A 49,654-nucleotide genomic window follows, 5' to 3' on the forward strand; every position below is an offset into this window, starting at 1 on the left:
CTGCTGGCAGGAGATGCGGAGCTGCCGGAGGAGCGGGTGGATGGAGAGTGCCTAAAGGGCGACCTGCGAGCGCTGCTGGAGCAACTGCCGGAGCTGCAGGGGCGGGTGCTGAAGATGCGCTACGGCATCCCCTGCGCTGACAACCCTGAGGGTGGCGAGCCGATGAGTCTCACCGGTATCGGCCGCATTCTGGGTATCAGCCGCGATCGGGTGCGCAACTTGGAGCGTGACGGACTCGCCGGCCTGCGCCGCATCAGCGATGCCGTAGAGGCTTATGTAGCCGGTTGAGCAGCGAGTTGCCGTTCCAGGTGATCGGCGTGGGGGTGGTGCGCAACGGCGCCGGTGAGGTGCTGATCGATCAGCGGCTCAATGAGGGTTTGCTGGGGGGGTTGTGGGAATTCCCCGGCGGCAAGCAGGAGCCGGGTGAGCTGATCGATGAAACGATCCGCCGTGAGCTGGCGGAGGAGTTGGCGATTGAGGTGGAGGTGGGCGAGGAGCTGATCGTGGTGGAGCACGCCTACAGCCATAAGAGGTTGTGCTTTGTGGTGCATCTCTGCACCTGGTTGAGCGGCGAGCCCCAGCCGCTGGCCTCCCAGCAGGTGCGCTGGGTGCGGCCTGAGCAGCTGGGCGAATATCCCTTCCCGGCGGCCAACGCCCAGATCATTGCTGCGCTGCTGGGGGCGGGCACTTCATTCGCGGCAGCTAGCTAAGCCAAGACTTAGCTAGCCAAATAAAACAGCAAGCTGCCCCGGCCGGTCGTTCAGCTCGGCGAACGCACCTCGATCAGGCGTCCAGCTTCTGGGTTGAAGGGGTCGCTCAAGCTGAGCTGGATTTGCCAGCAGCCGGCCGGTGCGCTGCTGAGTCGCTCGGGCCACTCCACTGCCAGCAGGGCGCCTAGGGCTCGGGCTTCCTCCTCCTCCTGGGCAAATAGTTCGTCGGCGGCGGCGGCCAGCTCCAGCCGGTAGAGATCGAGGTGCACCAGCCCGCCGCCCTTCGGCAGCGGGTAGTGCTGGGCGAGGGCGAAGGTGGGGCTGGTGATTGGTTCCTCAATGCCGAGGCCGGCGGCCAGGCCCTGCACCAGGCAGGTTTTGCCGGCCCCCAGGTCACCTGCCAACAGCAGGATGCTGCCAGCGGGTAGACGCAGCGCCAGTTGCCGCCCGAAGGCCTGGGTGGCGGCGGCATCACTCAGGGCTTGAATCACGGGGCTTGCATCACGAGAGTTGAGGTGCTCCTTGTAGATTGCCCTTTAAGCGAGCCCGAAGCCTCGGCGTCTCCGCAGATATTTCCAAACCACGCCCTCCCAGCCGGGAGCGAGCAGTACCCCAAGCAAAACCATGGTGGCTTCACCCGCCTCAACGGCTTCCGCGCCCGTGCTGCAAAGCACCAATACCTATGTAATTGCAGATCTCGGCCTGGCCGATTTTGGCCGCAAAGAGATTGCAATTGCCGAAACTGAGATGCCTGGCCTGATGGCCCTGCGCTCCAGGTTTGGCGCTGAGCAGCCCCTCAAGGGCGCCCGCATTGCAGGTTCCCTGCATATGACGATTCAGACTGCGGTTCTGATTGAAACTTTGGTGGCTCTCGGCGCCGAAGTGCGCTGGGCCAGCTGCAACATCTTCTCAACCCAGGATCACGCTGCCGCCGCGATTGCAGCGGCCAATGTGCCGGTGTTTGCCTACAAGGGCGAAACCCTTGATGAGTATTGGGCCTTCACTCACCGCATCCTTGAGTGGGGCGATGGTGGCACACCTAACATGATCCTCGACGACGGTGGCGATGCCACTGGACTCGTGGTGTTGGGTACTAAGGCTGAGAGCGATCCTTCAGTTCTAGATAACCCCTCCAACGAAGAGGAAACCGCCCTCTTCAACAGCATTCGCCAAAAGCTGGCCGCCCAGCCTGGCTTCTACTCCCGCATCTACGCCGAAATTCAGGGCGTTACCGAGGAGACCACCACAGGTGTGGCGCGCCTCTATCAAATGCAGAAGAGTGGCGAGCTGCCCTTCCCGGCGATCAACGTCAACGATTCGGTCACCAAGAGCAAGTTTGACAACCTTTATGGTTGCCGCGAATCCCTGGTGGACAGCATCAAGCGCGCCACTGATGTGATGGTGGCCGGTAAGGTTGCCCTGGTGCTTGGCTACGGCGATGTGGGTAAGGGCTCAGCTCAGTCGCTGCGCGGTCTTGGCGCCACGGTGATGATCGCCGAAGTTGATCCCATCTGCGCCCTGCAGGCCGCGATGGAGGGCTATCGCGTCGTGCGTCTTGACGATGTGGTGGGCGATGTGGACATCTTCGTGACTGCCACTGGCAACTTCAAGGTGATCCGCCACGAGCACCTGATTCAGATGAAGGATCAGGCGATCGTCTGCAACATCGGTCACTTCGACAATGAGATCGATGTGGTATCCCTAAAGCAGTACACCTGGGATAACATCAAGCCTCAGGTTGATCATATTGTGCTGCCCAGCGGCAACAAAATTATCCTGCTGGCTGAGGGCCGTTTGGTGAATTTGGGTTGCGCTACAGGCCATCCCAGTTTTGTGATGAGCGCCTCCTTCACCAACCAGGTGCTGGCTCAGATTGAGCTGTTCACCAAGGGCGACCAGTACGCCAAGCAGGTGTATGTGCTGCCTAAGCACCTCGATGAGATGGTGGCCCGCTTCCACCTCGACAAGATCGGCGCCAAGCTCACCCAGCTCTCCCAGGAGCAGGCTGATTACATCAACGTGCCGGTAGCCGGGCCCTACAAGCTCGATCACTACCGCTACTGAGACGAGCCCGATGGGGATTGGCGAACTGGTGCAACAGCTGCCTCAGCTGATTGGTGCGGCAGTGGAGGCCAATCCCTGGCTTGGCTATGGAGCGATCTTTGCGGCGATGTTCCTTGAGAACCTCTTCCCGCCGATCCCCTCCGAATTGATCATGCCCCTCGGGGGCTTTTATGTGCAGCAGGGCCAATTGGCCCTGCTGCCAGTGGTAGTGGCGGGGCTGCTCGGCACCGTGCTGGGGGCTTTGCCTTGGTATGGCATCGGCCGGCTGATCAACGAGCAGCGCCTGGAGCAATGGCTAGCGCGCCACGGCCGCTGGATTGGCATCAGCCCCAAGGAGCTCCACCGCAGCCGCGATTGGTTTGCCAAATACGGCACCGCTTTGGTGTTTTGGGGCCGGCTGGTGCCTGGCATCCGCACCTTGATATCGGTGCCCGCGGGCATCGAGATGATGCCCATAGCGCCTTTCCTGCTTTGGACCACGGCCGGCAGCCTTATCTGGACCCTGCTACTCACCTTGGCGGGCCTGGCACTGGGTGAGGGCTACGCAAATGTGGAGCTCTGGATAGAGCCGGTGGCCAAGGCTGTGAAGCTGGTGCTGGTGCTGGCCTTGGCCGCCGGCGCCGTCAGGCTGGGGCTGCGCATCTGGAAGAAGCGCCGCGATTCCCACTGAGCCAGACCCGGCTTAGAAGGGCACTTCCTCCTCGCTTGGAGAGCCACCACCGAAGCCTCCTCCCATGCCACCGCCACCTTCGGCGTCGCGCTTGGAGCCGAGCAATTCCAGCCGGTCTACCCGGATCACGGGCTTGGTGCGCTCCTCACCGCTGGCCCGGTCGGTCCAGCGGTCAAGCTTGAAGCTGCCGATGATGCCCACCAGGGCCCCTTTGCGGACATAGTCGGCGGCTACCTGAGCTTGTTTGCCCCAGATTTCGAGGTTGAACCAGTCGGGCTCGTCGTCACGGCTGCGGCGGTTGACGGCGAGGGTGAGGTTGGCGACCACACTGCCTGATTCGAAATAGCGGACTTCGGGGTCGCGGCCGGCCCGGCCGACAAGGGTGATGGAATTCACGCCCATGGTTGATGTCTCCTGTTGCTGATGGATCAATGATGCGGCACCCGGTTCGGCTGCCACCTTTCATCAGTTCCACCGTTAGAGCCGTCTGTAACACCCTCGTATGATTCGGCCCTTGCAGGCCGGGCGTCCGTGTTTTTTCGTCGTTTCCAGTTTTCGCGCGATATCGGTATTGACCTGGGCACCGCCAACACCCTCATCTTCGTGTCGGGCAAAGGCATCGTGCTCCAGGAGCCCTCTGTGGTGGCCATGGATCTGGAGCGGGGTGTGCCCTTGGCCGTGGGTGATGAGGCCAAGATGATGCTGGGCCGCACCCCCGGCAACATTCGCGCCGTGCGGCCCCTGCGTGACGGCGTGATCGCCGACTTCGACGCCGCCGAGCAGATGATCAAAACCTTCATTCGCAAGGCCAATGAAGGCCGCGGCATCGTGGCGCCCCGGTTGGTGATCGGCATCCCTAGTGGAGTTACAGGTGTGGAGCGCCGTGCTGTGCGGGAAGCCGGCCTGGCCGGCGCCCGTGAGGTGCACCTAATTGATGAGCCGGTGGCGGCCGCCATCGGCGCCGGTCTGCCCGTCACTGAGGCGGTGGGCACCATGATTGTTGATATCGGAGGCGGCACCACTGAAGTGGCCGTGCTCAGCCTGGGCGGCACCGTGCTGAGCGAGTCGGTGCGGGTGGCTGGCGACGAACTCAGTGACGCCATCGGCGTCTATCTCAAGAAGGTGCACAACCTGGTGGTGGGCGAGCGCACCGCTGAGGACATAAAGATCCGCATCGGCTCCGCCTTCCCTGACGATGCCCACGACAACACCTCCATGGATGTGCGCGGCCTGCACCTGCTCTCCGGTCTGCCCCGCACTATCAACGTCCGCGCCGGCGATATTCGCGAGGCCATGGCCGAACCCCTCAATGTGATCGTGGAAGCCGTTAAGCGCACATTGGAGCGCACCCCGCCTGAGCTGGCCGCCGACATCGTCGATCGTGGCATCATGCTGGCCGGTGGTGGTGCCCAAGTGCGCGGCATAACCGACCTGATCAGCCACGAGACCGGCATCCTTACCCATGTGGCAGAAGACCCGCTGCTGTGCGTGGTGAACGGCTGCGGCATGGTGCTTGAGGACTACAAGCGGCTGCAGCGCGTGCTCGACACCCCTGACTTCGTGCGTCAGACCGCCTGATCCCGATGCAGGCCGGCCGCAGGCTTCGCCTTCCCGCCCTGGGCGCTGTAGTTCAGGCCTGGCCCTGGGCCTTGCTGGTGCTGGCCCTGCTAGCCGTGCGGCTCAGTAAAGGAGTGGGTTTTACCGATGCTTACGCCCTGTTGAGCCGGCCTTTCTGGCCCGGTAGTGCCCAGGGTGAGTGGGTGCGTAGCGGCCAGGCTCTCAACGATCAAACCCGCTTGCGCCAGCTGGATGCCGACAACCGACGGCTGCGCAGTTTGCTGCAGCTGCAGGGTCAGGGGGGCCGCGAATTGGCGGCAGCGGTGATCTCGCGCCAGACAGGGGGCTGGTGGCAGCAGCTCGTGATTGGCCGCGGCGAGTTGCAGGGCCTACGGCCTGGCATGGCGGTGACGGCGCCGGGGGGGCTGATTGGCAGGATTGCCGGCGTTACTCCCACTACTGCCAGCGTCACCCTGCTCACCGATCCCGGCAGCCGGGTTGGCGTCTGGGTGGGACGGGTTCGGCGCCATGGTTTGCTCACGGGCATTGGCACCAGCCGCCCCTTGCTGCGCTTTCTGGAGAAGGATCCAGGAGTGCGCCCGGGGGATGTGGTCGTTACCTCGCCCGCCAGCACCCTGGTGCCTCCCAACCTCACGGTGGGTGTGATCCAGTCGGTCGACGACCGGGCCGTACCGGCCACCGAGGCCGTGGTGCAGCTGAGTGCTCCGCTTGAGGCGGTCGACTGGGTGCAGGTGCGGTTGCCATGAGTCGGCTGGCCCGCCACGGTTGGTGTGTGGCTACGGCCTTAGTAGTGCCCTGGCTGGTGCTTGCTGCGCCCGGGCCCCTGAAGCTGGCGGGCATTCCCCCGGCTTGGTCCGTGCTTTGGCTGCTGCCCTGGGCCCTAGCCGACGGACCCCTCTCCGGCGCCCTGGCCGGGGCCGGGCTGGGACTGTTGCTTGATGCTTTGCACCCCGGGTCGATTACGCAGATCCCTGCCCTGGCCCTGCTGGGCTGGTGGTGGGGTCGGCTGGGCCGCCAGGGGCCGCCGATCGAGCGCAGCTTCAGTCTTGGCCTGCTGGCCCTGTTGGGTGCGGCCCTGCTTGGCGGCAGCCTGATTTTGCAGAGCCGGTTGCTGGGCCCCTGGCCCCTGGAGCCCGCATTGCACACCTGGCTTGCCCAAACCCTGCTCACGGCCCTGCTGGCACCGCTGCTTTGCTCCCTGCAGTTGTTGCTCTGGCGCCAGCAGATCCAGGGCGGGCGAGGCTGAGTAGATGGCATTGATCCAGACCCGGCGGCGTTTCCTTGAGCTTCTTGGCGGCGGCTCCGCTGCTGCCCTGCTGGCAGCGGGCCTGGGCAGTTGTGGCAGGACTGGTCCGGGGACTGATTCCGCGGCGACCCAGGTGCTGAATTTCTGGACCCTGGACCTGGCCCCCAAGTTCAACGACTATTTGCGGGATCTGATCGCAGCCTGGGAGGGCCAGAACCCCGGGTTGCAGGTGCGCTGGACCGACGTGCCTTGGAGCTCGGTAGAGCGCAAGTTGCTGGCGGCTGTGTTTGCCCGCACCGCCCCGGACCTGGTGAATCTCAACCCCCCTTTCGCGGCCAACCTGGCCAGCAAGGGGGGGCTGCTTGATCTAAGTGAGGTGCTGCCGGCGGGGGCTGCTGATGCCTATTTGCCAGCGATCTGGGAGGCAGGTCGCCAGGGGCAGGGGGGCCAGCAATTTGCCATTCCTTGGTATTTGACCGCGCGGATCACCATGGCCAACCGCCGGCTGCTTGAGCGGGCCGGCTATAGCGCCCCCCCGGCTTCCTGGGACCAGGTGCCGGCCTATGCCGAGGCCGTGCGCCGCCGCACGGGCCGCTATGCGTTGTTTGTCACCGTGGTGCCCGATGACTCCGCCGAGCTGCTCGAGACCCTGGTGCAGATGGGGGTGAAGTTGCTGGATGGGGAGCAACGGGCGGCCTTCGATAGCCCCGCGGGGCGGCGGGCCTTTGCCTTCTGGAGTGATCTCTACCGTCGCGGTCTGCTGCCGCGGGAGGTGGTGAGCCAGGGCTACCGGAGAGCCATCGAGCTCTACCAATCGGGCGACCTGGCCCAGGTGGCCACGGGCCCCGACTTTCTGCGCAACCTGCAGACCAATGCTCCCGGCATTGCAGCGGTCACGGAGCCCTTTGCGCCGCTCACGGGTGCCAGCGCTGAGGCCAACGTGGCGGTGATGAATCTGGTGGTGCCCAAGCAGAGCGCCTTGGCGGCCGAGGCGGCCCGCTTCGCCCTATTTCTCACCAATGGCCCCAACCAGTTGGCCTTCGCCGAGCAGGCGCGGGTGCTGCCCTCCAACCGGCAAGCCCTGCAGCAGCTTGAGGCCAGCCTGGCGACTGCTCCTGCTACTGCTCTTGGGGCTGGGGCTGGGGCGCAAGAGGCCTTGGTGCAGCGGGCCCGGTTGCTGTCGGCCCAGACCCTTCGCCAGGCCAGGGTGCTGGTGCCGGCGAGCCCGGGGGTGAAACGACTGCAGGCGATTGTGTACACCCAGCTGCAGCGAGCCATGCTCGGCCAGGTGGCCAGTGATGCGGCCCTGACTGCTGCGGCTGACGAGTGGAACCGCTACTCCCGAGCCCGTTGGGGGTGACCCCAGGGGGCATCGAGCGGTATGGTTACGATTCTTCATCCAGGCGCACCGCCCATGCCTTCGGAGGACAGGCCCATTTCAGACGCCTTCTCCGATTCCCTGGGGCCTGCCCCGGTCGAGCCCAAAGCCACCGTGATGGTGGTTGATGACGAAGCCGCCGTGCGCCGGGTGCTGGTGATGCGCTTGCAGCTGGCTGGCTACAGGGTGATCTGCGCTGAAGACGGCGAGGAAGCCCTCAGCCTGTTTCACCAAGAGCAGCCCGATCTCGTCGTGCTCGATGTGATGCTGCCCAAGCTGGACGGCTTTGCGGTTTGCCGCCGGCTGCGGGCTGAATCCTGCGTGCCGATCATTTTCCTTTCGGCCCTTGATGCGATCGCCGAGCGGGTGTCGGGCCTAGACCTCGGCGCCGACGACTACCTGCCCAAGCCCTTCAGCCCCAAGGAGCTCGAAGCCCGGATCGCCACAATTTTGCGACGGGTTGGCCGCGGTTCAGCTTCTGCCGAGCCTCGCGAGGTGCCCAGCGGCAGCGGTGTGCTGCGGGTGGGGGACTTGGTGGTGGATACCAACCGCCGCCAGGTGACCCGCGACAGCGAGCGCATCGGGCTTACCTACACCGAATTCAGCCTGCTGGAGCTGCTGTTCCGGGAACCCGGTCGGGTGGTGCCCCGGGCCGAAATCCTTGAGCAGCTTTGGGGCTATCCCCCCCGCCGCGCAGCCGACTTGCGGGTGGTGGACGTGTACGTAGCTCGCCTGCGCGGCAAACTCGAGCCCGACCCCCGCAATCCAGAGCTGATCCTCACGGTGCGCGGCACTGGCTACGCCTCCCAGCGGATGGCTGAAGCCAGCCTGGCTGCAAACGGCTAGCGCTACTGCAGGATGGGCCGATTCAGCCCCCTGTCTGCCTTGTCGGATCTGCGCGAGACCCGTCTGGAGAAAGCCGCCGCCCTAGCTGCCCTCGGCCAGGGTCCTTACGCCCTGCGCTTTGAGCCCAGCCACCGCACGGCGGCTTTGCAGCAGGACCATGCCGACCTGGCCAACGGTGAGGAGCGGCAACTGGAAGTGGCCGTGGCAGGCCGGGTGATGACTCGCCGCGTGATGGGCAAGCTCGCCTTCTTCACCCTGGCTGATGAAACCGGTCCGATTCAGCTGTTTATTGAGAAGGCCACCCTTGAGGCGTCCATGCCGGAGGATCCCGAGGCTTTCGCCCACCTCACCTCCTTGGTGGATGCTGGCGACCTGATCGGCGTGCAGGGCAGCTTGCGCCGCACCGATCGTGGTGAGCTTTCGGTGAAGGTGAAGGGCTGGACCATGCTCACCAAATCGCTCCAGCCCCTGCCCGATAAGTGGCACGGCCTGGCGGATGTGGAGAAGCGCTACCGCCAGCGCTACCTGGATCTGATCGTGTCGCCCCAGACCCGCGAAACCTTCAGGCGCCGGGCCGTGGCTGTGAGTGCCATGCGTCGTTGGCTCGATGAGCGCGAGTTTCTGGAGATCGAAACGCCGGTGCTGCAGAGCGTGCCCGGTGGTGCTGATGCCCGCCCGTTTGAGACGCACCACAACGCCCTCGATCTGCCCCTCACCCTGCGCATTGCCACCGAGCTGCACCTCAAGCGGCTGGTGGTGGGCGGCTTCGAGCGGGTCTACGAGCTGGGGCGCATCTTTCGCAACGAAGGGATCAGCACCCGCCACAATCCCGAGTTCACCTCGGTGGAGATCTACCAGGCTTATGCCGACTACACCGACATGATGGCGCTCACTGAGCAGCTGATTGCCCACGTGTGCCAACAGGTGTGCGGCACCACCCAGATCAGCTATCAGGGCACCGACATCGACCTGGCGCCCCCTTGGCGGCGGGCCACCATGCACGAGTTGGTGCAAGCCGCCACCGGCCTTGATTTCAATTCTTTTGCTAGCCGAGAGGCAGCGGCTGCAGCCATGGGAGCGCAGGGGCTGGAGGTGCCAGCCCTGGCCGATTCCGTCGGCCGGTTGTTGGTGGAGGCCTTCGAGCAGCGGGTCGAGGCTGAGCTGATCCAGCCCACTTTCGTGGTCGATTACCCGGTGGAGAACTCACCCCTGGCCCGGGCCCATCGCAGCAAGCCCGGCATGGTGGAGCGGTTTGAGCTGTTCATCGTGGGCCGTGAAACCGCCAACGCCTTCAGCGAGTTGATTGATCCGGTGGACCAGCGCCAGCGGCTTGAGGCCCAGCAGGAGCGCCGTGCTGCCGGCGACGACGAGGCCCAAGGCGTTGACGAGGACTTCATCCAAGCCCTGGAGGTGGGTATGCCCCCCACGGGCGGCCTGGGAATTGGCATTGATCGGCTGGTGATGCTGCTCACCGACAGCCCCTCGATCCGTGATGTGATCGCCTTCCCCCTCTTACGTCCGGAGGCCCGTCAGGAGGTTGGGCCTGGCGCAATGGGATAATCCCTCTAGTAGGCAATCTCCCCCATCCGGGGTCAGCGATTCCATGAGTGGCGAGCGCGTTGGTTTTCGCTTCAAACACGCGGATGCTGTGGTGAAGCGCAACCCCCAGGGTCGTTCGCGCCGGGGCTGGGTGATGGAGCCGGTGGAGCAGACCACCAGCCGCGGCACCAAGATGCCCGCCTACCGAATTCGTTGGCGGGATAGTGAACGTCCCGAGATCGTGCTGCAGCACATGCTGATCGCCGATCCCGACCCCACTCCGCCACCCGATGGTGTCAGCCTGGTGCCCCCGGCGCCCAAGGCTTGAACGCCAAAAGGCTTGAAGGTCAACAGGCTGGACCACAAGCCAGCTCGATTAACTCCAGCCCCGTAGCCGATAGATCGCCAGCCCCAAGTGCTCCTTCAGGGCCAAGGTGCTCAGGTAGAGCGCTTCGGCGTCGGGCAACAAACTCTTGAGCGTGTTGCCCAAGGTGGGTTTGCCGTAGTGGGCACGATCCGGCAGTTGGTAGTCGCAGGCGACCGGCACCACCGTCAGGCCGCTGCGCCGTTGGAAGGTGGCCAGTGAGCGGGGCATGTGAAAGGCACTGGTGATCAGCAGAACCCGGGTCCAGCCCCGCCGCCGGCCCAGGGCGCCGATGTCGCGAGCCTCCTCGGCGGTGGTGCGGGAGCCGGGGTTGATCAGGATCCGATCGGCTGGCAGCCCCAGCTCCTCGGCCAGATCCCTGGCCCAGAGCGCTTCAGGTGGGGCGGGATCATGGCCAGTGAAGCTCACCCGTCCGCCGCTGGTCACCAGCAGGGGGGGGGCCCGGCGCACCAGTTGCACGCCGCGCAGGAGCCGGTCGCCCCCTTCCGCCACTTCGACACCCTGCCGGGGTGGCAGGGCCGGCCGCAAGCCGCCGCCCAGCACCACCACCGCGTCGGCCCGGGGCAGCTGCCGCGGGGTGAGCGCCGCCGCCCGATCCTCCAGGCCCCAGATCAGCTGGCGGCTGCTGAGCGGCATGGCACACAGCCAGATCAGTCCCACCCCCGTGCCACTTAGCCAGAGGCTGGCCTGACGCCGCCGGCGACTGCCTTGCTCCCTGCCTTTGGACGCCGCGGCCAGGCCCAGGAGTTGCAGCAGCAGCCCTAAACCCAGCGGGTAGAGCAGCAACGGCAGCAGTTTGGACAACAGAAAACCCATGGCGGCAGGTGGTTGGGCTGGGCGTCAGCGGCTGTGATTGTGGGCTCTCCAGGATTCTGTACAGCCTGTACGGAATACAGCAGGGCTCGGGCTTGGAACGCGTCGACCGGCGTAGCTCTGCCTTTGTTCTCAGCCCTGGTGCCGTCGCAACGCCTCCAGGGCTTGTTCGGCCTCGAAACTGGCCCAGTCCTGCTCCAGGCTGGAGGCCTTTGATGGGCGGGGACGGCTCTCCAGTTCGCGCAGATCGCGCTCCACGGCAGCGAAGCTCACCCCCAGTTCCCCGAGGCGTTGCCAGCGCAGCCGGCCCTGTTCCATCAGGCCCAGTTGGTGGGCTTCAGCTCGCTCGGCCAGGGCTGTGGCGCCGGCGGCGCGGGCCTTGGCAAGCCGTTCCTGCCAGCAGCGGATTTCAGCGGCCAATTGCAGCAGGGCCTGGCGCTCCTGTTCCGCCTGCCTTTGCAACTGGCGCCGCTGCCCCGCCAGTCGGGCCTGGCGATCCCGCGCTTCCTGCTCGCCAAGCAGGGCTTCCTGGCTGGGGTTGGCGGCGAGAAAGGCCGCAAGTTGCTGATCCAGCTGCGCCTCCAGCTCGTCGAGCCAGCTCACGGGGCGGGCTGCCCGGCGGGCGTGGTGATCAACGGCGCCTCGATCTCCTGCTCAAGCGGTGTGATCGCCGCTTCGCGGGAGCGCAGCAGCAGCTGGGTGAGTCGGGCGATTGCCCCCTCGCCCAGGTCCTGGCTGCCGATGCGATCAAAGGCGCCCCGATACAGCTCCTCCAGTTCGGCGATCAGACCCTCGCGCACCTGGCGCATGGCGGCCCGCTGCTCCTCACGACCCATGGTTCTCCTGCCTGATTTCAGGATTCTGCCGTCACCAGCAGGTGCAGCGAAAGGTCGTCGGCCGGATCGCTCCAACGGCCAGCGCCCCGCCAGCCGGCGCGGGCGGCGAGGGCGAGGAAGGCCACCGGGTCGTATTTGACGCTGTACTCGGTGATCAGCGGCTCGCCCACCGCAAAGCTCCAGGCCTCCCCCGCCAGCTGCACGGTTTGCGCTTCGCGGCTCACCAGGGCCATGGCGATGCGGCTGTGCTCGGCTTGCCAGCGGGCGGAGTAGGCGAAGGCGTCGGGGTTGAAGCTGCCCGCCAGGTCGCGGTTGAGCCGTATCAGCAGGTTGCGGGCAAAGGCCGCCGACACGCCGGCGGCATCGTTGTAGGCGGCCTCCAACCGTGCCACGGCTTTGGGCTGGTCGATGCCGATCAGTAGCCTGGCGCCGGGGCCTAGCAGTTGGCCCAGCTGCAGCAGCAGCGCCTCCGCTTCCTCGGGGCTGAAGTTGCCGATTGAGCTGCCGGGATAGAAACCCAGGCGCCGCTGGCCGCTGAGTAAGGGGTGCTCGGGCAGCTGCCGCAGGGCGCTGTAGTCGCAGCAGATGCCGAGCACGGGCACTGCCGGGTGGCGCGCCTGCAGGGCCACGCAGCTCTGCTGAAGATGATCGGCGCTGATGTCGAGGGCTACATAGGCCGGTGGCTGCAGCGCCTCGAGCAGGGGCCCCACTTTGCGGGCATTGCCGGCGCCAAATTCCACTAGCACCCCTTCCCCCAGGGCCGCCGCCAGCTCAGGCTCCCGCGCTTCCAGCAGGGCAGTTTCGGTGCGGGTGAGCCCGTATTCCGGCTGCTCGCAGATCGCCTCAAACAGCCGTGAGCCTTCGGCGTCGTACAGCAGCCAGGCCGGCAGCTGACGCGGTTGCTGGGCCATGCCCTCGCGCACCAGCCGCCGCATGTCGGCCGGTTCGGGGTGGAGGTCGATCAGTTGCATGTCAGCCGCCATCCCGGGCTAGGCGTAGGCCAGCGGCTAGCCAGCGGCTCGCCGGTGGGTAGAAGTTGCGGTATGTGAGCCGTTCGTGGTCAGGCGGGGTGAGGAAGCAGCTGCCGCGCAGCACCATCTGGGAACTCATAAACTTGCCGTTGTATTCCCCCACCGCCCCGGCCGCCGGGGCGAAGCCCGGATAGGGCCTGTAGGGGCTGGCGCTCCACTGCCAGAGCACCCCGAAGGCCTGGTCAAGTTGGGGTGCCAGCAGCTCCCATTCGGCTTCGCCCGGCAGCCGGGCACCCGCCCAGCGGGCGTAGGCATCGGCTTCAAACCAGCTCAGGTGCCGCACCGGCAACTCGGGGCGCCGCGGCTGACGCCCCGCCAGTGAAAACTCGTCGCCGTCGCGCCAGTAGCGCGGCCCCCGCCAGCCCCGGGCCTGCACCACCGCCCAGCCCTCGCTCATCCACAGCTCCGGCCTCTTGTAGCCGCCATCGGCAATGAAGGCTGCAAATTCGCCGTTGCTCACCAAACGGGAGCTAAGCGCAAAGGGTTCGAGCCACTGGCGGTGCCTGGGCGCCTCGTTGTCGAAATGAAAGCTGCCACCTGGATGGCCGATCTCCACCAGCCCCCCCTCGTGCTGCAGCCAGGTGGGCTCTTGGGTAACGCTCGCCTGATAGGCAGCCTCCGGCTCTGGGCCATATTCCGGCTCGAGCGGGTTGCGGCTGAAGCCATCCAGCAGGTCCATCAGCAGCAGCTCCTGGTGCTGCTGCTCGTGCTGCAGCCCCAGTTCCACCAGTTCCAGCCGGGGATCGCCCGGCTCCAGCTGCTCCAGCAGGCTGAGCAGGGCCCGATCCAGCCGCTGCCGCCAGGCCAGCACCTCGGCCAGGGCCGGCCGGCTGAGCAGGCCCCGCTGGGGCCGGGGGTGGCGGGCTCCTACTGAGTCGTAATAGCTGTTGAAAAGAAAGCCCCAGGCCTCTGGCGACACGGGGCTGCGCAGCACAAACTGCTCAAAAAACCAGGTGGTGTGGCCCAGGTGCCACTTGGGCGGGCTGGCATCGGCCATGCCCTGCAGGCAGACGTCTTCGGGCTGCAGGGGAGCCACAAGCTCGAGGCTGCGTTGGCGCACCTGCGCGTAGCGCACCTTCAGCTCCTGCCCCATGCCGCTGCCGCCAATCTGGGGCTAATTCAGGCCCGACCTTAGGGACCTTGCCTACGATCCCGCCACGCATCGCACGCGGATATGGCCGGCATCACTTCAGGGTTCGTGGGCGCCGTTGGCAACACGCCCCTGATCCGGCTCAATGCTCTGAGCGAGCAAACGGGCTGCGAGATCCTCGGCAAGGCCGAGTTCATGAATCCTGGGGGGTCGGTGAAGGATCGCGCCGCCCTGGGCATCCTGCTGGAGGCGGAGGAGCAGGGGCTGCTGCAGCCTGGAGGCACGGTGGTGGAGGGCACGGCCGGCAATACCGGCATCGGCCTCACTCACCTCTGCAACGCCCGCGGCTACAAGGCGTTGATCGTCATTCCCGACACCCAGTCGGCCGAGAAGATCGGCCTGCTGCGCAGCCTCGGCGCCGAGGTGCGCACGGTGCCGGCGGTGCCTTACCGCGACCCCAACAACTACGTGCGGCTTTCGGGCCGTATCGCTGCCGAAACGCCAGGGGCAGTGTGGGCCAACCAGTTCGACAACCTGGCTAACCGCCGCGCCCATTTCAACTCCACCGGCCCGGAGATCTGGCAGCAAACCGATGGGGCGGTGGATGCCTGGGTGGCGGCCACTGGCACCGGCGGCACCTATGCCGGGGTTGCCCTGTACTTGAAGCAGCAGAACCCAGCCGTGCGCTGCGTGCTGGCCGACCCCCACGGCAGTGCCCTACACAGCTGGGCCAGCCGGGGTGAGCTGGTCAGTGAGGGAAGTTCGATTACCGAGGGGATTGGCAACAGCCGCGTTACCGCCAACCTGGAGGGTGCTCCCATCGATGATGCCGTGCGCATCGACGACCAGACCGCGCTCGAGACGATCTATCAGCTGCTGTGGCAGGAGGGCCTGTTTATGGGCGGCTCGGTGGGCATCAATGTGGCCGCGGCGGTGGCAACGGCCCGGCGGCTTGGTCCTGGTCACACGATCGTGACCGTGTTGTGCGATAGCGGCGATCGCTACCGATCTCGGCTCTATGAAGCCGCTTGGCTGGCGGGCAAGGGGTTACACCAACCCCTGCGGCCCTCGCTGGAGGTGGGCTGATGACGGTGCAGGTGGGTCAGTTGATCGGCGAGCGCTATCGGCTCGAGCAACGCCTCAGCTCCGCCCCGCCGGCAGAGGCTCCCCAGGGGGAACTCTGGCGCGCTAGCGATCAGCTAGCCGCCGATGCGCCGATGGCCTTGCGGCTGCTGGGCCCAGCTATCGATCCCGCTCGGGCGCGCCAGCTCTGGGGCCAGCTGCAGGGGCTGCTCCATCCCCAGGTGCCCCGGCTCGGGGCGGCCATCCAGGCTCAGGAGGGTTTGTGGCTGGTGCGCGAATGGCAGGCAGGCCGTACCTACCAACTGTTGCTGCAGGCCCGTGCCGAGCGCCAGTTGGTCTTCGGTGCCGGCGAGGTGCTGCTGCTGCTGCGCCAGCTGCTGCCGGTGCTGGCCGTGTTGCACAGCCAGGAGCTGGTGCACGGCGATCTCAGCCCCGCCAACCTGTTGCGCCGCGACAGCGACGGGCTGCCGGTGTTGCTCGATTTCGGCCTGGTGGCAGGCACGGCCGTCGCCACCCCGGGCTACGCCCCACCCGAGCGGGTTCGGGCCGCCCAGCCCGAGCCCTCCCCCCCCGAGCCCTGGATGGACCTCCACGCCCTTGGGGTGGTGGCCCTGGTGCTGCTCAGCGGCGAGGAGCCCGCCCGACTACTGGATCCGGTCACCATGGACTGGCGCTGGCCGGCGGCCCTCACGGCTGAACCGGCCTTGCAGGCCCAAATCAAGCGCCTGCTGGAGCGCCAGCCCGGCGAGCGCTTCGCTTCCGCCTCCCAGGCCCTGGCCGCCTTTCAGGCCATACCCATGCCAGAGAGCACCGGTCCGGTGCCCCGCGCCGACCGCACCGTCGCCCTGGTGCCCCCACCACCTCCTGCACCTGCACCTGCCGCACCTGAAGCTCCTGCTGAACCCGCACTTGAGCTGTCTCAGCCGGTTCAGATGCCCCCACCGCCTGCGGCCGCGTTGCGTAGCCGCTTGGAGGAGCGCGAGGAGGTCGCTGAAGGCGGCGTCTGGCCGGTGGTTATTGCCTTGGTGCTGTCGGCGGTCGTGGGCACTGCCCTGGGCTGGTGGTGGCTGAGCCGCGGTCGCTTGACCATGCCCGTTCCCGATGCGGCCCTGCAGTTGCCCAACAGCCTGCCGCCGGCGGAGGTGGATCAGCGCCAGCAGCTGCTTAACCGGCTGCGGGCCATGCAGGTGGATCGGGGCTGGTTCTTGAAGTTGGTGGATGCCAGCCTGCTGGCCCAGTTTCCAGAGCGGGGCGGCCGCCTGCCCAGCGATTCCCTCGACGACTCCCCTCTGCGCAAGGTCTGGAATGAGCTTGCAGAGGAGTGGCTGGCTCGGGTGGAGCAGCTACCCCTCGAGATTCGGCGCCGCTTGGGTTCCTACACAAACGGTGACTGGGAGAGGCGTCAGCAGGCCCTGGTTGGCCAGGGACTCAGCTCGGCGGTGTTGCGCCAGTTGGTGTCGGGCAGTGCCCAGAGCCTGCTGCCCGGCCGCTCCGGCGCTGACATCCCTGCCGAGCCTTTTCGCCAGCTGTGGTTTGCCGCGGCGGAGCAGGGCCTGGCCAACGTGCAGATCGAGGCGATTCAGGCCCAAGCCCAGGCAACCCAGGTGATTTCAGCCCAGGTCGAAGCTGGTGGAGCTCGGCTGTTCCCGGTGCGGTTGCCGCCGGGCTATCGCCTGGTGCTGGGCGTGAACGGCTCGCCCTTGATGCAGATGAGTGTGTTTAGTGCCGATGGTGAGCTGCTGGAAGCCAAGGGGCCCCTGCGGGTGGTCAGTTTGGGGGTGCAGAAGAACTCCCCAGTGCAGCTGCTGGTGACTAATGAGGGCGTGGCTCCGGCCCTGATCACCCTGTCGTTGCGGGCAGATCCGCCCCCTGTCGAGACGCCGCCGGTGGCCGTCCCCGAACCCTCACCGCAGGCGCCGGCGGCCCAGCCAGAGCCTCCCCAGGCTCCGGCCGTGCCCGTGCCTCCCGCCGATCCCCTGCCGCCCGTGCCACCGCAAGTGAACTGACTCCAGCCTGGGGGGGTGAGGTGTTGGGCGTCTCCCGGGTTATGTACAAGTTGTACGGAATCCGGGAGGCATATGGGGGGGTAACTCGGGCGCTCTGGCTCCCCAATTCAGAGCCGGGCGATTGCGGCCTTGGCGTCCTTGATGTCCTGCTTGCGCCGCTCCTCGTGACGCTTGTCGTGCAGCTTGCGGCCCTTGGCCAAGCCGATTGTCAGCTTGATCCAGGAGCCCTTGAGGTGCAGGTTCAGGGGGATCAGGGTGAGGCCTTTTTGATCTAGGGCAATCCGCAATTTGTCAATTTCGCGGCGGTGGGCCAGTAATTTGCGCACCCGCAGCGGCTCGTGGTTGAAATACGCGCTGGCATGGCTGTGGGGCGAAATGTGCACGTTGTGCAGCTGCAGTTCTCCCTTGCGAATCAGGCAGAAGCCATCGCGCAGGTTTGATTGCCCGGCCCGGATCGACTTCACCTCCGTGCCAAACAGTTCTAGGCCGCACTCCACGGTTTCCAGAATTTCGTATTGATGCCGGGCAAAGCGGTTGTCGGCCAGCAGCTTGTTGGCGGCATCGCGCTGGGCCTTAGCGCTCTTCTTGCCCCCGCCCTTGGCCATCGCTGCTCCGCAACCGTCCCCTTGATCTCCCGACCCTAGGGAGCCCCCGGTACCCTCGCTGCATGGCCATCGTCTCCTCGGGATCCTCGGCGCCCCGCGGCCGCCCCAGCCGCGACGAGCTACCAGCACGCCTTGTTGATCCCGCTCCCGTGCTTGAGGAGCTCCCGGCTGCAGCCAGTGGCCTGCCCCGGGAGGACAGTCTCCGTCCCAAGCGCCTTGCCGATTACATCGGCCAGAGCGAGCTCAAGCAGGTGCTGGCAATTGCGGTGGAGGCCACCCGCGCCCGCCAAGAGGCCCTCGACCACGTGCTGCTCTACGGCCCACCGGGCCTGGGTAAAACCACCATGGCTTTGGTGCTGGCTGAGGAGTTGGGCGTGCGCTGCCGCATCACCAGCGCCCCGGCTCTAGAGCGCCCTCGCGACATCGTTGGCCTGCTGGTCAACCTGCAGCCCCATGAGCTGCTGTTCATCGACGAGATTCATCGGCTCAACCGGGTGGCTGAGGAAATTCTTTATCCAGCGATGGAGGATTACCGCCTCGATCTCACCGTGGGTAAGGGCACGACGGCCCGCACCCGCAGCCTGGATCTGCCCCCTTTCACGCTTGTTGGCGCCACCACCCGGGCGGGATCGCTGAGTTCACCGCTGCGGGATCGCTTCGGCCTGATTCAGCGGCTTGAGTTTTACGGACTCGATGAGCTTCAGCAAATTGTGGAGCGGGCGGCTGGCCTGCTCCAGATCAAGCTGGAGGGTGGGGCGGCCCTGGAAGTTGCCCGCCGCTGTCGGGGCACCCCCCGCATTGCCAATCGCCTGCTGCGTCGGGTGCGCGATGTGGCGTCGGTGCGGGGCCATGGCCGCATCGGCGCCCCCCTGGTTGCGGAGGCCCTAAGCCTGCATCGCGTTGACGACCGCGGCCTCGATGCCAGTGACCGGCGTTTGCTCACCTTGATGCTCGAGGGCTACGGCGGCGGCCCCGTGGGCCTCGATACCCTGGCTGCCGGGCTCGGTGAAGATTCCGCCACCCTCGAAGCGGTGGTGGAGCCCTACCTGTTGCAGCTGGGTTTTCTGCAGCGCACCCCCCGGGGCCGGCTGGTTACTCCGGCGGGCCGCAACCACCTGGGCTGGCCGGCTAAGGCGGCCGCATGACCAGCAGCAAACAATGATTCCTACGTTGTTTTCCTTGTTGCTGGGCCTGCAACTGCTGCTGCCCCAGCTGTTTGATCAGGCCCTCAGCGCCAGCCGGCAGGGGCGCTTTGATGAGGCTCTACCCCTCTGGAACCAGGTGCTGGAGGTGGCCCCGGACGATGCGGCGGCCTGGAGCAATCGCGGCAATGTGCAGCTCGCCCTGGGCGATCCCCGCGCCGCCATCGCTGACCAGACCAAGGCGATGCAGCTCGACGGCGAGAGCCCCGATCCCCACCTCAATCGCGGCACAGCCGAGGAGGCTTTGGGCCAGTGGGCTGCCGCCGAAGCCGACTACCGCTGGATCTTGGAGCGCGCTCCGAGCGACGAGGGTGAACCGCGCGCCTCAGCCCTTTACAACCTCGGCAACGTGCAGGGCTCCCTGGGCGACTGGCAGGAAGCGCGCCGTTGCTTTGAAGCCGCTTCCCTGGCTAGGCCAGGCTTTGCCATGGCCCGCTCCAGCTCCGCCCTGGCGGCCTTCCAGCTGAGTGATCGCGCCGAGGCCGAGCGGCAGCTGCGCAACCTGATCCGCCGCTATCCCCTGTTTGCCGATGCTCGAGCTGGTCTCACGGCGCTGCTCTGGCAGAAGGGGGCTCGTGGTGAGGCTGAAAGCAACTGGGCCGCGGCCTCTGGCCTCGATCCCCGCTACCGGCAGCGAGAATGGTTGCTTGCGACGCGGCGTTGGCCCCCCGAGCCGGTGGAAGCTTTGGCGCAATTCCTCGCTTTGGCCCCCTGAACGATGGCCCTCGAATGACGGCAACACCCTGCAGCTTGAATTGGCAGGCCCTGGGGCTTGAGCAAACCCTGGCCGAGGTGCTGCCGGAGCTGATCCAGTTGCGGCGTCATTTCCATCGCCATCCCGAGCTCAGTGGCCATGAGCAGCAGACGGCTGCCCTGGTGGCAGGTGAGCTGCGGCGCTGGGGTTGGCAGGTGCGCGAGGGTGTCGGCCGCACCGGCGTGCTGGCGGAGCTGGGGCCAGAGCAGGGGCCTGATGGCTTGCCCGCCCCCCTGGTGGCCCTGCGGGTGGATATGGATGCCCTGCCTGTGGAGGAGCGCACCGGCCTCGACTACGCCTCCACCCAGCAGGGCCTGATGCATGCCTGCGGCCACGATCTGCACACCGCCGTGGGGCTGGGGGTGGCCTACCTGCTGGCGGAGCTTGCCGAGCGCCACCCCGAGCTGCTCACGGCCAGGGTGCGGCTTTTGTTTCAGCCCGCTGAGGAAACGGCCCAGGGGGCGGCTTGGATGAAGGCCGATGGCGCCATGGACGGCGTGGCAGCCCTGTTTGGTGTGCACGTGTTTCCCAGCCTGGCGGCGGGCACGATCGGCGTGCGCAGCGGCAGCCTTACGGCGGCGGCCGGTGAGCTGGAGGTGGAGGTGCTGGGGGAGGGCGGCCACGGCGCCCGGCCCCACCAGAGCACTGACGCCATTTGGATTGCGGCGCGGGTGGTGAGTGGTCTGCAGGAGGCGATCAGCCGCCGCCTTGATGCCCTGCATCCGGTGGTGGTGAGTTTCGGGCGGATCGAGGGCGGTAAGGCCTTCAACGTGATCGCCGACCATGTGCGCCTGCTGGGCACGGTGCGCTGTCTCGACACCGACGTGCACGCCCAGCTGCCAGGCTGGATCGAAGACACGGTGCAGGCCCTCTGCCGCGGCCATGGCGGCGAGGCCCGGGTGCGTTATCGGCTGATTTCACCGCCTGTGCACAATGACCCTGCCCTCACCGAGCTGGTGGCGGAAGCTGGGGTTGAGCTGCTCGGTCGCCAGCAGGTGCAGTGGCTCGAGCAGCCGTCATTAGGAGCAGAGGATTTCGCCGAACTGCTCGATGGCACCCGCGGCACCATGTTTCGGTTGGGGGTGGCGGGGCCTCAGGGCTGCACGCCTCTGCATAGCAACAGCTTCGCTCCCGACGAAGCGTCCCTGCCGGTGGGCATTGGCGTGCTCACCTTGAGCCTGCTGCGTTGGATGGAGCGGCGCCCGTGAGGCAAAGGCCCTGGCTGCGGGGGTTGCTGGCCCTCTCCTCGCCCCTGTTGATCCTGCTGGCGCTGCTGGTGCTGCTGCAGCGTCGCGGCGTCGATCGGATTCCAGCCCTGCCGGCCCTACTGATCGGCACGGGCTTGCTTGTTACCAGTGCGGTGGGGCGGCGGCGGCGACGGCGCGAGCTGCTGGCGGCCCTACGCCACGATGGGGATGTATGACCAATCCCTCCCCCGATCTTGCGGCCCTGCGTGAGGCCATCCTTTGCGGAGACCCCAGTCGGGCCATGCCCGCCCTGGTGGGTTTGCGGGAGGTGCCGGTGGAGCAGGCCGTGCCCTTACTGCTGCTCGGGCTGGAGCAGAGCATGTTCATGGTGCGTTCGCTCAGCTGCGCCGGCCTTGGGGTGAAGCAAAACGAGGCCGGCTGGCAGGCGCTGGTGGTTGCGATGCAGGGCGATGAGGACGCCAATGTGCGAGCGGAAGCGGCTAACTCCCTGGTGAGCCACAGCCTTGAGCGGGCCTGGCCCCTGCTGCGTGATGGGTTTGCAGCCGATCAGCAGTGGCTGGTGCGCTGCAGCATCCTTTCGGCTCTTGCTGAGCAGCCGGCCATTGATCCGGCCTGGTTGCTGGAGCTGGCGTCGATGGCGATCACAGACGCTGATGGCACGGTGCGGGTGGGCGGCGCCGAGATCCTGGCCCGCTTGGTGCGGGAACAGGGCGCTGCCGAGGCCCGGGTCCTGTTGCAGCAGCTTCAGGCCGACCCAGACCACCGGGTGGTGGCCGCGGCGCTCAATGGTCTGCAGAGCTAGGTTGGATGGGTCACTAGGGGTGCCCCGCTGCCGGCCTTAATCAGTTGTGCAGCTTCGGGCTGAGATCACACCCTCCGAACCTGATCCGGGTAATGCCGGCGCAGGGAAGTGGAATTGGATTGTGAAACCACTCTCAGGCTGCGCCCCGCCCTATCTGCAGCCTCAAATGCGTAGCGCCTGGATCGAGAAGCGTCGCGGCACCGCGAACTATTCCCAGATGTATTACGCCCGCCAGGGCGTAGTGACTGAAGAGATGGCCTATGTGGCCAAGCGCGAAAACCTGCCCGAGTCGTTGGTGATGGAGGAGGTGGCTCGGGGCCGCATGATCATCCCGGCCAACATCAACCACCCCAATTTGGAGCCGATGGCGATCGGGATCGCCAGCCGCTGCAAGGTGAACGCCAATATCGGCGCCTCCCCCAATGCTTCCGATCTCGATGAGGAGGTGGCCAAGCTGCGCCTAGCGGTGAAATACGGCGCCGACACGGTGATGGATCTCTCCACCGGCGGCGTCAACCTCGATGAGGTGCGCACGGCGATCATCAATGCCTCGCCGGTGCCGATCGGCACGGTGCCCGTTTACCAGGCGCTCGAAAGCGTGCATGGCTCCATCGAGAAGCTCGACGCCGACGACTTCCTGCACATCATTGAGAAGCACTGCCAGCAGGGCGTTGACTACCAAACGATTCATGCCGGCCTGCTGATTGAGCACCTGCCGCTAGTGAAGGGTCGCCTCACCGGCATTGTGAGCCGCGGTGGCGGGATCTTGGCCCAGTGGATGCTTTATCACCACAAACAGAACCCCCTATTTACCCATTTCGATGACATCATCGAGATCTTTAAGCGCTACGACTGCAGCTTCTCCCTTGGGGACTCCCTACGTCCGGGTTGCCAGCACGACGCCTCCGACGCCGCCCAGCTGGCTGAGCTCAAAACCCTCGGCCAGCTCACCCGCCGCGCCTGGGAGCACGACATCCAGGTGATGGTGGAGGGTCCGGGCCATGTGCCGATGGATCAGATCGAATTCAACGTCAAAAAGCAGATGGAGGAGTGCAGTGAGGCGCCCTTTTATGTGCTCGGCCCCCTGGTCACCGACATCGCCCCCGGCTACGACCACATCACCAGCGCCATTGGCGCGGCGATGGCCGGTTGGTACGGCACGGCCATGCTCTGCTACGTGACCCCGAAGGAGCACCTGGGCTTGCCCAATGCCGAAGATGTGCGTGAGGGCCTGATTGCTTACAAGATCGCTGCCCACGCCGCCGACATCGCTCGCCACCGCCCCGGCGCCCGCGACCGCGACGACGAACTCAGCCGCGCCCGCTACGCCTTCGATTGGAATAAGCAGTTTGATCTCTCGCTTGATCCAGAGCGGGCTCGCGAGTATCACGACGAAACCCTGCCTGCCGACATCTACAAGCAGGCCGAGTTCTGCTCGATGTGCGGCCCCAAGCACTGCCCGATGCAAACCAAGATCACCGATGAGGATCTAGCTGGGCTGGAGCAGGTGCTGGCGGAGCAGAAAGCAGGAGTTGAGGCTGGGGCTGCGGTAGTGGTGTGAAATCACCCTGCTTGGGGTTCACGGTTCCGTGAGTTGACATAAAAAAAGCCCCGCCGTTAGGCGGGGCTTTTCAATCTCTGTTGAATCAGCCCAGCGACTTGGCTGTTGCCACCACGTTGTCGACGGTGAAGCCAAACTTCTCGAGACAAACCGGACCAGGTGCCGAAGCACCAAAGCGGTCGATCGAGATGCAGGCGCCATCGAAGCCGGTGTACTTGTGCCAGCCGAAGGAGCTGGAGGCTTCCACCACAACGCGCTTGCGCACGGCGGCGGGCAGCACGCTTTCCCGGTAGGCGGCATCCTGCTCTTCGAACAGCTCGACGCAGGGCATCGAAACTACCCGCACGTTCTTACCTTCGGCGCGCAGCTGGGCTGCGGCTTTCGTGCAGAGCTCTAGCTCGGTGCCGGTGCCGATCAGGATTAGTTCCGGGGTGCCATTGCTGTCCTCCAGGATGTAGCCACCTTTTGCCACATGGGCTGCAGCTGAACCAGGCTGGTTGGCCATGGCTTGGCGGCTGAGGGCCAGCACGGTGGGGCGCTTGCGGTTGGTGACAGCCACTTGATAAGCACCCATGGTCTCGTTGCCATCGCCGGGGCGCATCACCAGCAGATTGGGGATGGCGCGCAGGTTGGCGAGGGTTTCCACCGGCTGGTGGGTGGGGCCGTCTTCGCCCAGACCGATCGAGTCGTGGGTGAGCACGTAGATCACGCCCAGCTCGCTCAAGGCCGAAAGGCGCATGGCGCCGATCATGTAGCCCGCGAAAACTAGGAAGGTGCCGCCGTAGGGGATCAGGCCGCTGCCGTGGTAAGCGATGCCATTCATGATCGCCGCCATGGCGTGCTCGCGCACGCCGAAGTGCAGGTAGCGGTTGGCTTCGGCACCCTTCTGGAAGCTCGCCTCGCCTTTGATATCGGTGAGGTTGGAGTGGGTGAGGTCGGCCGAGCCGCCAATTAGCTCGGGCAGGTTGGGGCCGAAGGCGTTAAGGGCGTTGTAGGAGTGCATGCGGGTCGCCAAACCCTTGTCTTCTGGGCTGAAGCTCGGCAGGGAAGCGTCCCAACCCTGGGGCAGCTCGCCACGAAGCTGGCGCTCGAATTCAGCCGCTTCAGCGGGGTACTGGCTGCGGTAGGTGGCCAGGCTGGCGTTCCAGGTGGCTTCAAGTGCTTCACCGCGGCTGATCGCTTGGCGCCAGTGGTCGTAGGCATCCTGGGGAACCTCAAATTCGCCGTAGCTCCAGTCGAGGGCTTTGCGGGTGAGCTCTGCCTCTTCGGCGCCTAGGGCTGCGCCGTGAACTCCAGCGGTATTGGCCTTGTTTGGCGAGCCGTAGCCGATCGTGGTGGTCACCTTGATCAAGCTGGGCTTGTCGGTAACGGCCTTGGCGGCCTCGATGGCTTGGGCAATAGCGGCCACATCGGTGTTGCCATCCTTGACGTGGATGGTGTGCCAGCCATAGGCCTCGTAGCGCTTCAGCACGTCCTCGGTGAAGGAGACCGAGGTGTTGCCGTCGATGGTGATGTGGTTGTCGTCGTAGAGGGCAATCAGCTTGCCCAAGCCCAGGTGGCCGGCCAGGGAGGCGGCTTCACCGCTCACGCCTTCCTGGTTGCAGCCGTCGCCCATGATCACGTAGGTGTAGTGATCAACCAGGTCGCAGCCGGGCTTGTTGAACTTGGCAGCCAGGTGCGCTTCGGCGATAGCCAGTCCCACGGCGTTGGAGATGCCCTGGCCTAGGGGTCCGGTGGTGACCTCAACGCCGGGGGTTTCGAAGGTTTCAGGGTGACCAGGGGTGCGGCTACCCCACTGGCGGAATTGTTTGATGTCTTCGATGGTCACCGAGTCGTAGCCGGTGAGATGCAGCAGCGCATACAGCAACATGCAGCCGTGGCCAGCCGAGAGCACGAAGCGGTCCCGGTTGAACCACTTGGGGTTCTTGGGGTTGTGCTTAAGCACCTTGTCCCACAGGGCGAAGGCCATCGGGGCGCAGCCCATGGGTAGGCCGGGGTGGCCCGAATTACTCTTGTTAATCGCGTCGATCGCTAAGAAGCGGATGCTGTTGACGCAGAGCGATTCAACGGATGTGGAGGGAGCGGCGACCATGGCTAAGGCAGGTGGGGGAGTGGGAGGAGGAGGCTCACGCCATGCGGCGGAACGCCAGGCAGACGTTATGACCGCCAAAACCGAAGGAATTGGAGAGCACCACGTTGAGGGTGTGTTCCCTGGCCTGGTTGGGAACCACATCCAGATCGCAGGCCGGATCCGGATTTTGGTAATTGATGGTAGGTGGCACCAGGTTGTGCTCAATAGCCAGCACCGCTGCGACCGCCTCAATGCCGCCGCTGCCTCCAAGGAGGTGGCCGGTCATCGATTTCGTGGAGCTCACGGGTATCTGGTAAGCCCAATCCCCGAGGGCGCTCTTGATGGCGGAGGTTTCGTTGCTGTCGTTGGCCTGGGTGCTGGTGCCGTGGGCATTGACGTAGTCGACGGCTTCTGGCTCAAGCCGGGCATCCTTGAGGGCAAGACGCATGGCTTCAGCACCGCCGACCCCCCCCGGGGTAGGTGAGGTGATGTGGTGGGCGTCGCAGGTCATGCCGTAGCCCACCACCTCCGCCAGGATCTGGGCACCGCGAGCCTGGGCGTGCTCCAGGCTCTCGAGCACAATCACCCCGGCGCCTTCGCCGATCACGAAGCCGTTGCGCTCGGCGTCGAAGGGGCGACTGGCCGTGGTGGGGTCGTCGTTGCGGAAGGACAGGGCCTTGGCGCTGGCAAATCCCGCCACCCCTAAAGGGGTAATGGCCGATTCAGCGCCACCAGCGACCATCACGTCAGCCAGGCCCAGCTGGATCAGCCGGTAGGCATCACCGATGGCATTGGAGCCGGCGGCGCAGGCGGTGGCTACCGCGCTGCTTGGTCCCTTGGCGCCAAGGGCAATGGCCGTCAGGCCAGTCGCCATATTGGGGATCATCATCGGCACGCAGAACGGACTCACCCGATCGGGGCCCCGATCTTTGAGCACGTGGGCCTGGGTTTCCATCATCAGCAGGCCGCCAACGCCGGAGCCAATGGCTGTGCCCACCCGGTGTTGGTTGGACTCATCAATGGTGAGGCCCGCATGGGCGACGGCTTGCTTGGCGGCGATAACCCCAAACTGGCAAAAGCGATCCCAGCGCTTGGATTCCTTCGGCTCTAGCCAGCCGGAGGGATCAAAATCTTTTACTTCAGCTGCGAAGCGACAGGCATGCCGACTGGCATCAAACAAGGTGATCCCAGCCACGCCATTGCGCGCCGTGCTCAGACCCTCCCAGTAGCTGGAGACGTCGTTACCGATCGGTGTGATCGCGCCGAGACCGGTGACGACGACGCGCTGGAGACCCTGCACCATGGGGTGGCTCAGGCCTGCTTGTCCTGAATGAACTTGACGGCATCGCCAACGGTGGTGATGCCTTCGGCAGCTTCGTCAGGGATTTCGATGTCAAAGGCTTCTTCCAGAGCCATTACCAACTCGACGGTGTCGAGGGAATCGGCACCCAGATCATTCTGAAAGTTTGATTCGGGCTTCACTTCCCCAGCGTCAACGCTGAGCTGCTCGGCAACGATCGAGCGCACTTTCTCGTAGATCGCTTCCTGGGACATGGCCGCTGTGAGAGTCGATGCACTCTACGGGTCACCCCGCTGGGCTCCCCCCGGCGTATGAACAAGGGTGACGGGCTGAGGGCTCCTTTGCTGCGGGTCCGGAGGCTGTGGGTACGTTGGGATCCACGCCGTTTGTTCCCGGCTCAGGCCCATGTCCCACGCCGTCAAGATTTACGACACCTGCATCGGTTGCACCCAGTGTGTGCGCGCCTGCCCACTCGACGTGCTCGAGATGGTGCCCTGGGATGGCTGCAAAGCCGGCCAGATTGCATCCTCTCCCCGCACTGAAGATTGCGTCGGTTGTAAGCGCTGTGAAACCGCTTGCCCCACCGACTTCCTCAGCATTCGCGTCTACTTGGGCGACGAAACCAGCCGCTCGATGGGCTTGTCCTACTGAAGACATTGGCGCTATCGCCAATAAGCTCAAGCCCGGCCCTTCGCCGGGCTTTTTTGTTGCGCTCCTCGCTGGCCCAGGCCTATGTGCGGCATCGTTGCCCTGATTGGATCGCGGGAGGCGGCTCCCCAACTGCTGGAGGGGCTGCGCCAGCTGGAATATCGCGGCTACGACTCCGCCGGTATTGCCACGGTTGACGGGGACGGGCTCCATTGCCTCAAGGCGGAGGGCAAACTTGTCAATCTCACGACCCGCTTTGAAGCCCAGGGAGCCCCGGGCCAGTGCGGCATCGGCCATACCCGCTGGGCCACCCACGGCAAGCCGGAGGAGCGCAACGCCCACCCCCACCTAGATGGCTCTGGCCGTTTGGCGGTGGTGCAAAACGGCATCATCGAGAACTACCGCGGCTTGAGGGAGGAGCTGCAGTCGCAAGGGGTGCTGTTCCGCTCCGAGACCGATACGGAGGTAATTCCCCACCTGCTGGCTCGGGAGCTGGAGCGCCGCCGGGCGGCAGGTGAGCAGGCTTCAGCGGCGCTGCTACTGGCTGCTTTGCAGTCGGTGTTGCCGTTGCTGCAGGGGGCCTATGCCCTGGCGGTGGTGTGGGCAGAAGTCCCTGGCGCCCTAGTGGTGGCCCGTAAGGCTGCGCCCCTGCTGATCGGCCTGGGGGAGGGGGAGTTTCTTTGCGCCAGCGACACCCCGGCCCTGGCGGGCTTCACCCGCACGATTTTGCCGATGGAAGACGGCGAGGTGGCCATGCTCACACCGCTGGGCATCGAGCTTTATGACGCTGCGGGCCAGCGGGTTCAGCGCAGCCCCAGCCTGCTTAGCGGCACCGAGCACGTGGCGGATAAGCGCAGCTTCCGCCATTTCATGCTCAAGGAGATCCACGAGCAGCCTGAAACGGCCGCCCTTTGGGTGGCTCGGCACCTGCCCGAGGTTGTGGAAGGGGAAGCGACTCCATTGGTGGCACTACCTCTGGCAGCTGAGGTGTTTGAGGGTGTGGAGCGGATCCAGATCCTGGCCTGCGGCACCAGCCGCCACGCCGCCCAGGTGGGCGCCTATCTGCTGGAGCAGCTGGCAGGTATCCCCACAAGCGTTTTTTATGCCAGTGAATTTCGTTATGCGCCGCCGCCGCTGAGCCCCCACACGCTCACGATCGGCGTGACCCAGTCGGGGGAAACCGCCGACACCCTGGCGGCCCTTGCAATGGAGCAGGAGCGTCGCCGGCTGGTGGCCGATCCGGCCTACCGGCCGCGGCTGCTGGGCATCACCAACCGGGCAGAAAGCTCCCTGGCCCGGATGGTGGACCACATCTTTGACATTGGCGCCGGCATTGAGGTGGGCGTTGCGGCCACCAAGACTTTCCTTGGCCAGCTGCTGGCTTTCTACGGGTTGTCCCTGGCATTTGCGGAGCGGCGAGTGGGCCAGCGGCAGGGTGGCGTTAGCTCGGGCCGCAGCCGCGAGGAGCTCAAGGCGCTGGTGGCCCAGTTGCGCCAGTTGCCCCAGCAGCTGGAGGCCCTGGTGGCAGACCACGACCAGCGCTGCGCTTCCCTGGCCCACCGCTTTGAGGGCACTCAGGATGTGATCTTCCTGGGCCGTGGCATCAACTACCCGATTGCCTTGGAGGGGGCGCTCAAGCTCAAGGAGATCAGCTACATCCACGCCGAGGGCTATCCGGCCGGCGAGATGAAGCATGGGCCGATCGCCCTTCTTGATGCCAAGGTGCCAGTGGTGTCAATCGCCATGCCAGGTGCGGTGTTCGACAAGGTGCTTAGCAATGCCCAGGAGGCCAAGGCCCGCGATGCCCAGCTGATCGGTGTGGCACCCGAATGCCCAGACGCTGAGTTGTTTGATGTCTTGCTGCCGGTGCCGGCGGTAGACGAGCTACTCAGCCCGCTGTTAACGGTGATTCCCATGCAGCTGCTCAGCTATCACATCGCCGCCCACCGGGGCCTGGATGTGGACCAACCCCGCAACTTGGCCAAGAGTGTCACGGTTGAGTGAGGGTTGGAGCGGGGCTGGCGTCACTGCGTCCGTAGCGATCTTCAAAGCGGACGATGTCGTCTTCGCCTAGGTAGGGGCCGCTTTGCACCTCGATCAGCTCCACCGGAATCTTGCCCGGGTTGGAGAGGCGGTGGCGGCAACCCAGGGGGATGTAGGTGCTCTGGTTTTCGCCTACCAGCTCCCTGCCACCATCTTTTTCCACTACCGCCGTTCCCTGCACCACGATCCAGTGTTCGGCGCGGTGGTGGTGCATCTGCAGCGACAGGCTGGCTCCGGGGTTGACCACGATCCGCTTTACCTGCCAGCGCTCACCCTCGGTGACGCCGTCGTAGGAGCCCCAGGGGCGGTAGATCTTGCGGTGGGCCTTGCTCTCTGGTGCCCCTTCCCTCTCCAGCCGCCCCACTATTGCTTTGACCTCCTGGGCCCGGTCGCGGTGGGCTACCAGCACGACGTCATCGGTTTCCACCACCACCAGATCCTCTACACCGAGTCCCACCACCAGCCGATGCTCGCTGCGTAGATAGCAATTGCTGCTTCCCTCGCTGATCACCCGGCCCCGAAGCACGTTGCCGTCGCTGTCTTGATCGGCGGTTTCCCACAGGGCGCTCCAGCTGCCCACATCACTCCAGCCTGCCTCCAGGGGCAACACGGCGCCGCGGTCGGTGCGCTCCATCACCGCCACATCCAGCGCCACGCTGGGGCAGCTGGCAAAGGCCTCCCGCTCCAGCCGCAGAAAGTCGAGATCGGCGCTGTCGTGCTCCAGCGAGGAGCGGCAGGCGCTCACAACCTCAGGTGCCAGCCGCTCCAATTCGGCCAGGATCGCGCTGGCCTTGAACAGGAACATGCCGCTGTTCCAGGTGAAGCGCCCCGTCGCAAGAAATTTCTCCGCGGTGGCCCGATCCGGCTTCTCCACAAACCGGGCGATTGGTACCGGTTCGTTGGCCCCGAGCAGCGACTGGGCGGCTTCGATGTAGCCGTAGCCGGTTTCTGGCGCCGTGGGCACGATTCCAAACGTCACCAGCTGGCCGGCTTCAGCTGCTGCCATCCCCGCAGTCACCTTGGCGCGGAAGGTGGCGGCATCACGGATCACGTGGTCTGCCGCCAGCACCAGCAGCAGGGGATCTTCCCCATGGGCGGTGGCCTGCAGCGCTGCTACCGCCACCGCCGGAGCGGTATTGCGGCCGACCGGCTCCAGCAGGATCGCTTGGGGCTCCACGCCGATCTGGCGCAATTGCTCGGCCACGATGAAGCGGTGGTCTTCATTGCAGATCAGCAGGGGTGCCCCTAAACCCGGCAAACCCGCCAGGCGCTGCTGGGTCTGCTGCAGCAGGGTGTCTTCTCCCGTGCTTGCCAGGGGCCAATACTGCTTGGGATAACTAGCTCTCGAGAGCGGCCACAGCCGCGTGCCCGTGCCGCCGCACAGGATCACCGGCACAAGTGCACTGCTTGGGGAGCTAGGGCTAGTTGCCATGGACCGGACTGGGTTGAACCCATTCAAGGTCACCTTTGGCTAACCAGCAAACGGCTGCCTTCTAAGAGTCGCCTAAAGCTCCAGCAGCCCGGGGGGCGGGGTGATGCCGATCCAGCCTTCCTCGAGATGGACTTCTGGCACGATCGCAGTCACGAAGGGGATAAGCAGTCGCCGCGGGCCATCGGGGGTTTCCTGCTCTACCTCCAGCAGGTCGTTGCCAGCGTGGATCAGGTCGCGAACCTTGCCAATGGGCCGTTGATCCTCCAGCAGCCGCACTTCGGTGCCCACCAGGTCGAGCAGGTGAAATTCACCTTTGGCCAGCTTGGGGCGGTCGGCTAGGGGCACCAGCAACTGGTCACCCACCAGGGCTTCGGCCGCTTCCCGGCTGTCGATGGCGGCGAGTCGCACCACAAACAGTTCCTTGCCTGGCAGTTGCCTGCCGCTCAGCAGCTCCACCTGCCGCGGCGCCTCTTCCCGCCGCTGCAACCAGCGCCGGCCTGCCCGGGTGAATCGCTCCGGGAAATCGCTCATGGGCAGCACCCTCAGCTCGCCCTGGAGCCCTTGGGCTGACACCACTTTGCCGACCACAAGTAGATCGTCGGGGGCAGGAGTGGCGATCTGGCTGCTGCTGGTTTGATCGGCCATGGCCAGCTACTTCCCGCGTCACCCGATAATGGCCCTACGCCTCGCTCAAATCATGGCCGACCTGCCGATCCTGCCGGGCTCCACCGTGGTGGTGCGTGACGGCCGCTCGATTTACAACGGCTACCGGGGCTTCGTGCAACGGATCAGCGGTCAGCAGGCCGCCGTGCTGTTTGAGGGCGGCAACTGGGACAAGCTCGTCACCATGCCGCTCAAGCTCCTGGAGCAGGCTTGATCACCGCGAGGGCGGCCCGGGCTGCCTCCTGTTCGGCGCTGCGCCTTGAAGGCCCCCAGCCTGTATGGCTTGCCTGGCCCGCAATCGCCACGCTGCAATGAAAGCGGCGCGGGTCAGCGTGGACTTGGCTGCGCTCCTGGCAGTCGTAGTGCGGCAGGCCCAGCCCGGCCGCCTGGGTCCACTCCTGCAGGGCCGACTTCCAGTTGTGGCGGTCTGGATCGGCCAGCAATTCGCTGCTGCTGCGCTGCCAGTGGGGAGAGAGCCAGCGGTGCACCGGCTCCAGTCCGCCCTGGCCGGCGCCCCAGGCTTCATAGAGGCCACCTAGCAGGGCTTCACAGCATTCCGCCCGCACCGTGGCCCGTCCGGCCTGATCACCACTGGCCATTGGGCCTAGGTGCAGCACGGATTCGATCTTGCAGTGCTCGCCCAGTTCGGCCAGCCAGCGGTCGCTTACCAATTGGGCTCGCAGGGCAGAGCAGCGCCCCACGCTCAGGTTTGGATAGTGCCGTTGCAGAAACTCCGCTGCGGCTAGGCGCAGCACGGCGTCGCCAAGGAATTCCAAGCGCTCGTGGTTGCGGGCCAGGCCCGCTGAGGTGTGGCTGAGGGCCTCCTCTATGGGGGCAAGGTCACGGTCGCCAACCTCCAGGCCCAGAGAACGCAGGAAGGCAACCAGCTGCTGGTGGCGTTCGGGCCGCATGGGCTGGCGGGGAAAAAGTGGTGAAAGCAGGACGTAAGCCGGGTTCTGTTCTCCCACCAGCGAGCCGGTGGGGGGTGATCATCTGTCTGGGACCGTCGTTGCCGGCGGCCTCGAGCGGCGCACTTGAAACGGGACGGGTGTCATGGCCAACCGTTGTCCCTGGGCCTTGCTCCTAGCTGGGGTTTACCTAGCCAGCACCTCTCGATGCTGCTGGTGCGCTCTTACCGCACCCTTGCACCCTTACCTGTGCGGGGGGCGAGCCCCCTGCCATCGGCGGTGTGTTTCTGTGGCACTGTCCTCACGGTCACCCGCACTGGGCGTTACCCAGCAAGCCTGGCCATTGGGGAGCCCGGACTTTCCTCAACCAAGCGCTCCAGCTTCCTCCGTGGAGGTGCCGCAGCCCTGATCGCGATCACCTCGCCTGCTTTCGCATTCCATAATGCCGACACGGTCGTCTTGCGGGATGGCCGGGATGGGGCTGTAGCTCAGCCGGATAGAGCGACGGTTTCCTAAACCGTAGGTCGTGGGTTCGAGTCCCGCCAGCCCCGTTCTTCAAAAGCCCAGTCAAGCGATGAAGCTTCGCCAAGCCAGCCTTCACGGCTAGGGGTAGCGAGCGCTACAGGTGGTGCCCTACCCATTCGCAGCACCGGGGCTAGCGTGGCCTCAGTCGTTTGACCGCGATGACCCAGCTTCACGATCTGCGTCTGCGTCTGCTGGTGCAGCAGGAGAGCGAACGCATCGCCGATAGCCAGCCCGACGAGCTCGACCTTTCGGTGGTTCAAGCCCGCTGCCTTTGCTGGCTTGCCCTGCTAGCTGAGGCTCACGAGGAGCAGGCCACCGATGCTGAGCGCAGTGGTGATACCGAGCAAGCCATGGGCTGGTTTGCCGATTCGATGCGGCTGCGCGACGTAATCAACGTGGTGACCTCGATCGAGATCCCCTTGGCGGCGTGAGTGCCATGATGGGGATTGAGATCCAAAGGGAGTGCGGTGCCAGAAGAGCCCTGCCAATGCCCTGATTGCCAGCGGTTCTATCGGGAACATGACCGATTGATCCGTGAAAACCCCACCCTGCGTCAGCAGCAGGAGCTCAATTGGGCTGCGCTGCAATCTTTTCGCACCCTGGCAGGCCGGGTGATGGAAGAGTTGCAGAAGCAGCAGGAGGCAACGGAAGCTGCCGCCAGTCAGGCCAATGCCGCTGCTGGCGGCCAAGGGGCAGGTACAGGGGCTGTTGAGGATGAGGGCGCTGAGCCTGATGCCTTCCAGCAGGCCATGGCGGACCTGGAAAACATCAATGCCCACCTCTTCTCCATTGAGGCGCTGATGGAGCGCATCTTTGACGTGCGGGTGCCCGACGAGGTGGAGCAAAAGTTTCGGGAAGTGGCCGGTGAGCTGGCCCCTGATCCGCTTAATGCCGATCGCCTAAGGCTCAATCGGCTGCTCCACCAAACTCCAGACCTGCCCGGTTAATCGAGCTCGCAGGTGATCGTGACCGGGAAGCTTTCGGCTTTCCAGATCCGCTCTGCGTAGTCGCGGATTGAGCGATCTGAAGAGAAGAAGCCACTGCGGGCTGAATTCAGCAACGACATGCGGTTCCAGCGACCCCTGTCGGCCCAGGCCAGGTCGACCTCGGACTGGGCCCGCAGATAGTCGTTGAAGTCGGCCAGCACGAAGAAGGGATCCCGGCCGGTGAGGTTTTGCAGCAGCGGCCTAAATAGGTCGCCATCCCCATTGCTGAAGTGGCCCTGCTCCACCAGTCGCAGGATCTCGGCCAACTCGGGCATTCCCCCGATCAGCTCCCAGGGGCGATAACCCGACTGGGACAGCGCGGAGATCTCCTCAGCGGTCTTGCCAAACAGGAAGAAGTTCTCGGCACCCACCTGTTCGCGGATTTCCACGTTGGCGCCATCGAGAGTGCCGATGGTCAGCGCCCCATTCATGGCGAACTTCATGTTTCCGGTGCCGGAGGCTTCCTTGCCGGCGGTGGAGATCTGCTCCGAGAGGTCGGAGGCGGGATAAACTCGCTCACCCAGCTTGACGTTGTAGTCAGCCAGGAAGATCACCCGCAGCCGGCCCTCCATGTCGGGGTCTGCGTTGATCGTTTCGGCGATGCCGTTGATGAAACGAATAATTAGCTTGGCCATGTAGTAGCCGGGTGCCGCCTTGCCGCCGAAGATCACCGTGCGCGGGGCCATACCCTCAGCCTGTCCATTCTTGATGCGCAGGTACTGGGCCACCACCTGCAGGGCGTTTAGGTGCTGGCGTTTGTATTCGTGGATCCGCTTCACCTGCACATCAAACAGGGAGGTGGGATCTACCAGCACACCCGTGTGGCGATGGATGTAACGACTCAACTGGCCCTTAACGCCCAGCTTGGTGGCTTCCCAGCGCTCGAGGAAACTGCTGTCGTCGACGAACTGCTCCAGGCGGCGCAGCTCATCGAGGCGGTTAATCCAGCCGGTGCCAATTGATTCATTAAGCAGGGCTGAGAGCTGGGGATTGGCCAGGGCCACCCAGCGCCTAGGGGTGACCCCGTTGGTGACATTGGTGAATTTCTCGGGCCATAGGGCCGCGAATTCAGGAAACAGTTCGGTTTTGACCAGTTCGCTGTGCAGGGCTGCTACGCCGTTGACGTGGTGGGAAGCAACGGTGGCCAGATTGGCCATGCGGACTGCCTTATCGCCCTCCTCATCGATGATCGAGACCTTGCGCAGGATCTGCTCGTTGCCCGGATATTTCAAACGCACCTGTTGCAAGAAGCGGCGGTTGATCTCGTAGATCAGCTCCAGGTGGCGGGGTAGCAGGGAGCCAAATAGCCCCAAGCCCCACTTCTCGAGGGCTTCCGGCAGCAGGGTGTGATTGGTGTATGAGAGAGCGCGACTGGTGATGTTCCAGGCGACCTCCCAGTCCAGGTGCTTGTCATCGAGTAGCAGGCGCATCAGCTCCGCCACGGCGATGGCCGGGTGGGTGTCGTTTAGCTGCACCGCCCAGTGATCGGGGAAATCCGTGATCGGGATGCCGCGGGCATCGAGGTTGCGGATCATGTCCTGCAGGGAGCAGCTCACAAAGAAGTGCTGCTGCTTCAGGCGCAGGCGCCGACCCTCATCTGTGCCGTCGTTGGGATAGAGCACCTTGGAGAGGGTCTCGGAGCCCACCTTTTCCTCTACGGCGCCGTAATAGTCGCCGCTGTTAAAGGCATAGAAGTCAAAGGATTCGGCGGCATCGGCTCGCCACAACCTCAGCCGGTCGCAGGTGTTAACCCGGTAGCCAAGCACCGGCACGTCGTGGGGAATGCCGATGGCGTGCTCTGCCGGAATCCAGCGCACCCGGTAGCTGCCGTGCTCATCGCGGTAGCTCTCGGTGTGGCCACCGAAGCCCACGAAGCAGGCTTGATCGGGGTGGGGTAGCTCCCAGGGCCAGCCGCTCTTGAGCCACTTATCGGTGATTTCCACCTGCCAGCCATCGCGAATCAGCTGGTCAAAAATGCCGAATTCGTAGCGGATGCCGTAGCCGGTGGCTGGGATTTCCAGCGAGGCCAGCGACTCCAGGAAGCAGGCCGCCAGCCGCCCCAGGCCTCCGTTGCCCAGGCCAGGCTCCTCTTCAACATCGAGGATCTCGTTGATGTCGTTGATGCCGAAACGGCGCAAGGCTTCTGCCGCTTCTTGCTGGATGCCCAGCATCAACAGATTGTTGCCCAATTGGGGCCCGATCAGAAATTCAGCGGAGAGGTAGGCCACCACTCGAGTCGGGGTGGCACTGAGCGCCTCAATGCCAGCCAGGTATCGGGTCATCAGCCGGTCGCGTACCGCGTAGCTGAGGGCCATGTAGAGGTCGTGGCGGCTGGCCGTGGGGGCGAGCTTACCGAGCGTGTAAAAAAGGTGTTCGGTCATGCCGTCGAACACGTTTTCCGCGGTCAGGCCACTGCGATCTGGGTCGGCGTAGCAGCCCGGGGTGGGCAGACGCAGGTTGCTGGGTTGGAAGTCGCTCATATGGGTGATTCTCCCGCATGGGCCGCTGCAGGCAGTGGGTTCCATCGCCAGTTGGTGACATCCTCCGCATCCATGCCGTGCTCATGGGCGTGGGCCCGATTGGCCAAAATCGCCTCCTTCATGCGCTCTTTGACGTGGGCAGCGCGGGAGCCCAGGCCCGCAACCCGGTCGATCACATCAATAACCAAGTTGAAGCGGTCGATCTGATTGTTCATCGCCAGCTCCAGAGGGGTATTGATGTTGCCTTTCTCCTTATATCCCCGCACATGGAAGTTGACGTGGTTGGTGCGGTGGTAGGTGAGTCGGTGGATTAGCCACGGGTAGCCGTGAAAATTAAAGATCACCGGTCGATTCGTGGTGAACAGGCTGTCGAAGTCCCGATCGCTGAGGCCGTGGGGGTGTTCGCCCGGAGTGGTGAGAGCGAATAGCTTCACCACATTGAGCACTCGAATTTTTAGGCTCGGGATCTCACGCCGCAGAATTTCAACTGCGGCAAGGGTTTCCTTAGTGGGGATGTCGCCAGCGCAGGCCATCACCACATCGGGCTCATTTGGTTCAGTGCCGCACTCGTCGTTGCTCGCCCAGCTCCATAGGCCGATGCCCTTGGCCACATGGGCCCTAGCCTGCTCCAGAGTTAGATATTGCAGGTGTTTCTGTTTGTCAGAAACGATGATGTTGCACACATTCGTTTCCTGTAGCGCCTGTTCAGCTACCGCCAGCAGGCTGTTGGCATCGGCCGGCAGGTAGACGCGCACCACCTCGCCACTTTTGTTGCCGGCGAGATCGATGAAGCCAGGATCCTGGTGGGTGAAGCCGTTGTGGTCTTGGCGCCACACGGTGCTGGAGATCAGGCAGTTCCAGGGGGAAATCGGCGCGCGCCAGGGGGCGTGGTGAATGCAGGATTCCAGCCACTTGGCGTGTTGGTTGAACATCGAGGCAATCACATGGGCGAAGGCCTCATAGGTGTGGAAAAAACCGTGGCGGCCGGTGAGTAGGTAGCCCTCCATCATTCCCACCAAGGTGTGTTCGCTCAACATCTCGACAACCCGGCCGCTGCGGGAGAGTTCGCTGCCGTTGAGGTCTTCCGGCAGAAATTCCTCCATCCACACCTTTTTGCTGATCTCGTAAATGGCTTGCAGCCGGTTGGAGGCGGTTTCATCCGGTCCGAACACGCGCACGGAATCGGGGTTCAGGGCAATGGCATCGCGCAGCAGCTCCCCCAGGGGAGCGGTGTTTTCGGCCTCGTGCTGGCCCGGTTGCTCAACTGGCACGGCATAGGTATGGACCGGAGGCAGATTCAGGCGGCGGCGCAGCAGCCCACCGTTGGCATGGGGGTTGGAGCCCATGCGGCGCTGGCCACTTGGCGAGAGGGCGCGCAGCTCGGGGATAAGGCTTCCCTGTTCATCAAAGAGTTCGCCAGGGCGGTAGCTATGCAGCCAGGCCTCGAGTTGCCCTAGCTGGGCCGGGTCCCGCTTGGGATCGGGCAGGGGCACCTGGTGGCTGCGCCAGAAGCCTTCCAGCTTTTTGCCATTCAGCTCCGCCGGCCCTGTCCAGCCCTTAGGCGATCGCAACACGATCATGGGCCAACGGGGTCGGTTGACGTTGGTGGGATCGCCGCTGCGGCGGGCCTCCGCCTGCACCTCTTGGATGCGGTTTATGGCGCTGTCCATGGCGGTTGCCATGGCTTGGTGCATCGCCATCGGCTCGCTGCCTTCCACAAACAGGGGCTCCCAGCCGTAGCCCCGCATCAAGCTGGCGAGCTCCTCCCTGGGGATGCGGGCCAGCAGGGTGGGGTTGGCGATTTTGTAGCCGTTGAGGTGCAACACCGGCAGCACGGCGCCGTCGGATGCGGGGTTGAGGAACTTGTTGATGTGCCAGCTGGTGGCGAGGGGCCCGGTTTCCGCCTCGCCATCGCCGACGCAGGCCAGGGCGATCAGGCTGGGGTTGTCGAACACCGCTCCGCAGGCGTGGGAGAGCACGTAGCCCAGCTCGCCGCCCTCGTGAATTGAGCCAGGGGTTTCGGGTGTGCAGTGGCTTCCGATGTGGCCGGGGAAGGAAAACTGCTTAAGGAAGCGCTGCATGCCGGCAGCATCCGTCGACTTGTCGGGATAGATCTCGCTGTAGGAGCCGTCGAGGTAGGTGGGCGCCAGCACCCCAGGGGCGCCATGGCCCGGGCCCGACAGATAAATCATGTCGAGGTCGTGGGACCGGATCACCCGGTTGGCATGGGCCCAGATAAAGGATTGACCCGGGCTCGAGCCCCAATGCCCCAGTAGCCGACTTTTGATATGGGCAGGTTGCAGCGGTTCGCTCAGCAGGGGGTTGTCCTGCAGGTAGATCATCCCCACCGCTAAATAATTGGCGGCCCGCCACCAGGCATCAAGACGCTGCAGTTGCTCTGCCATTACCCGCGTCATTTATTCGATATTCGAACCGTAGCGACGGTTGCCAAAGCCCAATCCCACGGCCTGATAGTGATCAGGGTCCAAACACCTTGGCGCGGGCGGCTTTAAGGTCGCGCCTCCCACTACCGCGAACTCACCTATCCATGGTTCTGCCAGCGCTTCTGCTTGAAATCGGCAGTCACCAAGCCGAAGTTGCTGAAACCCTGATTTCGGTGGGGGAGTTTCTGGTGATCTTCGTGGCGGCCAGGCTGCTGGCGGAGCTGATGGTGCGGGTGCAGCTGCCCACGATCCTGGGGGAGCTGGTAGCTGGCGTTCTGATTGGCGTTTCCGGCCTGCATCTGATCGTGCCGCCCGAAACCCAGGTCCAACTCAGCAGTTGGGGCTTGGGCTTGCTCAGCTCTCTGGCCGACCTCTCACCGGAAATGGTGCAGGAGATCTACGCCGAGACCTTCCCGAATCTGCAGGCGGTGTCCCAGATCGGCCTGTTTGCCCTGTTGTTTCTCACCGGACTGGAAAGCGAGCTTGATGAGCTGGTAGCCGTGGGTGCCCAGGCCACCACCGTTGCCGTAACCGGGGTGGTGCTTCCCTTTGCCCTAGGCACTGCGGGCCTTTATTACATCTTCCATGTGCCCCTGATTCCGGCGATCTTCGCCGGTGCGGCCATGACAGCCACCAGCATCGGCATCACTGCCAGTGTGTTTGGTGAGTTGAAGTTTCTGCGCACCCGAGAGGGTCAGACGGTGATCGGCGCAGCCGTACTCGACGACATTCTCGGCATCGTCATTTTGGCTGTGGTGGTGAGCCTGGCTGGCGGCGAGGGCTTCAGCCTTGGCCCAATCTTGAAGTTGGTTGCCGCAGCAGCGGTGTTTGTGGCGGCAGCCCTGTTCCTGAGCCGCACTGCTGCTCCTGGGTTCGACTGGCTGCTCGATCAGCTCAAGGCCCCTGGCGAAGTGGTGGTGGCGGCCTTCGTGGTGTTGTCGCTCTGCTGTTTTGTGGCCCAGGCGATCGGCCTGGAAGCGGCTCTTGGGGCTTTCGCTGCAGGCTTGATTCTCAGCTCTTCTAAGCACACCCATGCGATCCAGGAAACCGTTAAGCCCCTAGTTGCCCTGTTTGCCACGATCTTCTTTGTGCTCATTGGCACTGGCATGGATCTGTCGGTGCTCAATCCCTTGAACCCTGAAAACCGGGAGGGATTGATCGTGGCGGCCTTCCTGCTCACTGTGGCGATTGCCGGCAAGGTGGCAACCGGCTGGAGCTACTTCAGCAAGGAGAAAACCAACCGGTTGGTGGTTGGTTTGGGGATGATGCCCCGCGGCGAGGTGGGCTTGATTTTTCTTGGCCTGGGTACCCAGGCTGGGTTGCTTACCAAGCCGCTGGAGGCCGCAATTTTGCTGATGGTGATCGGCACCACCTTCCTGGCGCCGATCCTGCTCAGACTGGTGCTCGGTGGCAGCGCTGGAGGTCCGGATCTTGATCCACTTGCCGAAATTCCAACCTGAGCGCTGGGGCCTGAGTTGGGGGGGCTGGCTAGACAACCGCCACGGTGAGTGGTGGCTGCTCGCCCAGCTGGCCCTGATTGCCGCCCACCTGCTGCCGCCCTGGCCTGCCCCCGGTGCCTGGGGTTATGCCTGGCCCTTGCCGTTGGCCTTAGCAGGTGCCATTTTGCTGCTGCTGGGTCTGGTGTTGGCGGTCCAGGCGTTCTGGGGGCTGGGTTCCAGCCTCACGCCCCTGCCTGATCCGATTCCTGGCGCCCCGTTGGTGACAAGCGGGGCCTACGGCCGTTGCCGTCACCCCCTCTATCAAGCGGTGCTGCTTTGTTCCCTGGGGGTGAGTTTGGCCCTGGGCAGCCTGCTGCATCTGGCCTTGCTGCTGGCCCTGGTGGCCGTGCTGGGCGGTAAGGCGCGCCGCGAGGAGCGGGCCCTTGAGCTTGCCTATCCCGATTACGCCGCCTACAGGGCCCGCACACCAGCAATCATTCCCCGTCTTCCCTGGCTCGACTGGCGAGCGCTGTGAACAGCCCCCAGCCTGCGGCGATCAGGCCGAGGCTGCTGGCCCAGTCGGGGCCCAGGGCCCAGCTCAGGCCCAGGTCGGCCAGCACCCCGATGGCCAGGGCCAGCAGCAAGCTGCTAATCACCAGCATCACCTGCTGGACAGGGCTCGGCAGGGAGCCCGCGGCCAGGGCTTCCTCCAGGCGCCCCAGGGGGCCGCTCAAGGGGAGGTACAGGGCCAGGGCCCACAGGGCGATCCCCGGCAGGAAGGGGCTCCAGTCAGGGCTGGTGAGGGGCAATGGCGCGCCGCAGATCTCCCTAGCATCGACCACCCTGGACGCATCAAGGTGGCTTCCGTGTCTGTACCCCAGCCCTGGAGCTACGCCGGCCATCCAGTGCACGCCATCGCAGCGGCGCCAGCTGAGCCCGAGGGCCCCGCGATCCTGCTGGTGCATGGCTTTGGTGCTTCCACGGACCACTGGCGCCACAACATTCCCGTGCTGGCCCAGCGCCATGAGGTGCACGCCATCGACCTGCTGGGCTTCGGTCGCAGCGCCAAGCCGGCCGAGCTTGCCTATGGCGGCCCCCTCTGGCGCGACCAGCTGGCCGCATACGTGAGCGAGCGCATCGGCCGGCCGACGGTGCTGGTGGGCAATTCCCTGGGCGGTTTTTCAGCCCTGGCTGCTGGCGCTGCCCTGGGGGACCAGGCGGCCGGGGTGGTGCTGCTGAATGCGGCAGGGCCGTTCAGCGATGAGCAGGCGCCGCCTAAGGGCTGGGGAGCGATCACCCGCCAGACCATTGCGGGAGCCCTGCTCAAAAGCCCGGTGCTGCAGCGGTTGTTGTTTGAAAATTTGCGCCGGCCGGCCACGATTCGCCGCACCCTCAACCAGGTGTATCTCGACAAGACCAACGTCGATGAAGCCTTGGTGGAGGCGATCCGGCGGCCGTCGCTGGATCCGGGGGCCTTCGGTGTTTTCCGCACCGTGTTTGATATCCCCCGCGGCCAGCCCCTCGATGAGTTGTTTGCCCAGCTGACATGTCCGTTGCTGTTGCTCTGGGGCATCCGCGACCCCTGGATCAATGCCGTGGGCCGGCGGGCTGCTTTCCAGCGCCATGCTCCGGCAGGGACCAGGGAGGTGGTGCTCGAGGCGGGTCATTGTCCCCATGACGAGGTGCCAGATCAGGTGAATGCTGCCCTGCTCGACTGGACCGCCGGCCTCAGCTCCGGGGCGGCTCCACTCCAGGCAGACCCACTCCAGGCAGATCCACTCCCGGCAGGCGACCGCGCGACAGTTGCTGCTTCGGGTCAAACTGCCGCTTGATCGCTTCGATCATGGGCCGCGATGGGGCATCCAGCCACGCTGGCAGTTTGCTGCCAGCGGGCTGGCGTAGCACCGTGAGGTAGCCACCAACCTGCTGGCAATGGCGCCTGAGCGCCTCCACCTTGTAGGTGGGTAGGGCGGAGGCAGTTGCCCAGGCGATACCTAGGCCACTGCCAGCCCCCAGGACCACCGGCAAGCCGGCCAGGGCTGGATCGTTGAGCAGGGCAGTTGCCTGGTTGGGGCGCACCGCCAGCCTCAGCAACCAGTCGCTGGACCCAGTTTCAGACCCTTGGCTTTGGCCTACCAGGCTTGCGAGTTCGGCAGGTTCAAGAGTTTGGACCGTGATTGCCAAGGCAGCAGCCTTGGCGGCGATGCAGCCGATCTGCTCATTGAGAGTGAGGGCGTTGATGCTGGCCAGGCTGATTAGCAGTCCGGTGCCGTCTTCTTGGGCGGCAGAGGGGCGCCACGAGTCGATCCGCTCCGGGCTGAGGCTGGAGCCCAGCAGCCAGGAGGCCAGTTGGCCGAGGGCTTCTAGCGGCCCTTCCAGCTTCAGGCCGCGCCGCTGGGGCGGCTCCGGCATGGTGCGCAGGGTGAGGCTGCTGATCAGTCCTAAGGACCCCCAGCTGCCCGCCATCAGGCGCATCAGGTCGTAGCCGGCTACGTTTTTCACCACCTTGCCCCCGGCCCGGGCGCGGGTGCCGTCGCTGCGGATCAATTCCAGGCCAATTATCTGGTCGCGCACGCCCAGATAGCGCTGGCGCAGACCGCCGGCCAGGCCTCTTGCCACCAGGCCGCCCAGGCTGCCGCTGGCTTGGCCGCCCAGGCCACTGCCCCAGGGCCAGTCAACGGCTAGCCATTGCCCGTGGTGGGCCAGCTCGGCTTGCAATTCGACCAGGGGCGTGCCGGCTAGGGCCGTCACAGTGAAATCGCCAGGGCTGTGCTCAACGATGCCGCTCAGCCGCCTACAGCTCACGGTGGTGCTGCCGCCCATAACTGGCGGCCCCCAGTTGAGTCGGCTGCCCAGGCCGGCGGGTTGCCAGGGCGCAGCCTGCTGGTGCAGCTCGCGCACCAGCTCCTGCAGCTCCCTGGGCTCCGGAGTCATCACGGCACGATGGTGCCATGGCCGCCTCCTCCAAAATCATCGTCATCGACGATGACCCCACCGGCTCCCAGACGGTGCATAGCTGTCCGCTGCTGCTGCGCTGGGATGCCGCCACCCTGGCGGCGGGGCTGCGGCACCCTTCGCCGCTGCTGTTTCTGCTGGCTAACACCCGGGCCCTGGCGCCGGAAGCAGCCGCGGAGCGGGTGCGCCAGATCTGCCGGGCTCTGGCCGCGGCCCTGCCCCTGGCAGGCATTGAGCGTTGGTGGCTGGTGAGTCGCGGCGACTCCACCCTGCGGGGTCACTTCCCGTTGGAGGTGGAGGTGATCGCGGCTGAGCTCGGCCCCTTTGCGGCCACCTTGTTGATCCCGGCCTTTTTTGAGGGGGGCCGCATCACTGTGGAGGGGGTGCATCGCTTGCACGGCCAGCCCGTGCACGAAACCGCCTTCGCCCGCGACAGCTTGTTTGGCTACGCCAGCAGCGATCTGCCGGTTTGGGTGGAGGAAAAAAGCGGGGGCCGTATCGCCGCACACCAGGTCCAGCGTCTGACGGGCGTCGAGTTGGATTACGCCGCCGCTGATGGCGGCCAGGCCCTGGCGGAGAGATTGGCGGCCCTAGATGGCGGGCCCGTGGTAGCCGTTGACGGGGAGCGACCTGAGCAACTGGCCGCCCTGGCCCAGGTGGTGCGCCAGGCCTGGCCGCTTGCGGTGCTTTCCCAGTCGGCGGCCAGTTGGATCCAGGCCTTAGCGGCTTTGCCGCCCCAGCCCCTGGCTGGAGCTGCCCTGGCCCGGTTGCGCCGCTCTGAGCCAGGTTTGGTGCTGGTGGGCTCCCACGTGCCTTTGGCTGATGCCCAGCTCACCGAGCTGCTCACGGAGCCCCGCTGCGTGGGGCTGGAGCTGCCCGTCGCCAAGCTGGCGCGGCTGCTGGAAGGCCCCCTGCCGGAGCCCCTGCTGGCTTCCCTGGAGGCCGACTGGCTGGTTCAGTTGCGGAGGGTGCTTGCCCAGGGGCAAACGCCCGTGCTCTACACCAGCCGGGGTGAGCTCCCGTGCGCATCAGTGGCGCAGCGCCGCCGCTTAGGCGATGCTCTGGCGGCGCTGATGGCCCGGTTGGCTGCTGCCCTGGCCCCCCAGTTGGGTTACCTGATCAGCAAGGGGGGCATCACCACCCACACCCTGTTGGCCGATGGTCTGGCTCTGGCGGCGGTCGAGTTGAAAGGACAGCTGCTGCCTGGGCTTTCCTTGGTGCTGGCTGATCTGCCAGAGCCTCTGCCGGTGCTCACTTTCCCCGGCAACCTCGGTGATGGGGACACGCTGCGGCTTGCCTGGCGCTGGATGGAAGGCTTGGAAAGCGCGGATTAACTCGTTTCCTCTGCTAAGGGTCGTCGCTCCGCCAAAAGGCTGACGCCATAGCCCGTGGCCACGAGGGCTAGGGCGGCAAGGCTGCTTAGCCAGTCGTTGGCCGTACTGCCCATAAGGAAGGCCAGGGATACCGCCGTAATCAGCAAGGGGGACACGGGATAGCCCCAGGTGAGAAAGGGGCGGGGCAGCTCCGGCTCCCGCTGGCGCAGGGTCACCAGGGAGGCAATGCCCGCCAGCGGCAGGCTCACGTAGAGCACGGCGCCCATGGTCAGCAGCCGTTCGAATGAGCCTGCCAGCACTAGGGCCGCGGCGGCCGTGCTGGTGAGCAGCAGGGCCGCGCTTGGGGTGCCGCCCCCGTTCACTTGGGCAATAAAGCTCGGTAGCAGGCCGTCGCGGCTGAGACCAAACAAAATGCGCGGGGCGGCCATCACCACGGTGTTGATCAGGCCCAGCAGGGACACCAGCGCTAACGCGGTGATCAGTAGGCCACCCAGCGGCCCAGCCAGGGCGCGTGCCGCGGCGGCGGCCGGCAGGTTTGAGCTGGCCAGCTGGGCGATCGGCAGCACATGCAGCAGGGCCAAGTTGATCAGCAGATAAAGCACCAGCACCGCCAGAACCCCGCCGATCAAGGAGCGGGGCAGATCTCGCCCCGGCTCGCTGAATTCTTCAGCGAAATAAACGGGGCTGGCCCAGCCGTCGTAGGTGGTGATCACTGCCTGTAGGGCCAGCACCACTGCCAGGCTCAGGCTCCGCCAGCCCGCGATCGCCATGGGCGCAGGCGGTGGTGGCGCGATGGGGGGCGCCGCCTGGATGGGCAGCAGGAAGCAGGCCGCCACCAGGGCCAGAAAGGCCACCGCCTTGGCGAGGCTGAGTAATTCCTGGCTGGCGCTGCCGGCGCGCAGGCCTCGCAGCTGAATCAGGCTGAACAGGCCGATGGCCAGCAGCGCCAGGATTCGGGCCGTGTAGGGCCCCTGGGAGATCGCGTGGGGCAGCAGGGCCTGGCCGTATTCCCCCACGGTGGTGGCCACCCAGGCCAGGCCGATGCAATGGGCCAGCCAGTCGGTCCAGCCCACCAGAAAGCCCACGCGCTTGCCGAAGGCCCGCTCGGCGTAGACATACCAACCGCCGGCCTTCGGCAAGGCTGCCGCCAATTCGGCTATGCACACCGCCCCCACCAGCGCATAGAGCCCGCCGGCCAGCCAGGCGGCCAGCACCAGCTCCGCTGAGGGCAATTGGGCTGCCACCAGGCCCGGAGTGCGCAGAATGCCGGCCCCGATCGTGCCGCCCACGGCACCGGCCAAGCCAAAACCCAATCCCAGAATGTTTAGTAGTCGGCCTTTAGGGGCCTGGTTGACTGGCTGCTGGTCGGGGATGGGTTGGCTCAACCGCTGTAGCTCTGCGCCAGCAACTGCATCGGATGCAGCACCGGGACCGGCTGGGGCAGCTCCTGCAGGTGGCGCCGGATCTGCAGGCTGCAGCCGATGTTGGCGCTAACAGCCAGCTCGGCGCCGGTGCCGGCTAGGTCTTTGGCCTTGAGCTGCCCAAGGGCAGCGGCCTCCTCAGGCTGCACCAGGTTGTAGATGCCGGCGCTGCCGCAGCACACTCCCGCTTCCGTCGCTTCGCGCAGCTGGATGTGGGGGATGGCATTGAGCAGGGCCCGGGGCTGGCTGCTGATGCCCTGGCCATGCAGCATGTGGCAGGCGTCTTGATACGCCAGTCGGAGCGGGCGTTTGGCGCTGGCTGGCTCGCCATCAGCGTGGGTAAGGGGCTGAAGGGCGGCGAGGAATGGCTGGCTTAGGCCGAGATCGGCGAGGAACTCCTGAATATCCGCGACCGGGGCGGAGAAGCTGCTGCCGGTGAGCCGCCCGTAGGCCTTCATGGTGTGGCCGCAACCGGAAGCTGCCACCAATACGGCGTCGAGAGGTCCGGCCCCGGCGGGCTTGCCTGGGCCCACTACGGCCTCGAAGCTTTGGATCAAGCCGATTGCCAGCTCGTTGGTCTGGCTGAGTTCTCCCTGGTGGTGGGTCACGGCGCCGCAGCAGCCCTGGCTGGGCGGAATCACCACCTCGATGCCGTTGGCGCTCAGCACCTGCACGGCGGCCTGGTTCACGGCTGGATCAAATAGACGTTGCACGCAACCCAGCACCAGCCCCACCCGGGCGCGGCGAGGGCCCTGGGCTGGTACTACCAGGGGGAAGTCGTCGCGGAAGCCGGCTGGCGCCAAGGGAGGTAGCAGCTGATCGAGGGCCTCCAGTTGGGGGCCGAATAGGCGGGTGATCCCACTGCGGCGGGCCAGGGCCTGCAGGGGGGTGCCGGCGTAAAGGCGCAGCGGCGTGAGCAGGGCCCGAAGCCGCGCAGGGTAGGGAAGCAGGGCAAACAGCAGCTTGCGAAATGCCTGCTGGGCGGAGCTGCGCAGTTCCGGGGCGTTGAGCTGGGGGCGCGTGGCCTCGATCAGTTGGTCGTAGCGCACCCCCGAGGGGCAAGCCGTGACGCAGGCGAGACAGCCCAGGCAACTGTCGAAGTGCTTCGCCACGGTGGCATCGAGGCTCAGTTCACCGTTGGCGATCGCCTTGAGGGTGTAGATGCGGCCCCGGGGTGAATCCATCTCCGTTCCCAGCACCCGGTAGCTGGCGCAGGTGGGCAGGCAGAAGCCGCAGTGCACGCAGGGGTCGGTGTTCATCCGCCGAAGTGGCGGATCACAGCATCAGCAAAGCCACTGCAGCTCACTGGCTCCACAGGAGGCTCCATTAGCCGGGCCAGGTCGTAGGTCACCTCGCCATTGGCGATGGCGGCGCTCAGGCCCGCGGTGATTAGGTCGGCGGCCTCTTGCCAGCCCATGAATTCGAGCATCATCACGCCGCTGAGGATCACCGAGCCGGGATTGATGCGATCGAGGCCGGCGTGCTTCGGCGCGGTGCCGTGGGTGGCTTCGAAGATGGCGGCGTTGTCGCCGATGTTGGCGCCGGGGGCCATGCCCAGGCCACCCACCACGGCAGCGGCGGCATCGGAGATGTAGTCGCCGTTGAGGTTGAGGGTGGCGAGGATCGAGTAGTCGGCGGGGCGGGTCTGGATCTGCTGGAAGATGCTGTCGGCGATGCGGTCGTCGACAAGCACCATCTGCTTCCACTTGCCACCGCCGTGGCTGGCGCCGATGGCATCGAGCACGCCCTGCACCTCGGCATCAATGGCGGCTTTCTTCTCGGGGGTGAGGCTGTCATAGCCGGGCTCGATCATGCGGGAATTGGCCTCGATGCTCAGGCCGGGATTGCGCTCGACGTTGTCCAGGATCCAGCTCTCCCGCTCAGTGATGCAGACATCGCGGAATTCGGTGGTGGCTAGCTCGTAGCCCCAGTCGCGGAAGGCACCTTCGGTGAACTTCATGATGTTGCCCTTGTGCACCAGGGTCACGTGGCGCTTGTCGCCCTCCAGGCGCAGGGCGTGCTGGATCGCCTTGCGGATGTGGCGCTGGCTGCCGTGCTTACTCACGGGCTTGATGCCGATGCCGGAGCCCACCGGGATCTGGCGCTGGCCCAGCTTGCCGTTGGCTGGGATCACCACCTCATTGAGGTGCTTGATCAGATCGAGGCACACCGGATCGTTGGCTTCCCACTCGATCCCCATGTAGATGTCTTCGGTGTTTTCGCGGTACACGATCACGTCCAGGTCTTGCGGCCGCTTGTGGGGGCTGGGGGTGCCCTCGTAGTAGCGGCAGGGACGCACGCAGCAGTAGAGATCAAAGATCTGGCGCAGGGCCACGTTGAGCGAGCGGATGCCACCGCCTATCGGTGTGGTGAGGGGCCCCTTGATCGCCACGCCGTACTCCTTGATGGCGCTCAGGGTGTCTTCCGGCAGATATTGATAGGTGCCGTAGAGGTCGCAGGCCTCGTCGCCGGCGTAAACCTTGAACCACTCAATTCGGCGCTCACCGCCGTAGGCCTGAGCTACCGCCGCGTCCAGCACTTTCTGGGTGGCGGGCCAGATGTCTACGCCCGTGCCATCACCGCGGATGAAGGGAACAATCGGATCGTTGGGCACGATCGGCTGACCGTTTTCGAAGCGAATTGCGGTGCCGCTGGCAGGGGTGGTGAGCTTCTCAAAGCTGGCGGCGCTACTGGTTGCCATGGGCTGTTACTGACCGGATCGGCCTTGTCGGTGTGGCGAGCCTAGGTTTTAAGCATGTTGCGGTTCTGCTCAGGGGAAACGGCATGAATGCCGCCGATCAGGCCCAATCCCTTGAACTTGCCCAGGCAATCGCTGCGGCGGCGAGTCTGTTTCGCGTCCACTTCCCCGATGCCCGAGCCAACCTCACCCCCTGGCGCGACGACGCGCTGACCCGTGCCTTTGCCGAGCAGGAGAGCCTGGATCTCTCCTTTCACCTACCGGGTTGGAGTCCCCGCAGCCAGTGCCGCTCGTTTCTGGTGCAGCTGCGCCTGGACGGGGCCCCGGGGCGGAGCAGGGCTGAACGCCCTCGCCTGCTGGGGGTGACGATCCGGGGCCTCACCTACGAGAGCGAGCGCTGGCGGCTGGCCACCGTGGGCGATTGGCAGCCGTCAGGCAGTCATTTGCCCCAGGCCGAGGTGGCGCAGAAGTTGCAGCAGTTTTCCCGGGAGCTGTTTGATCTGTTCGGTGGCGCCGAGCAGGCCGATCAGAACCTGGCGGCGTAACCCTTCGCAACCTTGCCAGGCGCCCCGGTAAAACTCCCGCCTAACTTGGCGCCTCGCCCGTACAACGCCCCCGTCAGATGGCCGTCGCCCTTGCTTCCCAACTGCGTGAAGGCACCAAAAAGGCCCACACGATGGCGGAGAACACCGGCTTCGTGAGCTGCTTCCTCAAGGGGGTGGTGGATAAGGCCAGCTACCGCACCCTGGTGGCCGACCTTTATTTCGTGTACTCGGCCATGGAGGAGGAGTTTGGCCGGCTTAGGGAGCATCCGGTGGTGGGCCCGGTGGCTTTCCCAGAGCTGAACCGGCGCGAAAGTCTCGAGCAGGATCTTGCCTTTTATTTCGGTGGCGACTGGCG

At 65.2% G+C, this 49,654-nt stretch carries 50 protein-coding genes, 1 tRNA gene, 1 other RNA gene, 1 pseudogene and 1 riboswitch; of the genes and pseudogenes, 31 read left to right on the forward strand and 22 right to left on the reverse strand.

What is annotated here, in order from left to right:
* Positions 1-288, forward strand: a 288-nt coding sequence (locus tag C7K55_RS11685) for a sigma factor-like helix-turn-helix DNA-binding protein (RefSeq protein WP_277621543.1), incomplete at its 5' end; no start/stop codon positions are given.
* A gap of 8 nt (positions 289-296) precedes the next feature.
* Positions 297-710: pseudogene (gene mutT, locus C7K55_RS11690) on the forward strand (8-oxo-dGTP diphosphatase MutT); the annotation flags it as partial.
* Between the two features lie 50 nt (positions 711-760).
* Here the strand turns inward: mutT and tsaE are convergent.
* Positions 761-1,198: a tRNA (adenosine(37)-N6)-threonylcarbamoyltransferase complex ATPase subunit type 1 TsaE gene (tsaE, locus tag C7K55_RS11695; protein WP_315856783.1), complete on the reverse strand. Its 438-nt coding sequence runs from the start codon at positions 1,196-1,198 to the stop codon at positions 761-763.
* A 136-nt stretch (positions 1,199-1,334) separates the two neighbouring features.
* Here tsaE and ahcY point away from each other — a divergent pair, with 136 nt between their 5' ends.
* Together ahcY and C7K55_RS11705 are read left to right on the forward strand one after the other, a co-directional pair.
* Entirely contained in the window at positions 1,335-2,774 is a 1,440-nt protein-coding gene (ahcY, locus tag C7K55_RS11700; RefSeq protein ID WP_106632912.1) for an adenosylhomocysteinase, read from the forward strand.
* A 10-nt stretch (positions 2,775-2,784) separates the two neighbouring features.
* Positions 2,785-3,444 (forward strand): DedA family protein, encoded by a 660-nt coding sequence (locus C7K55_RS11705; protein WP_106632913.1) that lies wholly within the window; start codon positions 2,785-2,787, stop codon positions 3,442-3,444.
* Between the two features lie 12 nt (positions 3,445-3,456).
* Here the strand turns inward: C7K55_RS11705 and C7K55_RS11710 are convergent, their stop codons facing one another.
* Positions 3,457-3,846, reverse strand: a complete 390-nt coding sequence (locus tag C7K55_RS11710) for a single-stranded DNA-binding protein (protein WP_106632914.1) — start codon at positions 3,844-3,846, stop codon at positions 3,457-3,459.
* Positions 3,847-3,975: 129 nt separating this feature from the next.
* Between C7K55_RS11710 and C7K55_RS11715 the strand changes: the two genes are divergently transcribed.
* From C7K55_RS11715 to C7K55_RS11745, 7 genes are read left to right on the forward strand one after another with little or no spacing between them, the layout of a single operon-like run.
* Complete coding sequence (locus tag C7K55_RS11715; RefSeq protein ID WP_106632915.1) at positions 3,976-5,022, forward strand: rod shape-determining protein; 1,047 nt, start codon at positions 3,976-3,978, stop codon at positions 5,020-5,022.
* A gap of 5 nt (positions 5,023-5,027) precedes the next feature.
* A complete protein-coding gene (mreC, locus tag C7K55_RS11720) occupies positions 5,028-5,768 on the forward strand; it encodes a rod shape-determining protein MreC (RefSeq protein WP_106632916.1) in 741 nt (246 codons plus the stop codon).
* Positions 5,765-6,268, forward strand: a complete 504-nt coding sequence (locus C7K55_RS11725) for a rod shape-determining protein MreD (protein ID WP_106632917.1) — start codon at positions 5,765-5,767, stop codon at positions 6,266-6,268. Before mreC ends, C7K55_RS11725 begins: the two co-directional genes overlap by 4 nt.
* A 4-nt stretch (positions 6,269-6,272) precedes the next feature.
* Positions 6,273-7,628 carry an ABC transporter substrate-binding protein gene (locus C7K55_RS11730; RefSeq protein WP_106632918.1) on the forward strand — a complete coding sequence of 452 codons (1,356 nt, stop codon included), beginning with the start codon at positions 6,273-6,275 and terminating at the stop codon, positions 7,626-7,628.
* A gap of 54 nt (positions 7,629-7,682) precedes the next feature.
* Positions 7,683-8,492, forward strand: a complete 810-nt coding sequence (gene rpaB, locus C7K55_RS11735) for a response regulator transcription factor RpaB (protein WP_396093328.1) — start codon at positions 7,683-7,685, stop codon at positions 8,490-8,492.
* A gap of 39 nt (positions 8,493-8,531) precedes the next feature.
* A complete protein-coding gene (gene lysS, locus C7K55_RS11740) occupies positions 8,532-10,052 on the forward strand; it encodes a lysine--tRNA ligase (protein ID WP_106632951.1) in 1,521 nt (506 codons plus the stop codon).
* Between the two features lie 43 nt (positions 10,053-10,095).
* On the forward strand, positions 10,096-10,359 hold the full coding sequence (locus C7K55_RS11745; RefSeq protein ID WP_094559041.1) for a hypothetical protein: 264 nt from the start codon (positions 10,096-10,098) through the stop codon (positions 10,357-10,359).
* A 48-nt stretch (positions 10,360-10,407) separates the two neighbouring features.
* On the opposite strand, the gene C7K55_RS11750 is transcribed toward C7K55_RS11745, so the two are convergent.
* The 5 genes from C7K55_RS11750 to egtB form a co-directional block, all read right to left on the reverse strand.
* Positions 10,408-11,232 (reverse strand): YdcF family protein, encoded by an 825-nt coding sequence (locus tag C7K55_RS11750; protein ID WP_106632919.1) that lies wholly within the window; start codon positions 11,230-11,232, stop codon positions 10,408-10,410.
* A gap of 129 nt (positions 11,233-11,361) precedes the next feature.
* Complete coding sequence (locus C7K55_RS11755) at positions 11,362-11,832, reverse strand: hercynine metabolism protein (RefSeq protein ID WP_106632920.1); 471 nt, start codon at positions 11,830-11,832, stop codon at positions 11,362-11,364.
* A complete protein-coding gene (locus tag C7K55_RS11760) occupies positions 11,829-12,065 on the reverse strand; it encodes a hercynine metabolism small protein (protein ID WP_106632921.1) in 237 nt (78 codons plus the stop codon). Before C7K55_RS11760 ends, C7K55_RS11755 begins: the two co-directional genes overlap by 4 nt.
* A 17-nt stretch (positions 12,066-12,082) precedes the next feature.
* A complete protein-coding gene (gene egtD / locus C7K55_RS11765) occupies positions 12,083-13,048 on the reverse strand; it encodes an L-histidine N(alpha)-methyltransferase (RefSeq protein ID WP_241518346.1) in 966 nt (321 codons plus the stop codon).
* Positions 13,038-14,189: an ergothioneine biosynthesis protein EgtB gene (gene egtB, locus C7K55_RS11770; protein ID WP_106632922.1), complete on the reverse strand. Its 1,152-nt coding sequence runs from the start codon at positions 14,187-14,189 to the stop codon at positions 13,038-13,040. The genes egtD and egtB overlap by 11 nt, the downstream gene beginning before the upstream one ends.
* A gap of 81 nt (positions 14,190-14,270) precedes the next feature.
* On the opposite strand from egtB, the gene C7K55_RS11775 reads away from it, so the two are divergent.
* Both C7K55_RS11775 and C7K55_RS11780 read left to right on the forward strand, forming a co-directional pair.
* A complete protein-coding gene (locus C7K55_RS11775) occupies positions 14,271-15,272 on the forward strand; it encodes a cysteine synthase A (RefSeq protein ID WP_106632923.1) in 1,002 nt (333 codons plus the stop codon).
* A complete protein-coding gene (locus tag C7K55_RS11780; protein WP_106632924.1) occupies positions 15,272-17,275 on the forward strand; it encodes a serine/threonine protein kinase in 2,004 nt (667 codons plus the stop codon). Before C7K55_RS11775 ends, C7K55_RS11780 begins: the two co-directional genes overlap by 1 nt.
* A 107-nt stretch (positions 17,276-17,382) precedes the next feature.
* Here the strand turns inward: C7K55_RS11780 and smpB are convergent, their stop codons facing one another.
* Complete coding sequence (smpB, locus tag C7K55_RS11785) at positions 17,383-17,880, reverse strand: SsrA-binding protein SmpB (protein ID WP_106632925.1); 498 nt, start codon at positions 17,878-17,880, stop codon at positions 17,383-17,385.
* Positions 17,881-17,942: 62 nt separating this feature from the next.
* Between smpB and ruvB the strand changes: the two genes are divergently transcribed.
* From ruvB to thiC, 6 genes are all read left to right on the forward strand, one after another.
* On the forward strand, positions 17,943-19,025 hold the full coding sequence (gene ruvB / locus C7K55_RS11790; protein WP_106632926.1) for a Holliday junction branch migration DNA helicase RuvB: 1,083 nt from the start codon (positions 17,943-17,945) through the stop codon (positions 19,023-19,025).
* Positions 19,026-19,038: 13 nt separating this feature from the next.
* Entirely contained in the window at positions 19,039-19,797 is a 759-nt protein-coding gene (locus C7K55_RS11795; protein WP_106632927.1) for a tetratricopeptide repeat protein, read from the forward strand.
* A 14-nt stretch (positions 19,798-19,811) separates the two neighbouring features.
* Complete coding sequence (locus tag C7K55_RS11800; RefSeq protein ID WP_106632928.1) at positions 19,812-21,044, forward strand: amidohydrolase; 1,233 nt, start codon at positions 19,812-19,814, stop codon at positions 21,042-21,044.
* The gene (locus tag C7K55_RS11805) at positions 21,041-21,259 is read left to right on the forward strand and encodes a DUF3188 domain-containing protein (protein WP_241518347.1); all 219 of its coding nucleotides are present in this window, start codon (positions 21,041-21,043) and stop codon (positions 21,257-21,259) included. Before C7K55_RS11800 ends, C7K55_RS11805 begins: the two co-directional genes overlap by 4 nt.
* Complete coding sequence (locus C7K55_RS11810) at positions 21,256-21,846, forward strand: HEAT repeat domain-containing protein (RefSeq protein ID WP_106632929.1); 591 nt, start codon at positions 21,256-21,258, stop codon at positions 21,844-21,846. The genes C7K55_RS11805 and C7K55_RS11810 overlap by 4 nt, the downstream gene beginning before the upstream one ends.
* Positions 21,847-21,851: 5 nt before the next feature.
* A riboswitch (TPP riboswitch) is annotated at positions 21,852-21,970 on the forward strand.
* Between the two features lie 42 nt (positions 21,971-22,012).
* Entirely contained in the window at positions 22,013-23,407 is a 1,395-nt protein-coding gene (gene thiC / locus C7K55_RS11815) for a phosphomethylpyrimidine synthase ThiC (protein ID WP_106632930.1), read from the forward strand.
* Between the two features lie 85 nt (positions 23,408-23,492).
* Here thiC and tkt read toward each other — a convergent pair whose 3' ends face one another.
* The 3 genes from tkt to acpP are packed head-to-tail and all read right to left on the reverse strand — an operon-like array spanning position 23,493 to position 27,032.
* The gene (gene tkt / locus C7K55_RS11820) at positions 23,493-25,499 is read right to left on the reverse strand and encodes a transketolase (protein ID WP_106632931.1); all 2,007 of its coding nucleotides are present in this window, start codon (positions 25,497-25,499) and stop codon (positions 23,493-23,495) included.
* Positions 25,500-25,533: 34 nt separating this feature from the next.
* Positions 25,534-26,781, reverse strand: coding sequence for a beta-ketoacyl-ACP synthase II (gene fabF / locus C7K55_RS11825; RefSeq protein WP_106632932.1), 1,248 nt, complete (start codon positions 26,779-26,781; stop codon positions 25,534-25,536).
* Positions 26,782-26,789: 8 nt separating this feature from the next.
* Entirely contained in the window at positions 26,790-27,032 is a 243-nt protein-coding gene (gene acpP / locus C7K55_RS11830; RefSeq protein ID WP_106632933.1) for an acyl carrier protein, read from the reverse strand.
* Between the two features lie 151 nt (positions 27,033-27,183).
* Between acpP and psaC the strand changes: the two genes are divergently transcribed.
* On the forward strand, positions 27,184-27,429 hold the full coding sequence (gene psaC, locus C7K55_RS11835; protein WP_006042515.1) for a photosystem I iron-sulfur center protein PsaC: 246 nt from the start codon (positions 27,184-27,186) through the stop codon (positions 27,427-27,429).
* Between the two features lie 81 nt (positions 27,430-27,510).
* A complete protein-coding gene (gene glmS / locus C7K55_RS11840) occupies positions 27,511-29,430 on the forward strand; it encodes a glutamine--fructose-6-phosphate transaminase (isomerizing) (RefSeq protein ID WP_106632934.1) in 1,920 nt (639 codons plus the stop codon).
* Here the strand turns inward: glmS and C7K55_RS11845 are convergent.
* Together C7K55_RS11845 and rimM are read right to left on the reverse strand one after the other, a co-directional pair.
* Entirely contained in the window at positions 29,417-30,901 is a 1,485-nt protein-coding gene (locus C7K55_RS11845; RefSeq protein WP_106632935.1) for a mannose-1-phosphate guanylyltransferase/mannose-6-phosphate isomerase, read from the reverse strand. The genes glmS and C7K55_RS11845 overlap by 14 nt on opposite strands.
* Before the next feature lie 72 nt (positions 30,902-30,973).
* The gene (rimM, locus tag C7K55_RS11850) at positions 30,974-31,546 is read right to left on the reverse strand and encodes a ribosome maturation factor RimM (protein WP_106632936.1); all 573 of its coding nucleotides are present in this window, start codon (positions 31,544-31,546) and stop codon (positions 30,974-30,976) included.
* A 52-nt stretch (positions 31,547-31,598) separates the two neighbouring features.
* On the opposite strand from rimM, the gene C7K55_RS11855 reads away from it, so the two are divergent.
* Positions 31,599-31,778: an NAD(P)H dehydrogenase subunit NdhS gene (locus tag C7K55_RS11855; RefSeq protein WP_106632954.1), complete on the forward strand. Its 180-nt coding sequence runs from the start codon at positions 31,599-31,601 to the stop codon at positions 31,776-31,778.
* Here the strand turns inward: C7K55_RS11855 and C7K55_RS11860 are convergent.
* A complete protein-coding gene (locus C7K55_RS11860) occupies positions 31,756-32,475 on the reverse strand; it encodes a ribonuclease III family protein (protein WP_106632937.1) in 720 nt (239 codons plus the stop codon). The two genes, C7K55_RS11855 and C7K55_RS11860, sit on opposite strands and share 23 nt — an antisense overlap.
* 19 nt (positions 32,476-32,494) lie before the next feature.
* An RNA gene (gene rnpB / locus C7K55_RS11865) (RNase P RNA component class A) lies at positions 32,495-32,903 on the reverse strand.
* A 46-nt stretch (positions 32,904-32,949) separates the two neighbouring features.
* On the opposite strand from rnpB, the gene C7K55_RS11870 reads away from it, so the two are divergent.
* The 3 genes from C7K55_RS11870 (at position 32,950) to C7K55_RS11880 (ending at position 33,944) form a co-directional block, all read left to right on the forward strand.
* A tRNA-Arg gene (locus C7K55_RS11870) sits at positions 32,950-33,023 on the forward strand.
* A 132-nt stretch (positions 33,024-33,155) separates the two neighbouring features.
* Positions 33,156-33,428: a hypothetical protein gene (locus C7K55_RS11875; protein WP_106632938.1), complete on the forward strand. Its 273-nt coding sequence runs from the start codon at positions 33,156-33,158 to the stop codon at positions 33,426-33,428.
* Positions 33,429-33,464: 36 nt separating this feature from the next.
* The gene (locus C7K55_RS11880; RefSeq protein ID WP_106632939.1) at positions 33,465-33,944 is read left to right on the forward strand and encodes a hypothetical protein; all 480 of its coding nucleotides are present in this window, start codon (positions 33,465-33,467) and stop codon (positions 33,942-33,944) included.
* On the opposite strand, the gene C7K55_RS11885 is transcribed toward C7K55_RS11880, so the two are convergent.
* Together C7K55_RS11885 and C7K55_RS11890 are read right to left on the reverse strand one after the other, a co-directional pair.
* On the reverse strand, positions 33,941-36,463 hold the full coding sequence (locus tag C7K55_RS11885) for a glycogen/starch/alpha-glucan phosphorylase (RefSeq protein WP_106632940.1): 2,523 nt from the start codon (positions 36,461-36,463) through the stop codon (positions 33,941-33,943). The two genes, C7K55_RS11880 and C7K55_RS11885, sit on opposite strands and share 4 nt — an antisense overlap.
* Positions 36,460-38,880 (reverse strand): phosphoketolase family protein, encoded by a 2,421-nt coding sequence (locus C7K55_RS11890; protein WP_106632941.1) that lies wholly within the window; start codon positions 38,878-38,880, stop codon positions 36,460-36,462. The genes C7K55_RS11885 and C7K55_RS11890 overlap by 4 nt, the downstream gene beginning before the upstream one ends.
* A 131-nt stretch (positions 38,881-39,011) precedes the next feature.
* On the opposite strand from C7K55_RS11890, the gene C7K55_RS11895 reads away from it, so the two are divergent.
* Positions 39,012-40,367, forward strand: coding sequence for a cation:proton antiporter (locus tag C7K55_RS11895; protein WP_106632942.1), 1,356 nt, complete (start codon positions 39,012-39,014; stop codon positions 40,365-40,367).
* Positions 40,348-40,881: a methyltransferase family protein gene (locus tag C7K55_RS11900; protein ID WP_241518348.1), complete on the forward strand. Its 534-nt coding sequence runs from the start codon at positions 40,348-40,350 to the stop codon at positions 40,879-40,881. The genes C7K55_RS11895 and C7K55_RS11900 overlap by 20 nt, the downstream gene beginning before the upstream one ends.
* Here the strand turns inward: C7K55_RS11900 and C7K55_RS11905 are convergent.
* Positions 40,841-41,188: a hypothetical protein gene (locus C7K55_RS11905; RefSeq protein WP_241518349.1), complete on the reverse strand. Its 348-nt coding sequence runs from the start codon at positions 41,186-41,188 to the stop codon at positions 40,841-40,843. The genes C7K55_RS11900 and C7K55_RS11905 overlap by 41 nt on opposite strands.
* 24 nt (positions 41,189-41,212) lie before the next feature.
* Between C7K55_RS11905 and C7K55_RS11910 the strand changes: the two genes are divergently transcribed.
* Entirely contained in the window at positions 41,213-42,178 is a 966-nt protein-coding gene (locus C7K55_RS11910; protein ID WP_106632944.1) for an alpha/beta fold hydrolase, read from the forward strand.
* On the opposite strand, the gene C7K55_RS11915 is transcribed toward C7K55_RS11910, so the two are convergent.
* Complete coding sequence (locus tag C7K55_RS11915; protein WP_261351277.1) at positions 42,075-43,280, reverse strand: FAD-binding oxidoreductase; 1,206 nt, start codon at positions 43,278-43,280, stop codon at positions 42,075-42,077. The genes C7K55_RS11910 and C7K55_RS11915 overlap by 104 nt on opposite strands.
* Positions 43,281-43,297: 17 nt before the next feature.
* Here C7K55_RS11915 and C7K55_RS11920 point away from each other — a divergent pair, with 17 nt between their 5' ends.
* Positions 43,298-44,635, forward strand: a complete 1,338-nt coding sequence (locus C7K55_RS11920) for a four-carbon acid sugar kinase family protein (RefSeq protein WP_106632946.1) — start codon at positions 43,298-43,300, stop codon at positions 44,633-44,635.
* Here the strand turns inward: C7K55_RS11920 and C7K55_RS11925 are convergent.
* The 3 genes from C7K55_RS11925 to C7K55_RS11935 are packed head-to-tail and all read right to left on the reverse strand — an operon-like array spanning position 44,632 to position 48,757.
* Complete coding sequence (locus tag C7K55_RS11925) at positions 44,632-46,020, reverse strand: APC family permease (protein ID WP_241518350.1); 1,389 nt, start codon at positions 46,018-46,020, stop codon at positions 44,632-44,634. The genes C7K55_RS11920 and C7K55_RS11925 overlap by 4 nt on opposite strands.
* Complete coding sequence (locus C7K55_RS11930; RefSeq protein ID WP_106632947.1) at positions 46,017-47,315, reverse strand: (Fe-S)-binding protein; 1,299 nt, start codon at positions 47,313-47,315, stop codon at positions 46,017-46,019. The genes C7K55_RS11925 and C7K55_RS11930 overlap by 4 nt, the downstream gene beginning before the upstream one ends.
* Positions 47,312-48,757, reverse strand: coding sequence for an NADP-dependent isocitrate dehydrogenase (locus C7K55_RS11935; protein WP_106632948.1), 1,446 nt, complete (start codon positions 48,755-48,757; stop codon positions 47,312-47,314). Before C7K55_RS11935 ends, C7K55_RS11930 begins: the two co-directional genes overlap by 4 nt.
* 83 nt (positions 48,758-48,840) lie before the next feature.
* Here C7K55_RS11935 and C7K55_RS11940 point away from each other — a divergent pair, with 83 nt between their 5' ends.
* Complete coding sequence (locus C7K55_RS11940; RefSeq protein WP_106632949.1) at positions 48,841-49,299, forward strand: hypothetical protein; 459 nt, start codon at positions 48,841-48,843, stop codon at positions 49,297-49,299.
* A 77-nt stretch (positions 49,300-49,376) separates the two neighbouring features.
* Positions 49,377-49,654, forward strand: a 278-nt coding sequence (locus C7K55_RS11945; RefSeq protein WP_193486242.1) for a biliverdin-producing heme oxygenase, incomplete at its 3' end; no start/stop codon positions are given.

The organism is Cyanobium usitatum str. Tous (genome assembly GCF_003011885.1).
GTDB lineage: Bacteria > Cyanobacteriota > Cyanobacteriia > PCC-6307 > Cyanobiaceae > Cyanobium_A > Cyanobium_A usitatum.

Coding starts and splice junctions, on each gene's coding strand:
- ahcY (WP_106632912.1), top strand. CDS start 1,335: ATGGTGGCTTCACCCGCCTCAACGGCTTCCGCGCCCGTGCTGCAAAGC.
- C7K55_RS11705 (WP_106632913.1), top strand. CDS start 2,785: ATGGGGATTGGCGAACTGGTGCAACAGCTGCCTCAGCTGATTGGTGCG.
- C7K55_RS11710 (WP_106632914.1), bottom strand. CDS start 3,846: ATGGGCGTGAATTCCATCACCCTTGTCGGCCGGGCCGGCCGCGACCCC.
- mreC (WP_106632916.1), top strand. CDS start 5,028: ATGCAGGCCGGCCGCAGGCTTCGCCTTCCCGCCCTGGGCGCTGTAGTT.
- C7K55_RS11725 (WP_106632917.1), top strand. CDS start 5,765: ATGAGTCGGCTGGCCCGCCACGGTTGGTGTGTGGCTACGGCCTTAGTA.
- C7K55_RS11730 (WP_106632918.1), top strand. CDS start 6,273: ATGGCATTGATCCAGACCCGGCGGCGTTTCCTTGAGCTTCTTGGCGGC.
- rpaB (WP_396093328.1), top strand. CDS start 7,683: ATGCCTTCGGAGGACAGGCCCATTTCAGACGCCTTCTCCGATTCCCTG.
- C7K55_RS11745 (WP_094559041.1), top strand. CDS start 10,096: ATGAGTGGCGAGCGCGTTGGTTTTCGCTTCAAACACGCGGATGCTGTG.
- C7K55_RS11750 (WP_106632919.1), bottom strand. CDS start 11,232: ATGGGTTTTCTGTTGTCCAAACTGCTGCCGTTGCTGCTCTACCCGCTG.
- C7K55_RS11760 (WP_106632921.1), bottom strand. CDS start 12,065: ATGGGTCGTGAGGAGCAGCGGGCCGCCATGCGCCAGGTGCGCGAGGGT.
- egtD (WP_241518346.1), bottom strand. CDS start 13,048: ATGGCGGCTGACATGCAACTGATCGACCTCCACCCCGAACCGGCCGAC.
- egtB (WP_106632922.1), bottom strand. CDS start 14,189: ATGGGGCAGGAGCTGAAGGTGCGCTACGCGCAGGTGCGCCAACGCAGC.
- C7K55_RS11775 (WP_106632923.1), top strand. CDS start 14,271: ATGGCCGGCATCACTTCAGGGTTCGTGGGCGCCGTTGGCAACACGCCC.
- C7K55_RS11780 (WP_106632924.1), top strand. CDS start 15,272: ATGACGGTGCAGGTGGGTCAGTTGATCGGCGAGCGCTATCGGCTCGAG.
- smpB (WP_106632925.1), bottom strand. CDS start 17,880: ATGGCCAAGGGCGGGGGCAAGAAGAGCGCTAAGGCCCAGCGCGATGCC.
- ruvB (WP_106632926.1), top strand. CDS start 17,943: ATGGCCATCGTCTCCTCGGGATCCTCGGCGCCCCGCGGCCGCCCCAGC.
- C7K55_RS11795 (WP_106632927.1), top strand. CDS start 19,039: ATGATTCCTACGTTGTTTTCCTTGTTGCTGGGCCTGCAACTGCTGCTG.
- C7K55_RS11800 (WP_106632928.1), top strand. CDS start 19,812: ATGACGGCAACACCCTGCAGCTTGAATTGGCAGGCCCTGGGGCTTGAG.
- C7K55_RS11810 (WP_106632929.1), top strand. CDS start 21,256: ATGACCAATCCCTCCCCCGATCTTGCGGCCCTGCGTGAGGCCATCCTT.
- thiC (WP_106632930.1), top strand. CDS start 22,013: ATGCGTAGCGCCTGGATCGAGAAGCGTCGCGGCACCGCGAACTATTCC.
- tkt (WP_106632931.1), bottom strand. CDS start 25,499: ATGGTCGCCGCTCCCTCCACATCCGTTGAATCGCTCTGCGTCAACAGC.
- fabF (WP_106632932.1), bottom strand. CDS start 26,781: ATGGTGCAGGGTCTCCAGCGCGTCGTCGTCACCGGTCTCGGCGCGATC.
- acpP (WP_106632933.1), bottom strand. CDS start 27,032: ATGTCCCAGGAAGCGATCTACGAGAAAGTGCGCTCGATCGTTGCCGAG.
- psaC (WP_006042515.1), top strand. CDS start 27,184: ATGTCCCACGCCGTCAAGATTTACGACACCTGCATCGGTTGCACCCAG.
- glmS (WP_106632934.1), top strand. CDS start 27,511: ATGTGCGGCATCGTTGCCCTGATTGGATCGCGGGAGGCGGCTCCCCAA.
- C7K55_RS11845 (WP_106632935.1), bottom strand. CDS start 30,901: ATGGCAACTAGCCCTAGCTCCCCAAGCAGTGCACTTGTGCCGGTGATC.
- rimM (WP_106632936.1), bottom strand. CDS start 31,546: ATGGCCGATCAAACCAGCAGCAGCCAGATCGCCACTCCTGCCCCCGAC.
- C7K55_RS11855 (WP_106632954.1), top strand. CDS start 31,599: ATGGCCGACCTGCCGATCCTGCCGGGCTCCACCGTGGTGGTGCGTGAC.
- C7K55_RS11860 (WP_106632937.1), bottom strand. CDS start 32,475: ATGCGGCCCGAACGCCACCAGCAGCTGGTTGCCTTCCTGCGTTCTCTG.
- C7K55_RS11875 (WP_106632938.1), top strand. CDS start 33,156: ATGACCCAGCTTCACGATCTGCGTCTGCGTCTGCTGGTGCAGCAGGAG.
- C7K55_RS11885 (WP_106632940.1), bottom strand. CDS start 36,463: ATGAGCGACTTCCAACCCAGCAACCTGCGTCTGCCCACCCCGGGCTGC.
- C7K55_RS11890 (WP_106632941.1), bottom strand. CDS start 38,880: ATGACGCGGGTAATGGCAGAGCAACTGCAGCGTCTTGATGCCTGGTGG.
- C7K55_RS11895 (WP_106632942.1), top strand. CDS start 39,012: ATGGTTCTGCCAGCGCTTCTGCTTGAAATCGGCAGTCACCAAGCCGAA.
- C7K55_RS11915 (WP_261351277.1), bottom strand. CDS start 43,280: ATGACTCCGGAGCCCAGGGAGCTGCAGGAGCTGGTGCGCGAGCTGCAC.
- C7K55_RS11920 (WP_106632946.1), top strand. CDS start 43,298: ATGGCCGCCTCCTCCAAAATCATCGTCATCGACGATGACCCCACCGGC.
- C7K55_RS11930 (WP_106632947.1), bottom strand. CDS start 47,315: ATGAACACCGACCCCTGCGTGCACTGCGGCTTCTGCCTGCCCACCTGC.
- C7K55_RS11935 (WP_106632948.1), bottom strand. CDS start 48,757: ATGGCAACCAGTAGCGCCGCCAGCTTTGAGAAGCTCACCACCCCTGCC.
- C7K55_RS11940 (WP_106632949.1), top strand. CDS start 48,841: ATGAATGCCGCCGATCAGGCCCAATCCCTTGAACTTGCCCAGGCAATC.